Genomic DNA, 57,671 nt, shown 5'->3' with positions numbered 1-57,671 from the left:
AAAACTAAGTATGTTGGCATCAAAGTCATCAATAATTTTTTGACACATCTTTTCTACCTCGTAATAAGGTAGAATGGCTACAAAATCATCTCCACCAATATGTCCTAAAAAATCCTCTACGCCGCAGATATGTCTTTTTAGTATTTCTGTTAAATACCGTAAAATTTTATCGCCTTTATTAAAGCCATATGTGTCATTGTAGGATTTAAAGTGATCTAAATCAAAATAGATTAAACTATATTGCGATAGCTGTAATGCTTCTTCTAATTTTTCATCGATTAATTTATTGCCTGGAAGACTACTTAATGGATTTAGGAAGCTTGCAATGGCTACTTGTGTATCAACAAGCTTTAACAATAACTCTCGAATACTAACCATGCCATAATAAAGATTGTTTTTCGTGACGATGACATCATCATATAAATCCTCAGGAGGTCTAGCCATAGCTAATGTACTAACCTCTGTGATCGGTGTATTACGATCAACGATTAAAGGGTTTTTCTTTATCATCAGCTGATTTTGACGTTCCATTAATAAATGATAGCCATACCGAGTACCGATTTTTTGATAGAAATGTGTGCGTGTAATATGTCCAATTGGTTTTTCATCACGCACAACAACAACGCTACGCAACGATGGATTACTTGTAAAAAGTACATCTACTTCTTTGTTTTTCACAAATTCATCAATACATGGAACTTTCTCAATGACTTCCCCTATCTTCATGGTCACCCACCCTTATTTTCCCCATATATATTTCCTTTGCAGGCTTTCCTATCGCATATCCCTGTGCATAATGAATGCCAATACGATAGAGATAATCAAGCTCCTCTTGTCGTTCAATCCCTTCAGCGATGATTTTAGTATTGGCTTGTTCTGCATATTTCATTAACAATGTGACGAGCTGCTGTTGCTCATTATTTTGGTCTATGAATTGAATTAATGAACGGTCTAGCTTAATAAATTCTGGCTTTAAATAGATGAGCGTTTTTAAACTATTATAGCCCGATCCCACATCATCTACGGCAATGCGATAGCCCTGTGATCGATAATGCGATAATACACGTTCAAACTCCATAAAATCTATTACCGCACTCCGTTCAGTCAGTTCAAAAACCACTTGCTGAGGTTTAATACCAAGCTCCTTCAATAATTGTAACGTTTCGCCACTGTGATATTTTTTATCTAATAAAACATTCGGATGTATATTAAGGAACACTAAAAAGTTTTTATTCACCAAGTCTTTGTGTAAACGTTCCTTGAAACGTTGCAAGGAAAGATTTCTACAAAAACATTCAAATAAAAAAACACAATCTGTTTGTCCTACAAACTCATAAAACTGATCCACACTGTTAAATAATGTTGAGGGTAATGGTCGATTTAATGCTTCAAATCCTATTGTTTGCTTTGACTGTAAATCTACAATAGGTTGAAAGTATGTATGTAAATCGTTATGCTGAATAATTTGTTTCAATGCCTTTAAACGTTTCATATATAACGAACTGCTTTGATGCTGCCCATATAAATATTTAAAAAAAGAAAATATATTACTTGTTTTTATACTTTGTCCCACTGCAGACTCCATTCTTGCACCTCTTCAATTTGGTTATTATGGTTCATTGTACGCTTTGATTGTAAATAGACTGTGAATCGAATGTAAAAAGAGCCAGTTCTAGCAATAGGTTTTAACAAAACTCTTTCCTAGTCAATATTTCTTAATATTAAGACAATTACAAATAATTTATTTGATATAAAATAATATTAGTGTATGATTGTAATAATAGGTTTATATTACCTATTATATTTTTTTGTGTTTTTACTGTATCGGTCTTAATAGGGAAACCTATTTAGATAAAAATTATTCAAGGGAGGATCCTGTTAATGAGCTTGTCTATTCAACAGTTATTGGAGAACAAAGGAATTACACCGAAACCTGAACACCTTGAACTATTAAAAACACGCTGGGAAGGTATGCAGTCACTTCGCAGCAATTTAGAAGGTATTGCGATTGATGATGCGGACATCGCTGTACGTAGTATTCCTGGAGGTGATCACATTGACAACTGATTTACATTTAAAATCTGTTGAAGAATTGGCACCTTTACTTGCATCAAAGACGCTATCTCCCGTGGAATTAACGAAGGCTATTTTAGATTTTGCTGAGGAAAGTCAGCCTAAAATCAATTCCTATATGGCTTTTTATCGGGAAGAAGCTTTAGCAAGGGCAAAAGAAGTTGAACAGGAGATTCTCCAAGGCCATTATAAGGGTATGTATCATGGAATACCTATGGCCTTAAAGGACAACTTGTATTTTAAAGATAAAATAACAACGATGTCCTCAAAAATTCATAAGGACTTCGTTTCTGATTATGATGCGACAGTAGTTGAAAAGCTTCGTGACGCTGGTGTTATTTTCACTGGAAAATTAAGCATGCATGAATATGCTTGGGGAATTACCAATAACAACCCTCATTACGGCCCTGTCCGTAACCCATGGGATTTAGATAAAATTCCTGGTGGTTCAAGTGGAGGCTCTGGTGCGGCTGTTGCAGCTGGAGCAAGTGTTGCTTCACTAGGGACAGATACAGCAGGCTCTATTCGAATTCCATCCTCTGCTTGCGGCATTGTAGGTTTAAAACCTACACACGGTCGTGTAAGTAAATACGGCTGCTACCCGCTAGCATGGAGCTTAGACCATATTGGCCCGATGACAAAGACCGTTAAGGATGCAGCGGGCTTGCTCGAAGTTATCGCTGGTTTTGATCATCGAGACCCTACCTGCATTGATATTCCAATAGACAACTATGAGAAGCAGCTTACTGGCAATATCAAGGATCTAGTGATTGGTATCAATGAAGAGTACTTCTTTAATAATGTTGATATTGATGTAGAGAAGGCTGTTAGAGCAAGTATTCAAAGCTTAGTGGATCAAGGCGCTAAAGTGGAAGTGGTGCGTATTCCTTCCCTACAATATGCAGAATGGGCAGAGCTTGTGACGTCTCTTTCAGAGGCAGCAACTATACACCATTCAGATTTACAAAAGAGACCACAAGACTTTGGTGACGATATTCGTCTGCTATTTGAGCTTGGTGAATTGCCTTCTGCAGTCGATTACTTGCAGGCTCAGCAGGTACGTCGTCAAATAAAGCAGGAGTTTACAGAGATTTTTAATAAGGTAGATGTGCTCATTTCCCCTACCCTACCTGTTGTAGCTAGTACTATTGGGGATGATTTTGCAGAGTTAAACGGTCAAAAAGTAGATTTAATTGATAATATTATCCGCTTTACAGGACCTAGTAACTTAACAGGCTTACCTGCCCTCTCAGTTCCTTGTGGCTTTAAAGGAAACTTACCAATAGGTCTACAAATTATTGGACCAGCCTTTAAAGAAGGACGCATTTTAAATGTAGGCTATGCTGTTGAGCAAGAAAATCCACAGAGAACTAGAAAACCAAATATTTTTGTTAATATCTAGACGTTAAGCACTGGAAATCTGCTCAATTCACGGTATACCGCTGAATGAGCAGATTTTTTTGCGGGAGAAACCTGCTAGCATTTATAAAAATGGTTTTTTATGTACAAGTAATTTTATAATAGAAGCAAGAAGCTTACTACAGGAAAGGCAATGATCCACACATGAATGTAGAGAAATTTTTACAACTACCTATTACAAAAGACTTCACTGTTATTGCTGGTCACAACGGCTTACATAAAGCTGTTCAAAATGTAGAAATATTAGACTTTGAATTTTCACCTGACATCCACCATGTCAGAGATACCATCTTTACCCCCAACAGTGTTGTGTTAAGTAGTTTATTATTTGCTAAACAAAAGCCTGAGTATTTATTCAATGCTGTTAAAAATCTAATTGAGCTTGAGGCGAGTGCTTTAGCTTATAAGCCTGTTATTTTTAAGGAATTACCGAAAGAAGTTTTGTCGTATGCAGAGCAGCATAATTTCCCTATATTACGCTTTGGTGGAGATGAGTTTTTTGAGAAAATCATTTTAGAAACAATGGCTTACGCTAAGACACAGGATTATTCCTATTTTATCGAAACGATTTTACGAAGGCTAATGGAGGAAGATGTGACACAGGAGCAAATTAAATCCATTTTACAACAGCTCAATAAGCCCTTTGAAAAATATGTATTTATAGCAAATTTACGAGCTGATGACAAAATCCACCAGAGCTGGATGCGGCCCTTTAACTCGTTGGAGCCGCTATTAAAATCGGGTATGATTTGTTCTTATAAAAAAAGTCTATTTGTCATCATGACACATCCATCTCAGCAATTCCAATTTGAAAGGGTTTTACATGAATGGCTAGCATTATACGCCATACCCACTGATACCATCACTTTCGGCTATAGCAGTTGTAATGATACCCAGACTGGATTCCCAATGGCATTACGCGAAGCTTTTTTTGCCAATATTTTTGCTGAAATCGATACGCTCCCTAGCTGTCATTATAAGAATCTCGCGTCCGATTGTTTATTAATCGAGTTATACCGTAAAGATACAACATTCGCTATGGACTTTGTTACCTCCTTTTTAGCACCTCTACTTGATGATAAGGCTGATCCAGACTTAATGGAAACCGCCATAACCTACATCATTAAAAAAGGAAATATTAAGGAAGTTGCTGTAGCACAATTCTGTCATCCAAATACAATTCGCTATCGTATGGCTAAAATACGTCAGCTAGTAGCACCCATAGATAATGATTATGTTTTTTATGAACGCCTAGCTGCAGCCGTTAAATTGTACTTATTACATAGCAAAATGAACAATGACTAATCGCTTTGGAATAAGTACAAAAAAACGCCTGAATATTTAGAAATAAAATCAAATTCTATTCTTCTCTCTTATGCTATTCTATTGAAGTTAGGAGGAAGAAAACATGAAAACTTACATAGCTGATGGCATGTTACTAGTTACTGCAATCGTGTGGGGCAGTGGATTTGTTGTAACGGCCATTGCTCTAGAATATTTAACAGCTTATCAAGTAATGGCTGGCAGATTTTTATTAGCTTCAATCATATTAACCGTTTTATTTGGCGCCCGATTAAAAAAGGCTTCGAAATCAGTAATTTGGAAGGGAGCTTTATTAGGTACGATTTTGTATATAGCGTTTGCCCTTCAAACAGTCGGACTGCAGTATACAACACCTTCTAAAAATGCCTTTTTAACCGCAGTAAATGTCATTATTGTTCCTTTAATAGCATATGCCGTTTATAAACGTCGTATCGATGGCTACGAAATCATTGGTTCGATAATGGCGATTGTGGGCATTGGCTTTTTATCATTACAAGGCTCCTTGACAATGAATATAGGTGATGCCCTATCATTAGCTTGTGCTGTTGCTTTTGCCTTTGATATCTTTTGTACTAACCTTTTTGTTCAAAAGGAAGATGCCATTGCTCTAACTATTATTCAGTTTCTCACAGCTTCCTTTATAGGTGTTCTAGTTGTCATTAGCCAAGGTGAAATTCCTACGTCACTTGAAAAAGAGGCAATTTACTCTCTTGTTTATTTAGGGATTTTTTCTACGACCATAGCTTATCTTTTCCAGAATGTGGCCAATCAATATACAACTGCCACAAAAGCTGCGATTATACTATCAACTGAATCTTTTTTCGGCATGGTTTTATCCGTAATCTTCTTGCATGAAATGCTAACAAGCCGTATGGTCGTTGGTGCCGTACTTATTTTACTAGCTATACTAATTGCCGAAGTGAAACCCGCACATCCAAAAAAGAAGCTAATGAAAGCACTCGATAATCAGTCCCCCAAATAGTTTCAGTTTATACTGGAACTTTTTTTGTTTATTAAACTCGACTAGTAATAATGCTTGTCGTAATCCCCACAACTAGCACTGTAATTATAGATAATAGAAAGGTCGAGGTGGATAGAAGGAATCCGCCTATAACAATCACGATGGAATCAATAAAAAATATCAATACCCCAACATTGATACCCGTTTTATCACAGATAAATTGTGCTATCAAGTCAGTCCCCCCTGTGCTTGTCTGAAAACGCAGCATTAGACCAATACCAAAGCCTACAAGTATTCCTCCAAGAATGGCACTGTAGAGCGCATCAATTTGCACAAGATTGCGGACAGGCTTTAAAAAATCGATAATGAAGGAAGACGTTATTAAGCCATGTATACTATTGTAAAAATAGGTTTTATATTTAAACCACGCAATAATAAAAATCGGAATACTAATGATAATAATCATTAAACCAATTTGGAGCTTATATAAATAATGTAATATTAGCGCTAACCCTACTACTCCCCCATCTAAAATTTCATAGGGCGTTAAAAATAAGTTTATTCCTAACGACAATGAAATACTTCCTATTATAATGACAAGACTTTTTGTAAAGAAATACATACAACCCCCCTCCGTGTCTATGCATGTCTTATAGTATGAAAATAGGTTATTGAACATGTTATGAAATAACCTTAGATGATTAGCCATTTTTATCGAGTACATTTGCTAAATTTCTTCGAAACTTATTCAATTTATTTCCGTATATACAGATAAATTTTAAAATAACAAAGGGGATTATGATATGGAGCATGCTTTATTGGAACAAGTAAAACATACTAGAACTTTTTTAAGACAAGAACAATTGGAGACAATCTTTGAAGAGTTTGATGTTCAACGAATGCGTTTAACTGAGGTACAGCGCTTGGAGAAATACCGTAAAATGCTTGAAAGTCCATTTCGCTTTTTCCGCGGAAGTGCCTATCTCTTTTATTTTGATATGACAAAATCCGCTTCAATCTTCCATACTCCTGATAGAAAACCGACTTGGATTCAAGGTGACATGCATATGGATAACTTCGGTGCTTTTCAAAATGAAGCAGGCTCCATTGTTTTTGATGTCAATGATTTCGATGAGGGCTATGTTGGCTCTTATTTATACGATATTGTTAGAATGAGTGTTAGTATTGCGCTCTATTTAGAGGAACAAGGCTTACATAAGGTAACCCAAGAAACGGCTATTCAACATTTTCTTAACAGTTATATTGATCAGCTAAAACGATTTGAGCGTAAACAAGATGATCCTCTAACACTCATTTTTACAAAAGATAATACAAAGGGACCCGCAAAGAGGTTATTGAAAAAGCTTGAGAAACGCCAAAGGTCTTACTTCTTACAAGATATTACGTATCACAATGAAGATGGCGAACGTGCTTTTTTATGGAATGAAGAAATTCAACCAGTCACTGCTGAGGAATACAGTGCCATTTCAAACGCACTTTCTACTTATAAAATTAGGGACATAGCTTATAAGTATGGCTCTGGGACAGCTTCTATCGGTTTAAAACGTTACTATATTTTAGTGGAAGACGAAAAGGGTGCATCAGGAGTTGAAAATTTAGTGTTAGAAATGAAAGAAGTACGCACAGCCATCCCTGCCTACTTTCTTCCCTATCAGGATCTATTTTGGGATCACTATGAACACCAGGGAGCCCGTGTAGTCGGAACTCAAAAAGCCATGCACCATTTAGAGGACCCCCATTTAGCCTTTATCACGATGAATGGACAGGAATTTTATATTCGTGAACGTTCTCCTTATAAAAAGAAGATTAAGCCTAAAAACTATAAGGATATAGAGGATTACTTTACTACAACATCACTTATGGGGAAAATTGCTGCTAAAATACATGCCCGAGCTGATATCGATTATTCTCCTGTTTTTACCTATCACAGCGAGGAGGAGATTCTAAAAGCTATCGGCAAAGAACGGAATGTATTTATAGAACATACAATTTTACAAGCAATGAGCTACAAAGAAATCGTCTATACAGATTTTGACTTATTCAAAAATTGGGTTGAAACAAAATTTATGTAATATGTAAAAAAGATGGTGTCAACGGCAGAAAAAGCAACTTTGCAGGGTGAGGGGTTGATTTCCGTTCCGCCAGCGTCCTTTCCAGGGGGCGTCCGATGAGCCGCTTCACTCACTAGCGTTCGCTCCAGGGTCTCATCTGTGACGCTAATCCCCTAGGAGTGACGCTGGCTCCACTCCAATCAACCATGTGCAAAAGTGTCTTTTTCTTATCTTTCATACTAGCCGTAACGATCAAAATAGCCAATGATTTGTATAATTAGGTAGGCTCTTATTTTCAATGTGTAGTGACAACACCTCTTCATAAAGAGTAGTGAACACCTTCACTTTATTTGAAAACCTTTGCTAAAAAGTCAGTGGGTTGAAGTGGAAGGCTACTTGACTCCCGTGGGATAGCGAGATAGGCGAAGCCCTGCACGGAGCGGTAGCGGAGGAAGCGATTCGGCGCTCGCCCACAGGAAAGCAAGTAGCCTGCAACGGAAATCCATTTCTACCTTTCAATTGCCTGTTTTGTTTTTCAACACTAAAAAAGGACCTTCGCTTTTAGCGAGGGTCCTTTCATAGTGAATATTATTTTTGCTTAGCCTTCATACGAGCAAGTAAAAAGCCGCCTTTAAATGACTTAGGCTCATACGAGATAATAAACGCATTCGGTTCAAATTGCTCTACTATTTGAAAGAGCTCTCCTTCACGATTCCTCTTCGTTAAGATCTCATATTTATAGCGGTTACTATCTCGCCCTTCTCCTATATAAATCGTGACTGCAAACCCTTCGTTGCGAAGAAATTTCACAAGCTCTTCATTCTTATTTTGCGTATTAATGGTTGTATAAACATAGCCTATCGCTAGCTTTCGTTCTATTTTTGCTCCTAAAAATATACCTAATCCAAACCCAACTGCATAGACAACCATAGATAACATACTTTGCTTCCCACTGAAAACGAGTGAAAGGCCAAATACATACACCAACATCTCCAGCATCCCAAATATCGCAGCAAGGAACGTGATATTCTTTACTAAAAATATTGTTCGTAATGTTAAAAAAGGTACATATACTAATTGTAGGATTAAAATTAAAACAATACTTTGCATTTGTACTAGACCTTTCTGAGAGTAGTTTTATATAAGTATATGTTGAAAGAGAGAGTTACATGCGATTTCAACAACTCTATTTTAAATTCCCTTTTAGTTCTAATGTTAAACATTCCATATGACTGTCTAGAGTTATGTTAAAGGAACAAATTTCAACTAAAGTTATTATCAATAGTTTAAAACATACAGTCCATAACGACAAAAAAGTGGCACCTCCTCAGATCTAAATCAATAGATAAAAGTAGGTGACACTATTCTTTTCATCAAAATATGTAGAATATTTTGATGAATGTTATTTAATTATCTTTTTATACTTCCCCATGCATCGGATCTTTTTTATGCTTTGGCCCAATCATGTTGAATAAAATATTAAGGATAATCGCTGTTACAGAACCACAAACGATACCATTAGATGTTAAGATTGAAACGCTTGTTGGTAATGCATCAAAAATGCCAGGAACGACTGATACACCGACCCCTAAACTTACTGCAATCGCAGCAATCATCGCGTTTTCTGCTGACTCGTTCATAACGGGTACAAGCATACCCATACCTTGCGTAATCACCATTCCGAACATCGCTAACATTGCCGCACCTAGTACAGACGTTGGAATAATTGTTGTTAATGCTGCGATTTTTGGTAGGAAGCCTAATGCTACAAGAAGACCACCTGTGATGTAAATGACTTTACGGTCCTTAACGCCTGACATACGCGTTAGCCCCACGTTTTGTGAGAATGTTGTGTATGGGAAGGCATTGAAAATACCACCGATTACTGACGCAAGACCTTCTGAACGATAGCCGCGAGCTAAATCTTTTGAATCTAATTTTTTATTACAAATATCGCTTAATGCAAAATAGACACCAGATGATTCTACTAGGGATACCATTGCTACAAGTGTCATTGTAATAATTGCCGTTACATCAAATGTTGGCATGCCAAAGTAGAAAGGTTGCACCATGTGAAGTGCATCGGCTTCAGAAACCGGGCTAAAGTCAACTTTCCCCATGAATGCACCTAAAATTGTTCCTGCTACTAATCCAATCAGAATAGAAATGGCACGAACAAAGCCTGTAGAAAAGCGATAAACGACTAAAATGATAACCAATGTAATGAAGGCTAAGGCTACATTAGAAGCAGAAGCAAAATCCTCAGCACCTTGTCCACCTGCCATATTGTTTAATGCTACTGGTAATAAGGAAATACCGATAATTGAAACAACTGACCCTGTTACGACTGGTGGGAAGAATTTCACAAGCTTACCGAAGAAGCCCGCAATTATCATTACAATTACACCAGAGGCAATAATAGAACCATAAATGTCCGTAATACCCTGCTCTGGGTTTGTACCAATTGCAATAATTGGACTTACCGCTGTGAATGTACAGCCAAGTACTACAGGTAAGCCGATACCAATGAATTTACCTGAATAAACTTGTAAAAGTGTAGCGATCCCGCACATCATAATATCAATCGCTACTAAATACGTCATTTGTGTTGAATCGAAGCCAATTGCCCCACCGATAATCAATGGCACTAAAATGGCTCCAGCATACATTGCAAGTAAATGTTGAATCGCTAGCGCAGTCGATTTAAAGGTATTCATTACGCGCGAGCCTCCGTAGCAAATGTTACTTTGCCATCTTCAAGAGAATCTACAATTGCCAATGACTCAACGCGAACACCTTGCTCACGCAATAATTTTCCGCCATCTTGGAAGCCCTTTTCAATAACAATTCCAACTCCCACAACATTTGCACCCGCTTGTGCAGCAATATCAAGTAAGCCTTTGACAGCCTCACCATTGGCTAAGAAATCATCTACAATTAAAATATTGTCATCTTCGCTTAAGAAATTACGTGAGACTGAGATCTCATTTGTTTCATTTTTTGTGAATGAATGTACCTTTGATGAATAAAGGTTATCTGAAAGCGTTAATGATTTACGTTTACGAGCAAACACGACAGGCGCGCCAATTTCTAAGCCTAACATCACGGATGGGGCAATACCTGAAGATTCTATTGTTAAAATCTTTGTAATCACTTGATCAGAGAAACGATTTGCGAATTCATGACCAATTTCCTTCATTAGAATTGGATCAATTTGATGGTTTAAAAATGTATCAACCTTTAATACGGATGAAGATAATACTTTACCCTCTTGCATAATTTTGTCTTGTAATAACTTCATTTCTTTCATATCCTTCTTTCGTAAAAAATTATAAAAAAACGCTGAATACTTTGATTCCATTCTGCTACGAGTGGAGCAAAGCATTCAGCGCAAAAACGTCGAAATGAATAGAAAACATCATTAAAATAGAAGTTCTCTAAAAGCATTGCTACCCATAGTCGATTCATTTACGGTAAATCGGTAGAAACTTGCGAGCCCTATTCTCGCTATTATATGAGTGAATTTGTATGAAACTATCAGAATAACCAATTTATCACTTTATTCGGCAAGAGCTACTATCTCTCACCAAAAAAAGTTTGATTTTTCGGAATTTAATGGTATTCTGTAACTTTTTAATTGTAAACGTTCGTGTTTTCAATCAACGTACTGATTATAACAGACTATTTTCTAGCTTGCTAGCATTATTTTGATAAATGGAACGGTACTGTCATAATGACGACATTTCTGTGAAATAACAGTGATGTACGAATGAGAAGACTCGATTGGTTGTGTAGCATATGATGCCACCCTTTTTTCGGTAAGAATTGAGGGATAACAACCGTTACTTTATGACCTGTCTTCGTACATTGATGTTCTACTTTATCAATAAATTTAATTAATGGCTGTGTAATGCTGCGATATGGTGAATAGTAGGTAACTAATCGTACATCAGGTTGCCAGGCATTCCACTTCTCTTCAAAAGCTTTTGCATCTGCTTGGTCGAAAGCTACATAAAAGGCTATCACTTTATCAACCTTAAGTGATTTGGCATAATGTAGGGAGTTTTCAACCACCTTTGTTATACCAGCTACTGGCACAATGAAAACATTCCCCTCAATAGTAGCCAGTTCCTCATGATTTAACCTTAACTGTTCTCCAACAGCTTGATAATGTTGCTTAATGCGATGGAATACAAAAATAATAATTGGTAAAAAGATAAACACCGGCCAAACTTGAGGCATTTTTGTCACAAAAAACATCATTGCCACGATGAAAGAGATAGCGGCCCCAATTGTGTTGATCGTAAATCTTGCTACCCAGCCTTTAGGTTTTTCGCGCCACCATTTTCTCATCATCCCCGTTTGCGCTAATGTAAAGGGAATAAATACGCCTACTGCATAGAGCGGAATTAAATGCTCTGTGGCCCCGTCAAAAAGTATAATTAAAACAATGGCAGCAATACCTAGCATTAAAATACCATTTGAATAGCCAAGACGGTCCCCTCGGATTTGAAAGATTCTTGGGATAAAACCATCCTTCGATAAATTCACAGCAAGCAAGGGAAATGCTGAATACCCTGTGTTTGCGGCAAGTACTAAAATCATTGCAGTTGTCCCCTGAACAATATAATAAAGAAAATTCCGACCAACACTAGCTTCTGCTAGTTGGGAAACGACTGTTGCTTCTGCTGTTGGTGCAACGCCATAAAAATAAGCTAGACTAACAATCCCGATGAATAAAACGGCTAAAATGGCGCCCATTGCTAAAAGCGTTTTAGCAGCATTATTTGGAGCAGGATTTCTAAAATTAGGTATGGCGTTAGAAATAGCCTCTACTCCTGTTAACGCTGAGCTTCCTGATGCAAATGCCTTTAATAAAATAAATAGGCTAATCCCTGCCACTGGTGTACCAATCTTTGGATGTAACTCTGCAGGCACCGGTCCAGTTGCCACATTATAGAGCCCAATCCCGATTAGCAACAGCATAACGCCTACAAATAGATAAACTGGGTAAGCCAAGATAGAGGCTGACTCTGTTACACCTCGCAAGTTTAAAATCGTTAAGAAAATCACAAATATAATAGCAATGGGTACATTATAAGCATGAAGACTTGGAAATGCAGATGTAATGGCATCTGTCCCGGCCGACACACTTACTGCTACCGTTAAAATATAATCAACAAGCAAAGAACCCCCTGCAACAAGACCTGCATTCACGCCTAAATTTTCTCGTGATACGACATAGGCGCCTCCCCCATGTGGATAGGCGAAGATAACTTGACGATAGGATAAAATCAGTGCCACGAGTAGAATAACCACTCCAGTGGCAATAGGTAAAGAATACCAAAACGCCATTGTACCTACCGTCATCAGGACAATTAAAATTTGTTCTGGTCCATAGGCTACTGATGACAATGCATCTGATGATAATATGGCCAGTGCCTTTGTTTTACTTAGCTTTTGTTCCCCTAACGCATCGGATCTTAATGGTTTGCCGATTACATAACGTTTGAATGAGGATTTCATTGATAAACACCTTCTAGTTTCATAGAATGTGTTTCGCCTTTCTAAATTACATCAAAAAACGCCTACAAGTCATCACTAAATAAGACTTGTAGACGCTCATCCGTCTGCCAAGCTCCACTTTTCTGCTCTTAACGCTTACGAGGTTAGCTGTCGGATTCGGGCCTGAGTAGCCCTACTCCTCCATAAGGAAGAGATTCACCCCAAGAATGGCTATGCCATCCATCAAAATTGGTTCCCCCGCGTTTAGTTGCTTCAGCGATTTAGAAATTTGAAACTTTTATAATGATGTCATAGTACGCCTGCTAATTGAAAAAGTAAAGAAGAAAATTTTTTCTTTTTTGAACATATAAATAACCACTTCTTAAAGTAAATTTCCTGAATACCTAGTAAATACCCACAATAAAAACAATAAAACTGCCTTAAAGGTATGTTCTCCCTTTAAGACAGCTCATTAAATTAGTCATCAAAGCCTTGTTCAAAATCTATAATGTTTCCAGAGACTGCATCCACATCTACTTCATATTCATATTGACCGTCTTTTAATTCAATTTCATATACACCATCATCAAGCTTAATTTTTGTCACTTTACCCTTTGCTTTTGTTTGGGCTGTCTTGATAGCCTGCTCTTTTGTAATTATTTTTGTTGTAGCAGTTGTAGCAGAAATATGATCATCCCAATCATCGTCATCTAGACGTTCCTTTTTCTGCTTGAGTAATTTCCCACTATAAGCATCAAATTTTAAATCATATTCTTCTGTATCTGTATACACCTCTACTTCATAAATAGAGCTAAACTGATTTTGGTCAAATTCGATATTTGCAACTGTACCATCCACTACCGCTAGCGCTTTCTTCTCAATTTCCTGCATGGATAAGACCTTTTTTTCTTGGGCATTTCCTGATAATAAAGTCGTCGAGCCAATCGCTGCACCCACTCCAAGAGTAATTACTAGTGCTGGAATCATTATCATTTTTTTCATGTTCATCTCTCCTTTGTTTTATCTAAACTTAGCTTACCAAGTGAAGATGATAGAACTATAAGAGGAACATTAGAATCTCATGAGAATGATTTAATGATCGTCATCCCATGTTACAGACAGTACTTTTCCTGAAACAGCATGAATTTGAAATGTAGCTTCGTCCTCCTGCGTTTCAATCTCAACTAAATAGTAACCACCCTCTGAGGTTTCTTCAAAATCAACTGAATCCACCTCACCCTTTAATTGCTTAAGAGCTATTTGAATAGCCTGTTGCTCAGTAATAATAGGCTCTTCGATAGGTTGTTCTTGTGGCTCAACCTTTTTCTCTGCCAGTAGTTCGCCTGTATAACCATCAAGGGTTAAATCCTTTTGAATTTTCTCATTTTCAACACGTACAGTATAAACGGAGTCTGTAAGCATAACGCTTTCTACATCTCCATATTCCTTTTTAACCATTTGTCTGATCTGCTTTTCTGTTAATAGTAATTTACTTTGTCCTTCTTTCATGATTAGAGCAGTTACCTGTTGTGTCGTAACATCAAGTATAGCTGCATACTTGACATCCTCACGCGTAAAAAGCATCTCAAAGGTATTTCCTTGTTTTTCAACTTGTGTAACATGACCATTGTAGATAGTCTCAATATGGCGAATAGCCTCCGCTTCACTAATAGGTTGAACGTAAAAATAACGATGTTGAACAAACCAAATTACTCCACTACAAAGAAGGATAATAACAACAATTACTAACATCCACTTTTTCATTGCTGTCCCTCCTTTGGTATACATAAAGTAAAGCTTGAGCCTTCCCCTAGCTTACTTTTCACATCGATCGTTATACCTAATTGTTGTGCCAGTTCATGTGCTATTGCTAGCCCTAGCCCTGAACCACCTGTTTTACGATTACGATCCTCTGTTACACGATAAAAACGCTCAAATAAATGAGGAATATGCTCGATTGGAATACCAATACCAAAATCTTGGATGGTAATACGTACATGATTGGTTGTTTCAGTGGCTTGAATACGTACTTCATCCTCACTATATTTCCTAGCATTATCCAGCAAAATAAAAAGTAGTTGCTTCAATATTTTTTCATCACTATAAATAAACTTTGGAATCTGCTCATCAATTCTAAATGTTCGATGATAAGCCTGTTCCATTTGTAAAGCTACTTTATTTAAGAACGGGGCAAGCTCTAGTTGTTCGAAATGAACGTCCAATTGTTCTTTGTTTTTAGCTAGTTCTAGCAATTGCAATACCATTTCATGCATACGAGATGATTCATTGGCAATAGCTTGCAAGGATTCCTGAGCAACCTCCCGATTATCAAACCCCCTCCTTAGGAGTAGTTTTGCATAGCTTTCAATGACAGTTATAGGAGTTTTTAATTCATGGGAGGCATTTGATACAAATTCTTGTTGCTTCTGATAATGTTGTTCAAGCTTCTCCATCATCATATTAAAAGTGCGGTTAATGTTTGTTAATTCGTCCCCACCTTTTTCTGTGGTATCTATTTTTTCATATTTCCCAGTAGATGCACTTTTGCGCATGGTCTCATTTAAACGTTCTAACGGTAATAAAATAAGTCGCCCAAGTACCAAGCTCGCTAGGAAAATAGGAATCGATGCCACAACAGATACAACAACTAAGATGACCTTTAACAAATCTAATGTCCGTTCTACTTCTTCCATAGATTGCTGCAATGTTATGTCCACCACCGTTCCGTCGATCCAAATGGCAGGCATTGTGTAGGTAATAGAAGGGACCTCTTGCATTTCAAGTGTAGCCTGAACCTTCGTTTTCAAAAGTTCACCATCATAAATATAAACGGCACCATCTGTTGGCATATAGGCTCTTAATACTTGCTGTAGGTTGGTTTGTGCATTTAACTGACTCAGTGTAGAGCTTAACTCATTTGCCCGTGACTGAAGCTGATTATATTCCGTATCATAGGCAAATTTCTCATATAACAAATAAATTCCACTATTTGTTGCCACTACTATAACTAGCATAAGCAATGTTGTTAGTAGATGGATTTTTGTTTTAAGTCTCATAACTATGTTCCTTTAGCACATATCCAACACCTCGAATTGTCTGGATAAGAGGTGTTGGATTAGCAGCCTCAAGCTTTTGTCGTACATAACGTATATAAACATCCACAACATTTGTATCCCCATAATAATCATAGCCCCACACAGCCTCTAATATTTGCTCCCTTGTCAGTACTTGTTTAGGATGCTTTAGTAAATAGAACAACAAATCATACTCACGAGGTGTCAGCTGAATTTCCTTATCAAAATATACAACTTCCCTTGTTTGCTCGTTTATCGATAAATGGCCAAATGAAAGTGCAACTTGCTTTGGGCTTACCTTCTGCGAAAACCGTAATGCATTGCGAATTCGTGCCAGTAGCTCCTCAATTTCAAAAGGCTTTGTCACATAATCATTGGCTCCTAAATCCAAGCCCTTTACCTTATCCTCTACCTCGCTTTTGGCAGTTAGCATGATAACAGGTGTTTGAGATTCTGTTGCACGAATACGCTTTAGCACATCAATACCGCTCATCTCAGGTAGCATGATATCAAGTAAAATTAAATCCCATTGCTGCTCACGGTATTGTAGTAAGCCTTCTGTTCCGGTATGGGCCATTGCTGCCTCATATCCTTCAAATTGAAGCTCCAGTTGTAGCACTCTCGCAATATTTTCTTCATCTTCTATAATTAAAATTCGATGTGTCATGTCGAATCCGTCCTTCGCCTTTTCTTTTCATCGTATACGATACAAGTGGTGAAAGTCTAATTAGAAAATGATGAGAATGGCACATACTTATAGAAGGATAAAGCAAACCACTTCACTTTTTTTATTCCTAGCGTTAGAATACTAATATCTTATTTTCCTATAGGAAACTTTATTTCATTGATGATACTTTTTGAAACGAGGGAACAATATGGTTTACAAACGAGTCACAAAATCGTCAGCAGAGGCGGTTTTAGATGGAGATATAAGAGGTTGGCGAAGATTTTTACCATTTTTAGGACCTGCTTTCATTGCAGCAGTCGCCTATATCGATCCTGGTAATTTTGCTACAAATATTACAGCAGGCTCTCAATACGGCTACCTGCTACTTTGGGTTATAGCCTTTTCTAATTTAATGGCTGTGTTAATTCAGTCTCTGTCTGCCAAGCTTGGGATTGCGACAGGAAAAAATTTACCTGAAGTCGCACGCGAGCATTTTTCTAAAAAAACTTCTATCTTTTTGTGGATACAGGCAGAATTGGTCATCATTGCCACTGACCTCGCGGAATTTATCGGAGCAGCATTAGGGCTTTATTTACTTTTCAATATCCCAATGCTTCCCGCCGCATTAATTACAGCAGTGGGTTCATTTGCTATTTTAGAGCTGCAAAGAAGAGGATTTAGAGCCTTTGAAGCAGGTATTTCTGGCATGGTTTTAATTGTTGTATTGGCATTTGCCTTTCAAACATTTTTAGCGCAGCCAGCATGGGGCGATGTAGCGATCGGCATGTTCACGCCACACTTTGAAGGTGTAGATTCACTATTATTAGCAACAGGTATTTTAGGTGCAACCGTTATGCCTCATGCTATTTACTTACATTCCTCTTTAACACAAAGTCGTATTATTGGTCGGAATGAGGCAGAAAAAAAACGTATTTTCCGTTTTGAATTTATCGATATTATCATCGCTATGATTATTGCTGGTGCCATCAATATGAGTATGCTCATAATTGCCGCAGCAGTATTCCATACCCAAGGCGTTGTAGTTGAAGATTTAGATGTTGCCTATAATGGCTTAAAAGATGCGCTCGGCCCACTGGCTGCCATTTCCTTTGGTCTTGGTTTACTTATTGCAGGGCTTGCTAGTTCCTCTGTAGGGACTTTAGCCGGTGACGTAGTGATGCAGGGCTTCATTCAAAGAAAAATACCTCTTTATTTACGTAGAGCGATTACCATGGTGCCACCACTTGCAATCATTGCCTCTGGTGTGAATGCTACCTATGCTTTGGTTCTTAGTCAGGTTGTTTTATCATTTGGTATTTCCTTTGCACTTGTCCCTCTTGTTATGTTTACAAGTAAACGAGACATCATGGGAAGCCTAGTTAATCACCGTATTACAACTGTTTTAGGTTGGTTTGTCGTAGTCATTGTTGTTACGTTAAACATTTACTTACTGTGGGAAACAATTTTTGGATAACAAAAAGCCAGGTACTCTAGGAATGAGCACCTGGTATCTTTTTGATTAAACATCCACCTTTTCGATATTTCTAATGGCTAAATAAGCAATACCCAGTCCCACGATTGCTAAAGTAATTGGAATAATAATTATATCGTTTAAAGTAAAGTTACCTGAATTTGACGAAGTGACAGACACAATTATAATAGATGAAATGATAGTTGTCGGTATAGAGTATTTTCTCATCCCAAAATACAATGGGATTAAAGCTATGCCTGAGGCAGCTATCGCATTCATCAATACAGAAGGTATATGCTGAATAATTAAAGAACTTGATAGTACATCTGGAATTAATTCATATCGATCGCTTACGACACAAAAAATGGCTGTAATAAGAGCATTGGAGATAATGATCATACTGAAAGTAAATAGCATGACAATAGCAAGCTTTGCGACCATTAATTTCTTTCTACTTATCGGATACATAAAGGCTAATGTAATGGTTTTAAATTTATATTCTCCGATGATTAACTTAGCTATTAACGTAGAAGCAAAAATAATAAAAACTGCTCTTACAAATGAATCAATGACACTTAAAGCAACCTTGTAATTTTCAAGCCCTGGATCTCCTTCTACTTTAGAAATAAATAAAATCATAAACAGAAACCCGAGAATGACTAAATTAGCAATGATAGCTCCTCTAACATATGATCCTAAATGGAACTTTTTCATTTCTAAACGCATTAAATTAAGCATGAACAACGCCTCCATTGATTAGCTTTAAGAAATAATCCTCTAATGAACTTGTTTTTTTACTAATCTCTTCAATCTCAACGTCATGTTCAATTAATGCTCTTGATAGGCTTTGTTGGGATACAGTTGAGTCGTATATACGTATAGAGTTATCATCCATCAGCTTAAAATTAGTAATGTTTAATTCGTTTTCAATAATAAACGCTGCCTTTTTCCCATCACTTACGATCACTTCGGTATAATTGACCTGATCACGATTAATAGTATCCATTGCTACCTCAGTGATGAGCCTTCCATTCTTAATAACACCTATTGTATCGACCAATTGTTCTATTTCAGCCAAAATATGACTTGAGATAATAATGGTTATGCCGTACTCCTTACAAAGCATCTTGAAAAGCTCTCTTAACTCCTTTATTCCTACTGGGTCCAATCCATTAATTGGTTCGTCTAATATAAGTAACTCTGGCTTTGTAATAATGGCCCTTGCAATGCCTAATCTCTGCTTCATCCCTAGAGAAAAATCTTTAACCTGCTTATTCTCTGTATTCGTTAACTTTACTAAGTTAAGAACATGTGCAATTTCTTTCTTATCATAATAACCCATGTATTCACAATGTAATTCTAGGGTCTCACTAGCCGTTAATTTTTCATAAAAAATAGGATATTCAATAATTGTCCCCATTCTTTTTAGTATTTCATAGGATTTGTCGGTCAATTTCTCCCCTAATATTTCTACATCTCCACTTGTAGGCTTCGTTAGATTAGTTAGCATCTTCATAACAGTGGTTTTACCTGCACCATTGGGACCTAAAAATCCATAAATCTCTCCCTTCTTAACGTTCATATTGACAGCAGAAACAACTTCCTTTCCATCGTACACTTTCGTAAGCTGATTTGTTTTTACAATGTATGTCATGTAATTCGCTCCCTCAATTGTGACTAGCTTCATTATAAAAAATGAAACTCTCTATTTTATTACTGCATTCTTACAAATTTCTTAAGTAAAAAAGCCTGCAAAGCATTAAAGCTCTACAAGCACAACTGGATTCAATACATCATTCGTTTTAGCGAAATGGTAAAAGTAGTTTTTTCATTAGGAATACTCGATAACCGGATGGAGCCATTCATTATTTCTACTAGCCGCTTTGTAATCGTTAGTCCCAAACCACTGCCTTGAAAAGATTTATTTCGAGAATCCTCAAGTGTATACATCCTTTCAAATACGCTATCGATATGATATTCATCAATACCCTTGCCACAATCCCACACATCAATACCAATATTGGCTTCTTCATGTCTTACGGTAATTCCAATTACATTGCCATCTGCTCCATATGCAATAGCATTAGACAGTAGATTGTTTAGAACCCTATTTAATGCTTCTTCATTACCAAGGGCATACATGGGGCTTGCAGGAATATCAATATTAATATCTAATCCCATTGAAGTAACCAGATCGTAAAAAGACAAAATATTTTTACGGCATATTTCACTGACATTGATTTTAGTGATTGGGTAATCTGTATCTCCAGCCTCTAATTTCGCCAAGTCAAAAAATGTATGGATAATTTTTAACACTTCTAATGTTTTAGCATGTACACCTGTAAGTAATCGTTGGCGTTCTTCGTCACTCATCGCATTTTGAAGTTGAAGCATTTCAATATAGCCAAGTACAACGGTTAAAGGTGTTTTAAGATCATGCGAAATATTGGCCAACATCTTTTTCATGGAATTTTCCATTTTTCGATGTGTAGCCTGGATTTTTTGATGTTGATCTAGCAACGTATTCAGTTTAATAAGTAACTGTTGAATTTCTGAATTTGTAGTTGTTACTAGAATCTTTTCATACGTCTGTTCATTCACAATTACGTGTAGTTTACTATGAATGTATTGGATAGCGCGTTCTTGTTCCCTCTTGACTTTCCATTGAAAAATTAGGACCTCGATTAGCAATACAATTATTATTAATAGAAATATCATCATATTTTTATCCCTCAAACTTATAGCCGATTCCCCATAGAGTTTTAATATACTGAGGATTTGATGGATCATCTTCTATTTTTTCACGTAGTCTTCTAATATGTACATTTATAATATTTTCATCTCCGTAATAGGCATCTTTCCATATCATCTGATAAATTTGCTCTTTGGTAAAAACCCTGTGACGATTTGTCACAAACAATTTTAAAATGGAAAATTCCTTTGATGTCAGCTTTATCTCTTGTCCGCTCTTTGTTATTGAGAAATTAACGATATCTATCTTTAAATTATCAATTTCGAGGACCTCTTGCTTTTGTTCAGCTTGACTAGAGTATTTCGTAGCTCTTCTGATAACAGCCTTTACACGTGCTGAAAACTCCAGCATAGAAAAAGGTTTAGCAATATAATCATCTGCCCCCAATCCTAAGCCCAATGCTTTATCAACATCACTGTCTTTTGCAGACATAATAATGATAGGAAGTGCTGCCTGCTCTCTAATAATCTTTAATACTTCCAAACCATTTAATTTAGGAATCATAATATCTAAGATGACCAAATCAAAGGTATTTTGCAAACAATTATGTAATGCCTCTTCGCCATTAGTCGCTGTTGTGACATTGAAACCTTCCATCGTTAAGTAATTATCAACCATTTCACGAATGGCTTCATCGTCTTCTACCAGTAAGATATGTTTTTTCACTATCATGCACCTCTCCTATCAAAACCCAATTTCCATATGTATATTACATTACCATATTTATGATGTTTGATTAGAGAGATTTTGTTTATGAGTGTTGAAAAAAGAACTGCCCCATAAACCATCGCTCTTAGGTTTACAGAACAGCTCTATTATTTAATCTTCAACTTTTAAATCACAATCTTTAAGTGGAAGCATTTTTGTTTTGTGCTTTATTTTATAGCCCAACCATAATGCTAAAAATAATGGAATCCCAATATACGAAACAAGGATACCGTACCAATCAATCTTATCGCCTGTAAAGGCTGTGTAATTTTGTCCAATGACTACAATCATACAAACTGTAAAAGCAAATAGTGGTCCAAACGGATATAATTTGGCTTTATAAGGTAATAATCTTGGATCTAAGCCCTGTGCATCAAACGCTCGGCGGAAACGATAATGACTAAACGCAATACCTAGCCATGCAATAAAGCCAGACATTCCAGAAGCATTTAATAGCCAGATATAAACCACTCCATCGCCAAAGAAGGATGCCAAAAATGCTAAACAGCCTACAGCTAATGTTGCCATAAGTGCATAAATCGGAATACCTCTACGACTTAGCTTTGCAAAAAATTTAGGTGCATGTCCATCCACTGCTAATTGCCATAGCATACGAGAAGATGCATATAGTCCTGAATTTCCTGCTGACAGCATAGCCGTTAAAATAATGGCATTCATTAAAGAAGCAGCAAAGGCAATACCTAGACGGTCAAACACTAGTGTAAAGGGTGATACTGCGATATCTTCTGATAACAAACGTTCGTCTGTAAATGGAATCAACATCCCGATTGCACCAATCGCTAAAATATAAAACAAAAGAATACGCCAAAATACAGATTTAACAGCCTTCGGAATATTTTTACCAGGATTATCTGTTTCACCAGCTGTAATTCCTAGTAATTCTGTCCCTTGGAATGAAAATCCTGCAGCTAGGAAAATACCAAATGTAGCAAGGAAGCCACCATGGAATGGCCCATCACTAACAAAGAAATTAGTAAAACCTACAGGAGCCTGCCCACCTAAAATACCAAAAATCATTAGTAAGCTAATGATAATAAAAACAATAACCGTTGCTACTTTAATCATGGCAAACCAATATTCACTTTCACCATAACTTTTTACGGATAGTAAATTAAACGTCAATACAACAGCAATAAATAATACTGTCCAAAGTGCTGATGAGCTATCTGGGAACCAATATTTCATAATTAATGACACAGCAGCAATTTCGGCAGCAATGGTGATTGCCCAGTTATACCAGTAGTTCCAGCCTAATGCAAAGCCCAAAGCGGGATCTACAAATTTGGTTGCATACGTACTAAATGAACCTGATGATGGCATATAGGCAGCCATTTCCCCTAAGCTTGTCATTAAAAAATACACCATAATACCGATTAAAGCATAGGCAAGCAATGCTCCCCCAGGCCCTGCCTGAGCAATAGCACCTCCACTGGCTAAAAATAGCCCCGTACCAATTGTACCGCCTAAAGAAATCATTGTAATATGACGGCTTTTTAATTCTTTTTTCAGCTTCGGCGCTTTATGTCCGAGCTGATTTACTTTTATTTCACTCACGATATAGCTTCCTTCCTATTTATGAGGCAAAAAAATGCCATCACATATACACTGTGATGGCTACGTTAATCCTCAGTTTTTCCTACATGATAGCTCAACACGTTGTACAAACGTGACAGTTCTGTTCCTTTCGGAGACAGCCCCAGCATGAGGTTTTCAAGTCCCCTCACACTTCGGCAATATTTCCTTTCAGCTAATCTCATCAATGCTTGTCATTTCAATTAGCATACTTATAAATATCGCGACCTCTACCTCAATACAAACATGAGGCATATAATTATTAAATTTATGATGTTTATTATACTAACATAAGACCATAGACATTTCAATACCGCAAGAAATGTTCCGTATTTTATGAATCTTCTACTATTTTTAATAGTGTGATAAAGTGTTATAGTAGTTCAATTAGAATGGTTATTATTAGGGGGGATTTATTTTGACTACAAATGATCATACCACTAGTTATCCAAGTAAAAAAATTAGCTGGAAAGGAACAACCTTACTTTTAGTCTTTGGCGTTATCTTTATAGCCTCTACATTACGAATGCCACTAACTGTTGTTGGTCCAATTATATCCTTTATCCGTGAAGATCTTGGAATATCTAATGTAGTGGCTGGCTTTCTAACAACAATTCCATTGCTGGCTTTTGCTATTATATCTCCATTTGCACCAGTTGTAGCACGCAAACTAGGGCTTGAGCTAACATTATTTTTATCAACTTTTCTCTTGGCCTTAGGAATTGTCCTACGTTCACTTGGTACGACAGAATTACTTCTATTGGGTACTGTGTTAATTGGCGTAGCCATTTCTTTTGGAAATGTACTAATTCCAGGATTATTAAAATTGAAATTTCCATATCATGTGGGTTTATTAATGGCCTTTTTCACCATGTCCATGAATTTTACTGCTGGCCTTGGAGCTGGTATTAGCTATCCGATAGCTAATTCATCGTTAGGCTGGCAAGGTGCGCTTTCCATTGCACTCATACTCGTTCTAATTACAATCCTAATTTGGATACCTCAACTAAAGTCAAATTACCCAGAACCAGTTACTACATCTAAAAAGACCAGTACACCTTTATGGAAATCACCTGTTACTTGGGCTGTCACAGGGGCAATGGGTTTACAGTCTTTATTATTCTATACAACAGCAGCGTGGATACCTGAGATCTATATTGCTCAAGGTTTAGCGCCTGATAAAGCTGGCTGGATGTTTTCAATCATGCAATTCTCACAAGTACCAATGGCTTTGGCAGTGCCTATTATTGCAGGTAAAATGACTTCTCAACGCCCACTTGTATTGATGTTTACATCCTTCTATTTAGTAGGCTTTGTTGGAGTTGTCATGGAATGGACAAGTCTTGGGGTCCTGTGGATGGTTCTTCTAGGGTTAGCAGGTGGTTCTTCATTCGCCCTAGCAATGATGTTCTTCACTCTCCGTACTCGTACTGCATTTGAAGCAGCAGATTTATCAGGCTTTGCACAATCTTTGGGTTATTTATTTGCCGCAATTGGTCCTATTCTTTTTGGCTACTTGCATGATTTATTTGGTGGTTGGAATATTGCGGGATGGCTCTTTGTCGTTGTGGCAATTTTACTCTTCTTTTGCTCAATGAGAGCTTCTAAGAATGAATATGTGCATTAAAATTAAATAAAGCAGGTGGTTCAGCTTCCTCCATCTGCTTTATTTCTATATAGTGTTTACACATTACTTAATTGTCGAGTTGCTGGATTAATGTTAGCAATTCAGCAAGGCATTCTGATGCTTCATTATTACGAGCTGTTATAGTAGAAAAAATAGGAACAGCCTCTTGTAAAAGCAAATAACTATAATAGTAATAGCCTACAAAAGCTTGCTTTCCATAGCCCTTTGGCGTTTCTTCCTCCCACTCCTGCTCATCATTGTCCTCATTTTCTATCCATAAATAGTTGACGTCTAATAGCTCCTGCATATTTTTAACAGTATTGACTGGGTCGAGATAATCTTTCGTAATAGCATGTGCCACAGCTAAATATAATTGTATTTCTTGTAAGGAGACAACCTCTAATTTTTTACTAGTAAGCTTTTTTAACAGGACAAGCAAAACCCATGGTGTCACCTGCCACAGTGTACCTTGATGTTCGATTAATTCAGCTAGTTGTGTGTATTGCTCCTGTTCTATCAGCTTAGGAATGGCTGTACCTCTACCATAAGGTGTCGTCAATTGTCTCCACGGGATATTGGGAATTTGCTGATCTAACATAGTAAGCCCTCTCTCATCAAAAGTGTTGAAAGTAAACAATTCCTTTACACTAATAGCATGGTTTTTGATAAAAATAATTTGGTGTATGATATATATTTACATAGGGTTTATGGAATATGTGAGTTGTGGCAGGGGAAAGTGGTGGGATTAACCATGTCCAGTTGCCAGTAACTTCTCTTCCTGTTGATTTTTCAGCCTCCTCAAACAATCTAAACTGCTGAGCTGCTGTATGATGATCAACAATGCTCACACCCTCTTCTTTAAATGAGTGAAGAACAGCAATATTAAGTTCTACTAAAGCACGATCACGCCAAAGAGACGCTTGTTTGGTTGTATCAAGATTAAAAATCTCTGCAATTGCAGGTAACATATTATAACGATCATGATCTGCTAAATTTCGTGCACCAATCTCTGTTCCCATATACCAGCCGTTAAATGGAGCTGCTTGAAAATCAATTCCAGCCATTTGAAAACGCATACTCGAAATAATAGGTACAGCATACCACTTCATTCCTAATTTCTCCACATCGATTGACTCTGGATGGCGGATTGAAACCTCTACTACATTTTCTTCAGGAATTACAAACATTTGAGGAGCACGATCATCCACCTGTATAACGATTGGTAGTACATCAAAATCAGTTCCTTTACCTTTCCATCCTAACGACTCACACACTTTTGTAAATTTAATGGACTGCGAATCTCCAATAATGCCTGCCTCTGTTTCATAGCCTGCATAACGAATTAGTTGATGATTCCAAATCCGTACTCTATCTGAAGCAAACACTGTTATAGTTGGACGGATTTTCCCATGATTTGTCGCATAATCAATATGTTCTAGTAATTTTTGAAAAATAGCCTTTTCATCTAAAACATCACGTGCATCTACTACATGCAGTGACTGCCAAAACAGACGTCCAATACACTTATTGCTATTTCGCCATGCCACCCGTGCGCCAAAAACTAGCTCCTCTGTTGTTGGGTGATATTCACCTGCATCCTTAACTGCCTGTAATCTATTCTTTAACCAAAATTCTGATTCATTTTGTTCTGTCTTATATAGACTTAAAAATTGCTGTATCTCCTGTATATTCATATCGATTCCTCCACTTATCCTCATATTAGAGGAACAAAACCACAAGCACCATGAAAATAGTAATTGAAAAAACATACATATTTTATATATGAAATAGTTTGTTCAAATTTACTCTATAGACTCTCTTTCTTAAGAGAATGTAAGGGAGAGGGATCCTAACTATTGTAAAAAGTCTACATTAATCATGTAACCTTCATAGTGTTGTAGCAAAGCAATCAATAGAATTTTTTGTGAAAGATAAAAGTCTTTCCATTTTAGGCTACTTACATGCTGCTGACGCTTGGCTTTCGCGCTGCGGTTAGCCTCTTTCTGGCTAACCCCGGCAATCAAGTAGTCTTCCTCATTTATCCCACAAATAAATTGAAGGTGTTCACTTATGGATGGCTGTTGTAACTGATTCCCTACTCCACATTGAAAATAAGAGCTTATCTCCTCTAAGCATACAGATAATGGGCTTTTTGATCGCTATGCTACTATGAAAAAAGTAAAGACACTTTGCAGAAAAGTTGATTGTAGTGGAGCCAGCGTCACAGATGAGACCCTGGAGCAAACGTAAATGAGTGAAGTGGCTCATCGGACGCCCTCTGGAAAGGAAACTGGCGGAACGGAAATCAACCTCTTACCTTGCTAATAGGTGTCTTTTTCTGCTAGTGATCTTTTCTCAACAACATGAAAAAGGAGAATAGAAAAAAGCATGTAACACACATCTGTGCTACATGCTTGATGACCCGTACGGGATTCGAACCCGTGTTACCGCCGTGAAAGGGCGGTGTCTTAACCACTTGACCAACGGGCCGTGGCTCCGAAGGCAGGACTCGAACCTGCGACAACCTGATTAACAGTCAGGTGCTACTACCAACTGAGCTACTTCGGAATAATGATGGGCCTAAATGGACTCGAACCATCGACCTCACGCTTATCAGGCGTGCGCTCTAACCAGCTGAGCTATAGGCCCATTTTGGAGCGGGTGATGAGAATCGAACTCACGACATCAGCTTGGAAGGCTGAGGTTTTACCATTAAACTACACCCGCAATAATGGTGGGTCAGGACGGAATCGAACCGCCGACACTTAGAGCTTCAATCTAATGCTCTACCAACTGAGCTACTGACCCGAAAAATGGAGGAGGTAGAGGGATTCGAACCCCCGCGCGGTGTTACCCGCCTGTCGGTTTTCAAGACCGATCCCTTCAGCCAGACTTGGGTATACCTCCAAAAATATTACAATGGTGGAGCCTAGCGGGATCGAACCGCTGACCTCCTGCGTGCAAGGCAGGCGCTCTCCCAGCTGAGCTAAGGCCCCATTTATCATGAAAGATGGTCGGAATGACAGGATTCGAACCTACGACCCCTTGGTCCCAAACCAAGTGCTCTACCAAGCTGAGCTACATTCCGTAAACATGATTTTATTGGCGCGCCCGACAGGAGTCGAACCCATAACCTTCTGATCCGTAGTCAGACGCTCTATCCAATTGAGCTACGGGCGCATGCTAATTAAAAAATGATGAGCCATGAAGGACTCGAACCTTCGACCCTCTGATTAAAAGTCAGATGCTCTACCAACTGAGCTAATGGCTCATGAAATTAAAAATGGCTGGGGTACTAGGATTCGAACCTAGGCATGACGGAATCAAAATCCGTTGCCTTACCGCTTGGCTATACCCCAATTTTAAAATGGGGCGACTGATGGGAATCGAACCCACGAATGTCGGAACCACAATCCGATGCGTTAACCACTTCGCCACAATCGCCACTATATAAATTATATTAGCTGTATTATGAACGAGTACCTCAATACCTGGCAGGGGCAGTAGGAATCGAACCCACACCAAAGGTTTTGGAGACCTCTATTCTACCGTTGAACTATGCCCCTAAAATGGTGGAGGGGGACGGATTCGAACCGCCGAACCCTAAGGAGCGGATTTACAGTCCGCCGCGTTTAGCCACTTCGCTACCCCTCCAAGGGAATGGTGCCGGCGATAGGAGTCGAACCCACGACCTACTGATTACAAGTCAGTTGCTCTACCAACTGAGCTACACCGGCAATAATAATGGCGGTCCCGACCGGGATCGAACCGGCGATCTCCTGCGTGACAGGCAGGCATGTTAACCGCTACACCACGGGACCAAAATGATGGAGGATGACGGGCTCGAACCGCCGACCCCCTGCTTGTAAGGCAGGTGCTCTCCCAGCTGAGCTAATCCTCCACAAAAAATAAGCGAAGCGACGTCCTACTCTCACAGGGGGAAGCCCCCAACTACCATCGGCGCTAAAGAGCTTAACTTCCGTGTTCGGTATGGGAACGGGTGTGACCTCTTTGCCATCATCACTTCACTTATTCAGCTGAAAGACTTATTCTTTCAAAACTGGATAAACGGTACATTGAATGTTTCAAACTTTTTTGGTTAAGTCCTCGATCGATTAGTATTCGTCAGCTCCATGTGTCACCACACTTCCACCTCGAACCTATCTACCTCATCGTCTTTGAGGGATCTTACTTACTTGCGTAATGGGAAATCTCATCTTGAGGGGGGCTTCATGCTTAGATGCTTTCAGCACTTATCCCGTCCACACATAGCTACCCAGCGATGCCTTTGGCAAGACAACTGGTACACCAGCGGTGTGTCCATCCCGGTCCTCTCGTACTAAGGACAGCTCCTCTCAAATTTCCTACGCCCACGACGGATAGGGACCGAACTGTCTCACGACGTTCTGAACCCAGCTCGCGTACCGCTTTAATGGGCGAACAGCCCAACCCTTGGGACCGACTACAGCCCCAGGATGCGATGAGCCGACATCGAGGTGCCAAACCTCCCCGTCGATGTGGACTCTTGGGGGAGATAAGCCTGTTATCCCCGGGGTAGCTTTTATCCGTTGAGCGATGGCCCTTCCATGCGGAACCACCGGATCACTAAGCCCGTCTTTCGACCCTGCTCGACTTGTAGGTCTCGCAGTCAAGCTCCCTTGTGCCTTTACACTCTACGAATGATTTCCAACCATTCTGAGGGAACCTTTGGGCGCCTCCGTTACCTTTTAGGAGGCGACCGCCCCAGTCAAACTGTCCGCCTGACACTGTCTCCTGCCCCGCTAAGGGGCATGGGTTAGAATTTCAATACAACCAGGGTAGTATCCCACCGACGCCTCCTTCGAAGCTGGCGCTCCGAGATCTCTGGCTCCTACCTATCCTGTACAAGTTGTACCAAAATTCAATATCAGGCTACAGTAAAGCTCCACGGGGTCTTTCCGTCCTGTCGCGGGTAACCTGCATCTTCACAGGTACTATAATTTCACCGAGTCTCTCGTTGAGACAGTGCCCAGATCGTTACGCCTTTCGTGCGGGTCGGAACTTACCCGACAAGGAATTTCGCTACCTTAGGACCGTTATAGTTACGGCCGCCGTTTACTGGGGCTTCAATTCGCAGCTTCGCTTGCGCTAACCACTCCTCTTAACCTTCCAGCACCGGGCAGGCGTCAGCCCCTATACGTCACCTTACGGTTTTGCAGAGACCTGTGTTTTTGCTAAACAGTCGCCTGGGCCTATTCACTGCGGCTCTCATGCGCTTGCACGCTCAAGAGCACCCCTTCTCCCGAAGTTACGGGGTCATTTTGCCGAGTTCCTTAACGAGAGTTCTCTCGCACACCTTAGGATTCTCTCCTCGACTACCTGTGTCGGTTTGCGGTACGGGCACCTCTCACCTCGATAGAGGCTTTTCTTGGCAGTGTGAAATCAGGAACTTCGTCCATACGGACTCGCCATCACAGCTCAACGTTACAGTGTGCGGATTTGCCTACACACACGCCTTACTGCTTGGACGCGCACAACCAACGGCGCGCTTACCCTATCCTACTGCGTCCCCCCATTTCTCAAACGGTGAGGAGGTGGTACAGGAATATCAACCTGTTGTCCATCGCCTACGCCTATCGGCCTCGGCTTAGGTCCCGACTAACCCTGAGCGGACGAGCCTTCCTCAGGAAACCTTAGTCATACGGTGGACGGGATTCTCACCCGTCTTTCGCTACTCATACCGGCATTCTCACTTCTAAGCGCTCCACCAGTCCTTCCGGTCTGACTTCAACGCACTTAGAACGCTCTCCTACCACTGACATCGTAGATGTCAATCCACAGCTTCGGTGAATCGTTTAGCCCCGATACATTTTCGGCGCAGCGTCACTCGACCAGTGAGCTATTACGCACTCTTTAAATGATGGCTGCTTCTAAGCCAACATCCTGGTTGTCTGTGCAACGCCACATCCTTTTCCACTTAACGATTACTTTGGGACCTTAGCTGGTGGTCTGGGCTGTTTCCCTTTTGACTACGGATCTTATCACTCGCAGTCTGACTCCCGTGTATAAATATCTGGCATTCGGAGTTTGTCTGAATTCGGTAAACCGGGATGGCCCCCTAGTCCAAACAGTGCTCTACCTCCAGTATTCTCATCACGAGGCTAGCCCTAAAGCTATTTCGGAGAGAACCAGCTATCTCCAAGTTCGATTGGAATTTCTCCGCTACCCACACCTCATCCCCGCACTTTTCAACGTGCGTGGGTTCGGGCCTCCAGTAAGTGTTACCTCACCTTCACCCTGGACATGGGTAGATCACCTGGTTTCGGGTCTACGACCACGTACTATTTCGCCCTATTCAGACTCGCTTTCGCTGCGGCTCCGCCTTCTAAAGCTTAACCTCGCACGTAATCGTAACTCGCCGGTTCATTCTACAAAAGGCACGCTATCACCCATTAACGGGCTCTAACTACTTGTAGGCACACGGTTTCAGGATCTCTTTCACTCCCCTTCCGGGGTGCTTTTCACCTTTCCCTCACGGTACTGGTTCACTATCGGTCACTAGGTAGTATTTAGCCTTGGGAGATGGTCCTCCCGGATTCCGACGGAATTTCACGTGTTCCGCCGTACTCAGGATCCACTCAGGAGAGAACGAACTTTCGACTACAGGGCTTTTACCTGCTCTGGCGGACCTTTCCAAGTCGCTTCATCTAACTCGCTCTTTTGTAACTCCGTATTGAGTGTCCTACAACCCCAAGAGGCAAGCCTCTTGGTTTGGGCTCTTCCCGTTTCGCTCGCCGCTACTCAGGGAATCGATTTTTCTTTCTCTTCCTCCAGGTACTTAGATGTTTCAGTTCCCTGGGTCTGCCTTCAAGACGCTATGTATTCACGTCAAGATACTACGCGATTAAACGTAGTGGGTTCCCCCATTCGGAAATCTCCGGATCAAAGCTCACTTACAGCTCCCCGAAGCATATCGGTGTTAGTGCCGTCCTTCTTCGGCTCCTAGTGCCAAGGCATTCGCCGTGCGCCCTTAATAACTTAACCAAGTTATTAAGCCTATAAAAAACTTAAAAAATAAATGTGTTTGTTACAATTTCAATGTCGTTTTATCCAGTTTTCAAAGAACAAGTTTTGAAGTGTTTCATTCAGATAGAATGAACCTTCAAAACTGAACGCAAAACGTAATCGTACAAACCCAAGGTTTGTATTCCGAAATAATCCTTAGAAAGGAGGTGATCCAGCCGCACCTTCCGATACGGCTACCTTGTTACGACTTCACCCCAATCATCTATCCCACCTTCGGCGGCTGGCTCCAAAAGGTTACCTCACCGACTTCGGGTGTTACAAACTCTCGTGGTGTGACGGGCGGTGTGTACAAGGCCCGGGAACGTATTCACCGCGGCATGCTGATCCGCGATTACTAGCGATTCCGGCTTCATGTAGGCGAGTTGCAGCCTACAATCCGAACTGAGAACGACTTTATCGGATTAGCTCCCTCTCGCGAGTTGGCAACCGTTTGTATCGTCCATTGTAGCACGTGTGTAGCCCAGGTCATAAGGGGCATGATGATTTGACGTCATCCCCACCTTCCTCCGGTTTGTCACCGGCAGTCACCTTAGAGTGCCCAACTAAATGATGGCAACTAAGATCAAGGGTTGCGCTCGTTGCGGGACTTAACCCAACATCTCACGACACGAGCTGACGACAACCATGCACCACCTGTCACCGTTGCCCCCGAAGGGGAAACTATATCTCTACAGTGGTCAACGGGATGTCAAGACCTGGTAAGGTTCTTCGCGTTGCTTCGAATTAAACCACATGCTCCACCGCTTGTGCGGGCCCCCGTCAATTCCTTTGAGTTTCAGTCTTGCGACCGTACTCCCCAGGCGGAGTGCTTAATGCGTTAGCTGCAGCACTAAGGGGCGGAAACCCCCTAACACTTAGCACTCATCGTTTACGGCGTGGACTACCAGGGTATCTAATCCTGTTTGCTCCCCACGCTTTCGCGCCTCAGCGTCAGTTACAGACCAGAAAGTCGCCTTCGCCACTGGTGTTCCTCCAAATCTCTACGCATTTCACCGCTACACTTGGAATTCCACTTTCCTCTTCTGCACTCAAGTCCCCCAGTTTCCAATGACCCTCCACGGTTGAGCCGTGGGCTTTCACATCAGACTTAAAGGACCGCCTGCGCGCGCTTTACGCCCAATAATTCCGGACAACGCTTGCCACCTACGTATTACCGCGGCTGCTGGCACGTAGTTAGCCGTGGCTTTCTAATAAGGTACCGTCAAGGTACAGCCAGTTACTACTGTACTTGTTCTTCCCTTACAACAGAGTTTTACGATCCGAAAACCTTCTTCACTCACGCGGCGTTGCTCCATCAGGCTTTCGCCCATTGTGGAAGATTCCCTACTGCTGCCTCCCGTAGGAGTCTGGGCCGTGTCTCAGTCCCAGTGTGGCCGATCACCCTCTCAGGTCGGCTACGCATCGTCGCCTTGGTGAGCCGTTACCTCACCAACTAGCTAATGCGCCGCGGGCCCATCCTATAGCGACAGCCGAAACCGTCTTTCAGTCTCTCGCCATGAAGCAAGAGAGATTATTCGGTATTAGCCCCGGTTTCCCGGAGTTATCCCAAACTATAGGGTAGGTTGCCCACGTGTTACTCACCCGTCCGCCGCTAACGTCAAAGGAGCAAGCTCCTTTTCTGTTCGCTCGACTTGCATGTATTAGGCACGCCGCCAGCGTTCGTCCTGAGCCAGGATCAAACTCTCCATAAAAGAAATTTGATTAGCTCAAATTGTTTTGCTGGCATCATGTTTGATGTCCAAAATTGTGTTTCGTTCACTAGCTAAACTAGTTACTTAAAACTTTATTGATTACGTTTTGCTTGTTCAGTTTTCAAGGTTCATGTTTTGCTTTATTTTAGCGTGTCACCCTGGCGACTTGTATAATACTACACCCTTATTTTTAAAAGGTCAACACTTTTTAATAAAAAACTTTAATTTTTTTATTATCAAAGTAAAACTTCCTATATTAATAACTACCAAATCTATTCACAAGCTAGCTCAATGTTAGACCATGAACTAGAAAATAATTTTATCATAATTTCCTACAAAAAAATAATAGATCTTTAAAAAAACAAAAAACTCGGTAAAGAAACCGAGTTTTTAAAATGGGAAAAAGAACGGGATGGCTATCATCATCACAATAAACATAACAAGTTGTAACGGAACCCCTATTCTTACGAAATCCATAAATTTATAGCCCCCCGCCGTCATTACCAGTGCATTCGTAGGGGAAGCAATTGGCGTAGCAAATGCCATACTTGCTGCAACTGCGACTGCAATCATAAATGTTGTGGGACTAACTTCCATTGCAATGGCTGCACTCATGGCAATGGGTGCAAACAATACAGCAGTTGCCGTATTACTAATAAATTGACCAAAAACAGCTGTCAAAATATAAACTCCTATGAGTACGCCGTATGGTCCGAAACCACCTAAAGCATTAATAATACCATCAGATAAAATGGTCATGCCCCCTGTTTTTTCTAACGCTGTCGCCATTGGTAACATGGCAGCCACTAGCACAATACTTTCAAAATTCATATTGCTATAGGCATCTTCCATGTTTCTCAAGCAACCTGTTAAAATCATAAGTACAGCACCAATCATCACAGAAATGACAGCAGGGAAAATTTCAAATGCCATCAAAATAATCATGAATAACATAATAATCCCGGCAATTCCAGCTTTGCCTGTAGCCGCTGCCACACTTGCGTGTTCTTTCGGCTGTCCGACAACCACGACATCTTGCGTTTCTCTTGCTAACAAAAGTATTTCATCCCATGCTCCCTGTACTAATATTGCGTCTCCAAATTTTAATTTGTGAGATACCATATCCTGAAGCTTGTAACCACCCTTACGATTAATACCAATGATATTTAGATTGTATTTTTCCCGGAATCCAAGGGAACTAACCGTTTCATTGATAAAGCTCGAATTTGGGGTAAGCAATACCTCAGCAATACCCAGATGCTTCGATACCAATTCATCGGCTTCTCCTTCAACTAATCCTTGCATCTCAAGATGATAGTCCTCAACAAAACGACGGATATCCTCTATTTCTCCTTGAACATATAACTCATCCATGGCATGAATGACACTAGTTGGTCCTGCCATTTCTTGATAAGTCATCGGTAGTAAATTAATGCCCTCCTGTGATTTCCGATGAATTTTCATCATACAAAGCATATACTTAGCTGGTAGTTTTAATTCCGCTAACGATGTTTCAATAATAGGTGACGCCTCAGGAACGGAGATTTTAAATAGACGATTATTTAAATCATATTGCTTAATAATTTTTTTTGGTGAAAGTTTATAACCTTCATTGGTCTGTGTACGGTTTTGATCCTTTGGTAATAAAATATTTCTTACAATTACTAAGTAGATAATGCCAGCAATCATCCCCACGATACCAATAGGAGTTACTTCAAAAAAGCCAAGTTTGTTATAGCCTCGATCAACCAATAACTGACTGACAATTAAATTGGTTGGGGATGCAATCAGTGTCATCAAACCAGAAAGACTTGCTACATAGGAGAGTGGTAGTAGAAATTTAGAAGGGCTAATTTTCATACTAATTGCTATACTTACAACGATTGGCATCATTAAGGCGACAGTACCCGTATTACTCATAAATGCACCAACCGATCCTACAATAATAAGTAGTAGCACAAATAACTTCAGCTCACTATTGCCTGACCATTTTAGTAAGAGTTGGCCCGCCATGCCTGCCAGGCCCGTACGTAGGATCCCTGCACCCACGACAAATAACCCTGCAATCATTAAAACTACAGAGTTTGAAAAACCAGCTAATGCCTCCGCGGGCGTCAAAATATCCATAATGACAAATGCTAAAAGTGACACAATTGCTACAAGATCTGCTCGTATTTTATTGGTCACAAATGCGAAAATTGTTGCTCCTAAAATAAGAAATGTTAATGTAAGCTGCACATTCATGAATTCCTTTCTAACATTAATCATTATTAAAAATTGACAGCAAAAAATTTGTACCCATTACTATTTTTATTATAGCTTACCCTGAGCTCTATATGATAAAATTCACCATCTTTTCAAAATTAAAATAAGTGTGGTAGTATCCACACTTATAATGATAGCTACTCTATTTTATTTTTGATAAAGATTATGTTCTTTAATATAGTTGTAACAAGCAGTAGGCAAGAGGTATCTTGGTTCTCCCCCCATTGCAAATTCTTCTCGAATATAGGTAGAGCTAATTTCCATCGCTAGCCCTTTATCTATAAGATGGAATCTTCCATCATCATTATTTCTTAAAATTGGAGAACGACTAATGGTTGATAGCATATCGATGCCATGTCGTGCCATTACAATAAATTTATTCTCCGCTACTAATGCGTCGCCCTTTTTCCATAAACCTGCACCAATATCCACTAGTAAATCAGCACCCATAATAAAATGGACCTCATCCTCCGGGTTCTTCTCTCTAAAGTATTTCATGGTGTCATATGTGTAAATATTCCAGCCTTCTTGATCCATCTCATAGGAATCTGCAATAAAACGATCGTCCTTAGCAATAGCTAACTGGAGCATATTCCAACGATGTGTATCTGCTGTTTTTATGGTTTTATCTTTGCGTTTATTTGAACAAGGCAAAAAAATAACCTTATCTAACTTACACCGATGTGCCACAGTGCTTGCTGTCCAAAGATGGACATTGGTAATAGGATCAAATGATGAACCATAAATGCCTATTCTCGCCATCGTCTCTACCTCCTAGCAGTTGACTTTTAAATACGTTGTGAAATCTTTTCTTTTATGGCCTGTATGCTTGCCAGTTTATTGTCCCAACACGCTTGACTTAAATCGACTGGATATTCTTCCGGATTCATTGTTCGTTTATACTCACACCACAATAAATGTAAGTTTTCCTGTACATATTTTTGTATTTCTTGAATAGTTGGCTCCTCATAAACAATATTTCCATTTTCTATAATACTTTCATGTAACTCTTTTGCCGTAAAATTTGTAACAAATTTACTAATATACGTATGAATAGGGTGGAACATTTTCAATCTTTCTTCTTGCTGGATATTTTCCTCATCTAACGCTATATAGTCTCCCTCAGCATGACCATTCTCCGCATTAATAATACGGTAAACACGTTTACGTCCAGGTGTAGTCACTTTTTCAGGATTTGCTGAAATTTTAATGGTATCAACCAGTTCTCCACTTTCATTTTCTATCGAAACTAATTTGTATACTCCACCAAGAGCTGCTTGATCATAGGCTGTAATCAGCTTAGTTCCGATTCCCCAAGCATCAATTTGCGCCCCTTGTGACTTTAAATGCATAATTGTATATTCATCCAAATCATTCGAAGCCATAATTTTAGCTGCTGTAAATCCTGCATCATCTAGCATTTTCCTCGCCTGTTTTGAGAGATAGGCTAAATCTCCACTGTCTAAACGGATACCAATAAAATTAATTTGATTCCCTAACTCCTTTGCTACGCGGATAGCATTAGGAACACCAGAACGTAGTGTGTCATAAGTATCTACTAGGAAAACACAGTCTTTATGGGCTGCTGCATATTTTTTAAACGCTGTATATTCATCTCGATAGGTTTGAATCATCGCATGGGCATGTGTTCCTGACACAGGAATACCGAATAATTTTCCTGCTCTTACATTGCTTGTTGCAGAGAATCCACCTATATAAGCAGCACGAGTTCCCCAAATAGCAGCATCAAATTCGTGTGCGCGGCGGGTTCCAAATTCCATTACCACATCCTCACCCGTCACTTGTTTGATACGTGAAGCTTTTGTCGCAATCAGGGTTTGGTAATTAACGATATTTAACAACGGCGTTTCAATTAATTGAGCCTCTGCTAATGGTGCTTCAATTCGCAAGATAGGCTCGTTAGCAAAGACCAGTTCTCCCTCTCTCATCCCCTTAATTGTCCCTGTAAATTTAAGTTCTTTTAGATATTCAAGAAATTCCTCGGGATACTTCCCCTCTTCTCGTAAATATTGAATATCGCTTTGAGAGAAACCAAAGTTATTAATAAACTCAATCACTTTTTTCAATCCAGCGAAAACTCCATAGCCATTGCCAAATGGAAGCTTTCTAAAATATAGTTCGAAAACAGCTTTACGTTGATGAACACCATCTTGCCAATAAGTTTGAACCATATTAATTTGGTATAGGTCCGTGTGTAACATGAAACTATCATCTACATATTTCATATTTTCCCCTCCATTCATGTTAAATAATAGTGGCACCTAGAGTATGCTCGAAATGATTTAACGCCCACTCATGTCCAGCTTGACTAAAGGAGGCGACAGCATTTTTATGAATAACGATATCGAACCCTTTATTATAAGCATCTACTGCTGTATGAAGAACACAAATATCTGTACAAACGCCGATTAAATGCAGCTCAGTAATTCCTCTTTCACGCAATTTCAATTCTAAATCTGTTCCTGCAAAAGCAGAATAACGCGTTTTATCAATGTAATAGACGAAATCTTGGTCTTTATTTTCTTCATATAATGAGTTTAATGCACCATATAACTCTCTACCTTCTGTATGACGAATATTATGAGGTGGGAATAGCTTTGTTTCTGGATGATAAACATCTCCCTTTTCATGAACATCTATCGCAAATACTGTAAAATCCCCGCTCTTAATAAACTCCTTTGTTAAATCAACATTTGCATGTTCGAGCAGTTGCCCAGGCTCTCCACAAGTAAGAGCCCCATCCGTCGCAACGAAATCCACTGTATAATCAATATTAATTAATGCACGCTTTTTCATCATTTCATCCCTCCATTAATTAGTAATACTTAAATTACAAATTACTTTCTTTAAAATAAACAGGAAAGACGGATCTTTCCTAATGATAGATAGACTCTACCATTTCGAAATCATTAAATGTATAGAGCTGGGAAGGCCGAAACGAATTTCTTTTTGTTTTCTTCGGTTTTCCTTCTTCATCCAATGCTTTTTCGATAAATGGTAATTTAGGTGCTTTTGTAAAGAATACGGAATCGTTAGAGATTCGTGGATCTTCTCCAACTGTTAGAAGTACTCGTTGCAATTCGGACAATGTAAACTCTTGTGGTAAAAAGTTTTTGGCAACAGTTGTTTGTATCATATCCCTTTTAATAAAATGCAACGCATCGGAAATGATTTTTCGATGATCGAAAGCTAATGGAAGCGTAAATACACTTTCTATATCGAACAGTTCTACATCATCTGCATCATCATTCGCTTGTCGTTGCTCAATATATGTCTCAGGAACAATGGCATAAAATGCATTCGAAATCATCCAACCACGTGGATCTCGATAAATCTCATCATAAACACCAAAATGTTGAACATGTAAACCTTCTACATTTGTTTCTTCTTTTAATTCTCTCTTCGCTGCAATAAAGGCAGTTTCTTTTTGATTTGCATCTACAAAGCCCCCAGGAAGCGCCCATTTCCCTCCTTCAATATTGGGATTTCCTTCAGCATCCTTAGTAGCACGCTTAATTAACATAATCTTTAGCGTCATGTTTGGCGGTGCTTTTTCCTCTGTTTTCTCTGAGGTAATTGTAAAAATAGCAATATCTGCGGTATATCCATCAGGTGTTAGATATTTTGAAGAATCATAATGTGCAAGCACTTCATCTTCGGTACGAAACTTTTTCATTGTATAACCCCTTCTATAATTACAAGGTTTAAGTAATTTGTAATTCTATAATTACTATTTATTAGAATTATAATCTTTCAGAAAAGCATTTGCAACTAATTTATAAAAAAAGCATAAATAAAGCTACTCAGCCTTATTTATGCCCATTATTATTATTGATCTTTCAGCAGAATTCCGTTTTGTACAACAACTTGCCCATTTTTGATTACTGTATGTGTATGGTTCATGCCGTAGAAATATTGCAGTTGTTTGTAATTCGCAACATCAAGGATAAGTACGTCAGCTTTTTTATGTGCTTCAAGGGAACCAATTTGCTCGCCTCGATTTAGTGCATATGCTGCATTAATTGTTGTTGCCGTTAATACTTCCTCCAATGTCATACCCATATGCATACAAGCTAAATTCATAATGAAGGGTAGACTCATTGTTGGGGATGACCCAGGGTTAAAATCTGTTGATATCGCCACAGGTACTCCCTCGTCAATCATTAGACGCCCTCTTGCAAAAGGTGCACGTAAAAAGAATGCAGTACCGGGCAGCAATACAGCAATTGTACCCGCTTCAGCCATTTTTCGAATTCCCTTATCAGAAGCAACTAATAAATGCTCCGCAGAAATAGCCTCTACTTCCGCAGCCAGCTCGGCGCCTTGATAAGGTTCGATTTCATCCGCATGTATTTTTGGGGTTAAGCCTAGTGCTTTTCCAGCCTCTAAAATGCGTCGGGATTGGTCGGGTGTAAAGACGCCCTTTTCACAAAATACATCATTAAATTCAGCCAACTCTAGTTCCGCCACTTTTGGCAACATCTCATGGACCACAATATCCACAAATTCATCCTCACGCCCCTTATAATCACGAGGAACTGCATGGGCTCCCATAAACGTGCTAATGACATCAATATGATGTGTAGCTTGTAATTCTTTTGCGACCTCTAGCTGTTTCTTTTCCGTTTCCCAGTCCAAGCCATACCCTGATTTTGCTTCAACTGTTGTTACGCCATGCTTTAAAAATACATCTAAATGCTGCATTGTCTTTTCATATAATTCATCAAAGCTTGTTTCTCGTGTACACTCTGTTGTAGCATGAATGCCGCCTCCTGCATTCATGATTTCCATATAGGTAGAACCATTTAATCTCATATTAAACTCTTGCTCGCGTGTTCCACCATGCACTAAATGTGTATGACAATCCACTAAGCCAGGCATAACAATCTTACCAGTAGCATCAATCGTTTTTGCTTTCTTTATTAATTCTGGGTAGTCGGCTTTTATTTGTTCATAAGCTCCTACTGCTACAATACGCTCTTCTTCAATTAGAACACTGCCATATTCTATTACTGCAATTTCCTGCATTTGTTCTTTTGTACGTGGCCCTTGTGCATTACTTTTCAGTGTAATTACTTCATTTGCATTTTTTATTAGAATGGTCACTTCACATCACCCTTTAACATTGGTATATGGACACCTTTGTTTTTTGCTGTATTGATAGCAATATCGTAGCCTGCATCAACATGACGAGCAACGCCCATTCCAGGGTCTGAAACTAATACCCGGGCAATTTTTTCAGCGGCAAGCTCTGATCCATCTGCTACTAAGACTTGACCTGCGTGCTGTGAATAACCCATTCCTACACCACCACCATGGTGTACGCTCACCCAGCTTGCACCACTCGCAGTATTAACAAGAGCATTTAATATTGGCCAATCCGATACCGCATCCGAACCATCTAGCATCCCTTCTGTTTCACGATTTGGTGATGCTACAGAACCTGAATCTAAGTGATCACGGCCAAAGACAATTGGTGCTGATAATTCACCATTTGCAACCATTTCATTTACTTTTAATGCAAAACGATGACGATCACCATAGCCTAGCCAGCAAATGCGTGCAGGTAATCCTTGCCATTTTACCATTTTTTGTGCCATATCAATCCAATTGACTAGCCCCTCATCTTCTGCGAACATCTCTTTTGCCAGTGCATCTGTTTTATATATATCCCCAGGGTTTCCTGAAAGCGCCGCCCAACGGAATGGGCCCTTTCCTTCACAGAATAAAGGACGAATATACGCTGGTACAAAGCCTGGGAAATCAAAGGCATTTGTCACACCCATTTCTTTGGCATAGGCGCGGATGTTATTCCCATAATCAAATACTTCTGCGCCTGCCTCTTGGAACTCTAGCATTGTACGAACATGCTCTGCCATTGTTTCTTTTGCTTTACGCTCATATGTTTTTACATCCTCTTTGCGAAGTTTTAGCGCTTCTTCAAAGGTCATGCCATTAGGTACATAACCATTAATCGGATCATGTGCAGATGTTTGGTCTGTCACAAAATCTGGAATAATTCCACGATTCAACAACTCACGATTAACATCAGCACAGTTACCAACAAGGCCAATGGATGCTGGCTCATTTTGGTCACGTAATTTATTAACTAATGCAATTGCTTCATCTACAGTCTCTACAATATAATCACAGTAGCCTTCTTTGATTTTACGTTCAATGCGCGCACGTTCAACTTCAACAACTAAAATTACAGCACCAGCCATTTTCCCTGCTAATGGCTGTGCACCACTCATACCGCCCATCCCACCTGTAAGGATGAATTTACCACGCAAATCAGCAGTGCCAAATACCTTTTTGCCTGCTTCTACAAAGGACAGATAAGTGCCTTGTAAAATTCCTTGAGCACCAATATAAATCCAACTCCCAGCAGTCATTTGACCATACATCATTAAATCTCTTTCTTCTAATTCATAAAAGTGATCCCAATTTGCCCATGCTGGTACAAGGTTTGAATTGGCAATCAGCACGCGAGGTGAATGCTCATGTGTACGGAATACAGCTACCGGCTTTCCAGATTGGATTAATAGAGTCTCATCATTCTCTAATTCTTTTAAAGATGCAATGATTTGTTCATAACTTTCCCAGTTACGAGCAGCCTTACCAATACCCCCATAAACAATTAGTTCATCTGGATTCTCTGCCACCTCTGGGTCAAGATTGTTCATTAACATACGCATTGCTGCTTCCTGTGTCCATCCCTTACATGTTAGTTCATTTCCACGTGGTGCACGAATATCTGTCTTAAATACCATTCAAAACACGCTCCTTTTCCTATTAAAAATAATGTGAATATTACTGTCTAAATCTACCGATAACTGAATATTCAGACTTAAAAACATATAAATATTTTTAAAGCAGAGGCTACTCGGTGTTAACCGAGCGACGCCTTTGCTCTTTCTTATCAAAAATTCAATGCAATTTACACATACTCATTTACTAAATCATTACTTGATAGTAGATATTTAGCCAATGCTTCAATTTCATCGCCAATTGGTTGATCGGCTAGCAATGGTGGACAGAATTCACGCACCTTCTTTAAGAATTTACTTGTAGTAGGAGATAATTGCTCTTCTGCCTTGTCTAAATGAATAGCCTGTGATGCACAAATCAATTCGATAGCTACAACGCGAGCAGCATTATGAACAATCTGACGTACTTGACGTGCCGAAGTTGTTCCCATACTTACATGATCCTCTTGGTTACCTGACGTAGGAATAGAATCCACACTCGAAGGATGTGCTAAAACTTTATTTTCTGAGACAATAGAGGCTGCTGTATATTGAGCAATCATAAGCCCACATTCAATCCCAGGATTTGTTGCTAGGAATGGTGGTAGCCCTTCATTAAGTTGAGGATTTACCATGCGTTCTGTACGGCGTTCTGAAATATTGGCCCATTCACATACACCTATTTTCAAAAAGTCCATTGCCAAGGCTATTGGCTGTCCATGGAAATGCCCACCCGATAAAACCTCCCCGCTTTCTAAAACGATTGGATTATCAGTTGTTGCATTCATTTCAGTTTGAACACGGTCCTGTGCGTAGAAAAATGACTGCCAAGAAGCACCATGTACTTGCGGTATACAACGTAGTGAATAAGCATCCTGCATGCGAATTTCACCCTGCTTTGTCACACGTTTACTGCCATCAAGCCACTTACGAATACGCCCGCCCACTAATTCTAACTCTGGATGTGGTCTTACTGCTAAAAGTGCTGGATCAAATGCCGAGGTAATGCCCTTTAAAGCTTCCATTGTTAAGCTAGCAGCCATATCCGCTGCAAGACCAATTCGTTCAGCTTCATTGACCGTTAATACACCTATACCCGTCATAGCTTGTGTACCGTTAACTAATGCTAGCCCCTCTTTAGCTTGAAGTCTAACAGGGGTTAATCCTGCTTGCTTTAGCGCTTCACTACCACCCATGAGTTCTCCGTTAAACTCAGCCTTTCCTTCTCCCACTAATACTAATGCCAAATGTGATAAAGGCGCTAAATCACCACTTGCGCCAACTGAACCTTGTGACGGAACAATTGGATGAACACCTTTATTAATAAAATTCAACAATAGTTGGACAGTTTCCTCACGAATGCCAGAAAATCCTCTGGCTAAAGCATTGGCACGTAAAACCATCATTGCACGTACAACATCTGTTGGGAATGGTTCGCCAACACCTGTTGCATCTGATCGTAATAAATTTAGCTGCAATAGCTCAATGTCTTCTTCTTCAATTTTTATATTGCTGAGTTTACCAAACCCTGTATTCACACCATAAATTGTTTGGCCTTCAGCTAAACGCTTTTCGATACGCTCTCTACTTAAACGAATACGTTCTAAACTCTCTGTAGCAAGTGCAACTGTTGCTTGCCCCTTCACGATTTCCTCTATTTGTTGTCTTGTTAATGTATTGCCATCAAGCTCGATGATTGACTTCACATGACATCCCCCTATTCCCTATATGGCTATGTAAATAAATTATCTTCATTCATATTTTCGTAATTTGAAAACATCAGTATCAAATTTTTTAAGCGTTTTCATAACTAAAGTTGGCTTCTGCTGATGATCAATTACTCTATTTACATTGTACTAACTACCTTTTTCAGAATATAGAGAATTTTAATAGAGAAAACAAGACTTTTTTCAGATTACTATGTTATTTTTATTAATATAACCGTACTTTTGTATGAAACTTGAATATTTTAAGAAAGGCTGATGGTATGAAGCTGTTATTAATTGATCGCGATCCAACCGACCTAGCAGGAATAAAATGGTTTTTACACACATATTTCCCTGGAGATGTTTTGATTGAAATGTGTACAAGTATTTCAGAGGTGTCTCAAATCATTCGACAATTTGAACCTGACGCCATACTGTTAAATATCGATTTATTTCCTAATAATCGCTTAGCTGCTCTTTATCGTGATTTACAAAAGCTTTCTGGTGCCATTTTAGCCATGACAACAGAGCCATTATTTAAAAATGCGCTGAAGGCTATTGACTTACAGGTAGCACATCTTTTTGTGAAGCCTATTGATTTAGAGCTATTAAAGAAAAAACTCACAACCATTTCTCTTCGCACACCACAGATTACAGAAGATGCTCAAGAGACTACAAACGATTCCTTTTATAATCAATTATTTTTAGATAATAAATCAAGTTCAATTGAGACAACATTACATTTCACAATGATTGAACCCGAGCATACTGAAACCTTTAATAAGCTTTACAATTGGCTTCAACAAACACCGATTCACTTTCATATGAAAACCTACCCTCTATCTAATAGAATCGTATGTCTTTTTCAAACAAATGATATAAGGATTGTGGAAAAGGATGTACGTACACTTATGAAGGAATGGCGATTGATTAGTAATAGTTCTTTAAATATTGGGATATATGATGGAACACCTACAACCATTAAAAATATGTATACATTAACAAAGCGTGCACTACATCAAAGTTTTTATGAGGGCTTTGGCCATATTTTTTACGCGAGCAAACAATATGAAACTCAGCCCTTTGATCCCTTACTGACACCAGAAGAGCAACAATTACTAATAAGTAGTTTGGAAGATGGAAACCTAGAGGCCGTTAAAACATTTTTATACCGGCTTTCTAATGAAGGCATATATTATGAGCAAGATGATTTACGCATTCATCTGACGAGTGTCTTAGCACAAATTAGACGCTTTATGCTGAAATATAAATTACATGAAAAAGCGGTTATCGAACAAAACTACCGTCAGCTATTTCATTTAATCATTGAGCATCCTATATTTTATACGATACTCAATGGGATTATTTCTTTAACGCAGACATTAATTGAGTTAGCAAAGGAAGCTCGAATAGAGAAACGAGCTGATTATGTTGAACTAGCTATAGAAATAATTGATCAACAATTTAAAGATAGCGCACTGTCTCTTCCCTTTGTCGCTCATAAGCTTGGAATAAGCCCCAATTATTTAAGTACGATTTTCTCAAGAAAACAAGGTTTACCATTTAAGCGCTATTTACAGCAAGTAAGAATTCATCATGCCACAAAAATGCTGCTAGAAACAGATTTTGCTATTAGTGAAATCGCTCATTTAAACGGTTTTGATGACCCAAATTATTTCATAAAATTATTTAAGCAACAAATTGGTATTACGCCTAACCGATATAGAAAAAATTAAAAGATTGATTAAAATAATTTTCAATTAGTTCATTTTATTTTCAATAAAGATTTTTATCATACTGTCATTATCTTGATCTTAATGTGACAATTATCTATAAAATTGCGATCAGATAAAATAAATTAAAGCTAGAAACTATGTATAATTTCTATGTCTAGCGCATATATTTATAGTTTATACTTAAATATAAAAATTCTTTAACGATAATTATTATAATGTACTAGCAATTCTATTTTATATTTGTTATAGTTATAGACGAAGAGTTTGACTCACATTTTTTTCAGGAGGTAAACTAATATGACAAACGCAAATGATCGTAGCCGTCGCTTTACAACAGCAGGTGGTGCTCCAGTAGTAAGTAACCATGACTCTATGTCAGCAGGTCCACGTGGCCCTCTTTTACTTCAGGATGTATGGTTAGTTGAAAAACTAGCAAACTTCAATCGTGAAGTAATTCCAGAACGTCGTATGCACGCAAAAGGATCAGGTGCATTTGGTACTTTTACTGTAACGCATGATATTTCACAATATACTAAGGCGAAAATCTTCTCAGAGATCGGCAAGAAAACTGAAATGTTCGCACGTTTCTCTACAGTAGCGGGTGAGCGTGGTGCAGCAGATGCAGAGCGAGATATTCGTGGCTTCGCCCTTAAATTCTATACAGAAGATGGAAACTGGGATTTAGTAGGGAACAATACGCCTGTATTCTTCTTCCGCGACCCATTACACTTTACAGATTTAAACCATGTGGTAAAACGTGACCCACGTACAAATATGAAAAATGCCAATTCTAACTGGGATTTCTGGACTTCATTACCTGAAGCACTTCACCAAGTGACAATTGTTATGTCTGACCGTGGTATTCCAGCTGGTTATCGTAATATGCACGGATTTGGTTCTCATACGTATAGCTTTATCAATGCTAATAATGAACGTGTTTGGGTTAAATTCCACTTCCGTACAGAGCAAGGCATTAAGAACTTAACTGCTGCCGAGGCGAATGAGATTATTGGTCAAGACCGTGAATCTTCACAACGTGATTTATATGAAGCAATTGAAAAAGGCGATTTCCCTAAATGGAAAATGTACATTCAGGTAATGACAGAGGAACAAGCTCGTGAGCTACCATACAACCCATTTGATTTAACAAAGGTATGGTATAAAAAAGACTTCCCATTAATTCCTGTAGGTGAGTTCGAGTTAAACAAAAATCCAGACAACTACTTTGCAGAAGTTGAACAAGCTGCATTTGCACCTTCTAACATTGTTCCTGGTATCAGCTTCTCACCAGATAAAATGTTACAAGGTCGTATCTTTGCATATGCGGATGCACAACGCTATCGTCTTGGTGTAAATCACTATATGCTTCCTGTCAACGCACCAAAATGTCCATTCCGTACTTTCCACCGCGATGGAGCAATGCGCTTTGATGGCAATCTCGGTTCGACATTAAGCTATGAACCAAATAGCTATGGCGAGTGGGAGCATAATTTAGACCATAAAGAGCCTGAATTACGCATTGATGGTCATGCAGGTATTCATGACTTCCGTGAAGACGATAATAATTACTTTGAGCAACCAGGTAAGCTATTCCGTCTATTGACGGTGGAAGAGCAACAACGTCTATTTGAAAATACAGCGAATGATATGGCTTCTGTTGAAGAATTCATCAAACGCCGTCACATTCTTCACTGCTATCTAGCTGACCCAGCATATGGTGAAGGTGTCGCAAAAGCGATGGGTCTTTCATTAGAAGGTATGGACCTTACAAATCCATATGTAAAACAACCAACAAACGTTTAATATTCCACTTTATTATTGATATCCAAATCCAACTTTTACTCCATGTGAATCCACTATTCACATGGAGTTTTTTGATTAAAAAAAGGCCTATGTCTATTTTTTGACATAAGCCTTTTCTTTCATTATTGGTAAATTCGACTGCCTGCTTTTTTAAACTCCTCTGCCTTTTCCTTCATACCTTGATGGATCGCTTCAGTCGTATTCAAATCCTTATCTTTCGCATAATTACGAATGTCCTGTGAAATTCTCATGCTACAGAATTTAGGCCCGCACATAGAACAAAAGTGTGCTGTTTTTGCTCCCTCTGCTGGCAGTGTCTCATCATGATATTCCACTGCACGCTCTGGATCTAGGGACAGATTAAATTGATCACGCCAACGGAACTCAAAGCGGGCTTTAGACAGTGCATCGTCTCGTTGTTGTGCACCTGGATGACCTTTTGCTAAATCAGCAGCATGTGCAGCAATTTTATAAGTGATAACGCCCATACGAACGTCCTCGCGATTTGGTAAACCAAGATGCTCTTTTGGTGTCACATAACAAAGCATCGCTGTACCAAACCAACCAATCATGGCTGCCCCAATGGCTGATGTAATGTGGTCATAACCTGGAGCAATATCTGTTGTGAGTGGTCCTAATGTATAGAAGGGCGCTTCCTTACAAACCTCTAATTGCTTGTCCATGTTTTCTTTAATCAGATGCATTGGTACATGACCTGGTCCTTCAACCATCACCTGAACATCATGCTGCCAAGCAATTTGTGTTAGCTCGCCTAGTGTTTCAAGCTCTGCAAATTGCGCCTCATCATTGGCATCTGCAATTGAGCCTGGGCGTAAACCATCACCTAAGGAAAAAGCAACATCATAAGCTTTCATAATTTCACAGATTTCCTCAAAGTGTGTATACAGGAAATTCTCTTGATGATGATATAAACACCACTGTGCCATGATAGAGCCCCCTCGAGATACAATACCTGTCACACGATTTGCTGTTAGTGGTACATAGCGTAAAAGGACACCTGCATGAATGGTGAAGTAATCCACACCCTGCTCAGCTTGTTCAATGAGAGTATCACGATAAACCTCCCACGTTAAATCCTCTGCTACACCATTTACCTTTTCTAAAGCCTGATAAATTGGCACTGTTCCCACTGGCACTGCAGCATTTCGAATAATCCATTCTCTAGTTGTATGAATATGTTTACCAGTCGATAGATCCATAATATTATCTGCGCCCCATCGAGTTGCCCAGGTCATTTTCTCAACTTCTTCCGCAATGGAAGAAGATACAGCAGAATTCCCGATATTCGCATTGATCTTTACATGAAAATTACGCCCAATAATCATTGGCTCTGCCTCAGGGTGATTAATATTAGAAGGCATTATAGCTCGTCCAGCTGCAATTTCTGAACGTACAAATTCAGGATTCATATTTTCACGAATCGCTACAAACTCCATTTCAGGCGTTATAATCCCCCTTCGTGCATAGTGAAGCTGTGTCACATTTTTACCTTTTTTAGCACGCAAAGGCTTTCTCGTCAACTCAGGGAAGACATTTTCTTGAATACGCGGGTCATCAACATGACGAAAACCATTATCCTCCGGTTTAATGGAGCGTCCCTCATATGCTTCTACATCCCCTCGCTCTTGAATCCATGCATTTCGTAAGGCAGGTAAACCTTTCGTAATATCTACTTGGTAGGCTGGATCTGTATAGGGCCCACTCGTATCATATACTCGAATAGGAGCATTTTCTTCATTTCCAAAACTGCCTGTTGTCGGACTTAATGCAATTTCTCGCATAGGTACTAGAATATCTGGGCGTGATCCTTCCACATATACTTTTTTGCTTCCTTCAAAGCTAGACATAATGGTAATATTCTTTTCACTAATTGCTGACATGAGCTACTTCTCTCCCTTAAATTTATTTTGATATAAGGACCGATTCTAGCTCACCCCAACAATCCAAAAAATAAAGGCCGAATCCAAAATAATTATTTGGATCCGGCCACGAATGTAAAGGTCTATTGATTGCATACTCTGCAATAGCTTCTTAACTTTCCCACGCTGGTATGAGCCAGATCAGGTCCAAAGGGTCAAGAAACTTCGTAGCGTTTCCCTCTCAGCCTGACTCATCAGACTCCCCTAGTTAATACTATTTAGTTTGATGCTAGTGTAGCAGATAATACTAAGAGATGGAAGTTATTTTTTATCTTACTAGGTAAATAATACTTCCGCAAAATAGATCACAATGGTTACAGTTATACAGCTTACAATGGTAGAAAATAAAACAGCTTGCGCGGCTGTTGCTGATTCTACATCATATTCCAATGCTAGACTAGAACTATTACGGGATGTTGGAAAGGCACTAGCTATAAACAGTGATTGTGCGACGACTCCATCTAATCCCAATATATAAATAATGGCTAATGCAACAGATGGTCCAATAATTAATCGCGTAAAACAGCTGATAATGACGGTTTTATTAAACATTGATTTCATCTCTAGTTGTGATAATTGTGCACCTAAAGTAATTAAGGCCACAGCAATAAATCCATCTGCCACATGTTCTACTGGTATTTTGATAAACTGTGGAATACCGATACCAAAATAGTTCATAGCGGCACCTATAATCAGCGCATGAATAATAGGCATTTTAAAGAAATCCTTGATGATTGTCATACCCGACTTTGTAGAAGAAATTAAATTGTATAATCCATATGTATACGTAGTCATATTTTGAAAGATTACGAGCATGACCTGAATGGCTACTCCAATAGGTTGCGTGGCAAATATCATTTGAGCAACTGGAATACCGTAATTGCCAGAGTTAATAAGCACCACACTATTTTTAAAGACAGCTGCCTCTGTTCTAGCTAAACCTAGCCCTTTTGCCATAAAATGACTGAGTAACATTTGACTACCGATAAAGAGTATAATAAATAATCCGACCTCTCCCAGTACCGATAACTCCACATGTGTTTCATATAAATTTACAAAAACAGCTGCCGGCATAAAGCAATATGTAATAAGCTGAGACAATGCTTTTAAATTAAAGCGAAATTTCTTTTGTAGGATAGCGCCTATTACAAGTAACACTAAAATAGGAACAACAATTTGAAAGAAAATCATTCCGAGATACATCATTTCAATGTCCCCCTTCCAGTGTTAATAGTAGTGTTGAATTCCTTCTAGGTCAATTTCTCTAACTTTCACAATAAAAGAAGACTGCCTCTATATTGAAGGCAGCCTTTGCTTTTAAACAAGCTTAAATCGATTTACAACTTCTTGTAGCTCGTTTGAAATATCGTTCATATTTTGAATAGACTCTGCTACTTTTTGTAATTCTGCTTGTTGATCCATTGCAGAAGCACTTACTTGTTCCGCAGAGGCTGCTGTTTGCTCTGAAATAGCCGAAATACTTTGGATAGCCATGATTGCCTGATTTTTATGCTCTAACATGCTAGATAGTTTATTCATTAATTCACTAATAGAATTTGCAATTGAACCTGACAAGTCACTGCTATCTTTAAACGCTAGTTGCGTGCTTTGTACTGACTCATTTTGAGATTGCATTAAATCTGCATTAGATGCAATAACAGCAACCGTTTGCTGAGAATTTTCAAGAATGCTTTCTACTGTACTCTTAATAATTTCTGTTTCATTTTTAGATTGTTCTGCTAGCTTTCTAACTTCCTCTGCAACTACAGCAAATCCTTTACCATGCTCACCAGCACGTGCAGCCTCAATACTTGCATTTAAAGCTAGCAGATTTGTCTGCTCGGTAATGCTTTGGATCGAAGCAATAATCTGATTAATATTGGCAATATTAGAAGCTAATGATTCCATTTGCTGCTGGATACGCCCATTCATTTCATTTGTCTCCATATTACGTACTCTTAAACTTTCAACTTCATGCAATCCTTTTTCCGTTGTTACACCTGTTTTATGAGATAGCTCATCCATTTCATTAGAAAGAGCCGTAATGGCATCAATCTGATCTGATAAATCCATCATTCGATAATTTGTTTCTTCTGTATCCTCTGACTGCTTCGAAGCTCCTTGTGCAATCTCGTTGATAGCTACAGAAACCTCCTGACTAGAAGCAACTACCTCGTTAAATGCCTCATTTACCTGATTAGAAGATTGGTTCAATAACCTCGTGGAATTTAGTACAGTTTGAATCGCACTATTGGTTTTATCTAACATATTATTATAAGCCACAGCCACTGCACCAATTTCATCAGGCTTAATATATTGCTCTTCTACCTTTTGTGTTAAATCCCCTTCGGCTGCAGTTTCAATCGATGCACGTAAAAATTTAAGTGGCTTTAGTTGTTTATAGATGAATAACACACTTGCAGCGGTCATCAAAACCACCATAATAATAGAAGCAATAATCGTAAATACAAATACATGATTATATGTTTCTAGAATCTTTGATTCAGCTAACACGACTTGAACAATCCATGTTTCGTCAATACCCTCTAAAATCATTGGAGCAAAGACATTATATGCCTTTTCCTTCAGTTGATTAGAGTCAACGTACATACTTGTTAGCTCACCATTTTCCATTGTCTTACTAATACTTGTCCAAGTAGGATCCTCTTGCATATTGCGCCCAACTAGCTCTTCACCAAAACTGTTAGCTGTTAGCACACCTTTATTCGTAATAATTGCCGCATAACCGCCTTCAGGGGCATTCGATTTTGTTAAATCATTTAAAAAATCTATTGATACATCGGCTGTCAATACACCGAAAAATGTTCCGGAGGCATTGATTAATGGCACCGAAATCGTTGTCATTAATACGGATTGTCCGTTTACATTATAATCATAAGGCTCTGTCAAAACTGCACGTCTCTCTTCTTTTGGTACCCAATACCATTCAGAAACACTCTTATCATCAATACCTTCGATTAGAGCAGTCGTGATATCATTTCCGTTCTTACTTAAATAAGGGATAAAACGTTTTTTAGTATCTACTAAAGAAGTCTCAGTTGGTTCTAAAATAATAGAATTTTGCTCAAAGATTGCTCCTACTCCAAGAATGTCATTATTGCTAGCTAAATTGTTTTCCATTATGTCTATGACACCTTTGGTAGACAACGTATTATTCTTCTCCATGCTTTCTATGATACGTTTTGTTGTTTGTAATGTCGTATTGGCTTTCTTAAAGCGTTCACTCATAATAGCTGCAGAAGATTCAGCTGTTTGTAATGTTCCATGCTCTGCGTCTTCAACACTTTGCTTTTTTATAATAATCCCCGTTATGACAGTATAGGATAAAAATAAAATGAGAAATAATCCTATTATAAGGGAAGAAAGTTTTAAGGCAATCCCTCTTGATTTTTTCATAACTAACACCCCCACTTTTATACTAATAATAATGGATGGATGATTGTATCACAATAAATTATTTAGCGAATAAAGTAGAAAATTTACAGAATTATAGAGAAAAATGCCGATACTTCGCCAAACATTTATTTTTCAATACAAAGGACTAATGGCTTATTTGAATTGAGATTCATAGTAAAACATCCTCTTCGAATTCTAAATTATAGAAGAATATGATATATTAACTACTAAATAGAATGATTGGAGTGACTTACATGAAAAATAAAGCGCTATCAACATTAATGGCCACGGCTATTACAGCGACACTAGTATTACCAATGTCTACTGCGAATGCCACAACATCTCAAATTCAATCAAATTCATATGAGACGCATGTAGCAGCAGCAAAAAAAGTAATAGGTGAATCCGTAACGATCAAAAATATTACAAAAGATACTGTAATAACATCTAACGGTACATTTAGAATTCATTCGGCATTAAAGCCCCTATTTGATACTTCAAATAAAACAGCCTTAACCAATGCCCGAGCGACTATTGTAGTGAAAAATGGTCAAATTACGGACGTTACCTCATTAATATTAAACAAAGCAGGTACAAGCAAAAAATCTGTCTATTTTGATGGAGGTGACGCACAAATCTCGGGAGATCTTACTGTAAACGCTGACTATGTAAAGATTCAAGATGTTAGTGTGGATGGTCAGCTTATCATTACAAACAGAGTAAAAAAAGCCGTTACACTCGATGAAGTAGCAGTAGATGAAACAATTACACTAAAACCAATTGTAACGAAAAAGGTAAGTTGGCTATACGTCACTTTAATCGATATGAAATCATCAAACATCAATTTGGAACGTACTAAAGTCAATATATCTTCTGACCAAACGCTTTCCAAAGTAGATGTAGTAGGGAAAGTTACATCGTTTGAAGCTATGTCTAATATAGAAAAGCTTACAATTGATGTGGCAAATGATTTCAGCCTTTACGGTGAGGGTAAAATCGAGCAAATCGTTGTAAAGGGCGGTACTAATGTAGCTTTAGATTCAGGACATCTGGTAAACAATGTACAAGTTGACAATAAAAATGTCTCCGTGACACTACCTGTTATTGATAAGAAGGAACTTAATACACTTATCGCATCCCCACCATATGTACAAGTATCTGTAAACGGCTATGATGTTTTAACAACAGACAAGTGGACAACACAGGCTGAGAGAAACGCATTTGATTCAGCAGTTGCAAGCACAAGAGCTGTAGCAAACAACAACAGTGCCTCCCAAGAACAAGTAAAAAATGCCATCAGTCAGTACAAAAATGCTCTAGCTGTTTATCAAGCTGCTCAAAAAAGCGGAACAAAATATGGCTATGGCGATAAAGCTTCATTACAATCTTTAATTAATTCTGTTCAATATGTTACGGTTTCTTGGGATGGTTCAAATGTTCCGTATAATACTCCTTGGACAACGCAAACAGAGAGAAACGCATTAGCTTCTTCTGTTTCATCTGCTCAAGTAGTTGTAAATAACGTTTACGCTACTCAAACTGAAATTGCAAATGCGGTCAATAATTTAAACAATGCTATCTGGACGTATAAAAATGCTTATAAGTATGGCAATAACGGGCATTATGTAGATAAATCCAATTTAAAAACACTTATTTCAACTGCTTTAAATGGAATTGTTGCAACTTCTCAAGATGGTAGTGATGTAAATCATACCTTAAAATGGACTTCTCAAAATGATTTGAGCATTTTAAATTTTTATATTGAACAAGCGAAATCCGTTGATAACAAATATGATGCAACTCAAAGTGAAGTTTCAAATGCTTATGATAATCTAAGCAATGCAATTAACAATTACAACTATGCGAAGCAAAATGGGTTACAATACTAGACAGAAAGGACTCTGCATTTTGCAGAGTCCTTTTAATATTAGCTAATCACATCCACTTTGAAACTTAGCATTTGCCTGCTCCCGCCTTCGATACCAACCCTCAACCTCCCTACTTGGCTCCACTGCCATGTGCTCTTGAAGCATCTTTTTTAACAGCCAATATTGCTCCTAAACAGCAGCTGAATTATTCAATAGCTCATAAAGCTTCATTAAGTAAAATAGTTATCTTCTGCACCAGCGAATAGTTTTGCACTTTTTCCTGCACTTTTATAGCAGCAATGTAACTTTCATTTCTTATGTAAAACTCACTTAGTTGCTGAGCATGGTGGAACCATAGTCTCCTTAAACGTTCTCTTTCACTTTCCGCCCATAGATAATCACAATCTCCTAAATAATCACCCGTATCCATCTGGAATACTTGTTCATGTTCATCCACTGTTGTCTGCTATATTGGAGGAGATAGCCATTGTTCTACATCCACTACAACATTTTCAACTACTAGTTTGTAGCCAGAACTTAGCAAAGGACTTGAAATTTTTACGCCCTCAACCCCATAGTTTTTCAATGTTTTCCGTATTGTATAAATGGCTGTATAAAGTTGTTTTGGCGCTTTATCAATATCAGACTCTGGCCAAAATAACTCTAGAATCGTATCACGGTAAATCATTTCATTTTTATGCTCTAGCATGTAGGCAAATAGTTCCTTTGCTTTAGAAGTTCGCCATTTAATCGGTTGTGTACGACAATCTGGTAAAACAACATGAAGACCACCAAGAAGCTTGATTAGTGTTAGTTTGGGTGTAATTTTTTTGCTTTATTATTAATTTGTTCAGCAGTTCTATAGTTTTTTCTAAACGTCAAATTTGTACAGGTTTGCTACTATTTCTTGAATCTTTTCACCCAATGCTAAACCGTCCATATCAGGCATGACAATAACTAAAAACACAACATTTGGTTGAAGGATCACTTAACCGAAAAAAGACTAGGCTTACAAAAAGCCAAGTCTTTCTCGGTTTATTTAAGATTTAAGACATTGACAAGATTACAAATAATAGCTTACTACACTCTTCTAAACAAATCCTGGACAAGTTAAGTAATTGAAAAATCAGCCACCATACCAATAACTTACTTGTAGATTTGGTTCATTTAGCAATCCCTTATTAAAAAATAAAGAACTAGATCATAGCCTATCTAGTCCTTCTTCAAATTGTACGTTGTGATTCTCACAATAATCACAACAATAAACTAACATAACCTCCTCAACAATTTCTAAACATTAACAAGCACCTCTTGCCACTAACATTTAATATTTTGAAAGCTGTTTCCCATCTTGATTAAATAAACGTGAGAATTTGGAACCTCCTCTCACATCATATACTGGCCCTCTCTCAAACATACGGTTCATTATCACAACTGCTTGGCTCGTGTTGAAGTCACCATGAGTATTTCTCTTAGAGTCGAAAGATATGTATTATTATCAATAAAATCTATCAACTATCTACCTATTCATCTAAAAATGCTTAAAAATATCCTAGGCTATGATAAAATTAAAACAACACCATATATTGGATAACCTCTGCGAACCGAGGCCAATTTTATCTATAATAATTATGGAAATAGGAGGTTTCTCATCATATGAAAAATAAAAAAAAGTTAGCATTACTGTCTTTAGTGGCCGTGCCCTCACTTCTTTATAGCGCACCAGTATCGGCTACTGAGATACCAAAGCCAGCCTACATAATTGCTAACTACAATGCTAACGTGGCAAATGTTATACAACTAATTAACAATATTAACAATACAACTGCTACTTTCCAAACCAATTTAGAGGCAGCTTTGAAGGCTTACAATGCTTTAACGGAAACAGAAAAACAGTATGTTACGAACTACTCCACATTGTCAGCACATCAGCAGACAAGAATTGCTTATCGTAAGCTTGCAGCACAAATTGAAGAGAAATTGTATTCTGTGGATTCTACGTCCTCTAATTATTATCAAAATGTTACTGAAACAAAAGATTGGTATAATACCCTGAATGCAGCGCAAAAAACCTTTGTAAGTGCATCTGCGCAAAAAATTCTAACTTCCTATATCGCGCCAAATACATCTGTTGACAAGGTGGTCAATAAAATTCAATTGATTAA

The 57,671-nt window shown here is 38.8% G+C and carries 43 protein-coding genes, 17 tRNA genes, 3 rRNA genes and 4 riboswitches (2 of these 67 running past the window's edge); of the genes, 11 read left to right on the top strand and 52 right to left on the bottom strand.

The features are described 5' to 3' along the window. Positions 1-726, bottom strand: partial view of a GGDEF domain-containing protein gene (locus PSR12_RS01425; protein WP_221683366.1) — the 5' portion only. 225 nt of this gene lie to the left of the window's left edge; only the first 726 of its 951 coding nucleotides appear in the window; it begins with the start codon at positions 724-726; the stop codon falls past the left edge of the window. Next, positions 704-1,585 (bottom strand): EAL domain-containing protein, encoded by an 882-nt coding sequence (locus PSR12_RS01420; RefSeq protein WP_221683365.1) that lies wholly within the window; start codon positions 1,583-1,585, stop codon positions 704-706. The genes PSR12_RS01425 and PSR12_RS01420 overlap by 23 nt, the downstream gene beginning before the upstream one ends. Positions 1,586-1,881: 296 nt before the next feature. Between PSR12_RS01420 and PSR12_RS01415 the strand changes: the two genes are divergently transcribed. The 4 genes from PSR12_RS01415 to PSR12_RS01400 all read left to right on the top strand — a co-directional run bounded on the left by PSR12_RS01415 (position 1,882) and on the right by PSR12_RS01400 (position 5,797). Next, entirely contained in the window at positions 1,882-2,067 is a 186-nt protein-coding gene (locus PSR12_RS01415) for a hypothetical protein (protein ID WP_009373346.1), read from the top strand. Further along, complete coding sequence (locus tag PSR12_RS01410) at positions 2,057-3,475, top strand: amidase (protein WP_274771292.1); 1,419 nt, start codon at positions 2,057-2,059, stop codon at positions 3,473-3,475. Before PSR12_RS01415 ends, PSR12_RS01410 begins: the two co-directional genes overlap by 11 nt. 161 nt (positions 3,476-3,636) lie before the next feature. After that, positions 3,637-4,797 (top strand): PucR family transcriptional regulator, encoded by a 1,161-nt coding sequence (locus PSR12_RS01405; protein ID WP_274771291.1) that lies wholly within the window; start codon positions 3,637-3,639, stop codon positions 4,795-4,797. 103 nt (positions 4,798-4,900) lie between these two features. Beyond that, positions 4,901-5,797: a DMT family transporter gene (locus PSR12_RS01400; protein ID WP_004227698.1), complete on the top strand. Its 897-nt coding sequence runs from the start codon at positions 4,901-4,903 to the stop codon at positions 5,795-5,797. 31 nt (positions 5,798-5,828) lie between these two features. On the opposite strand, the gene PSR12_RS01395 is transcribed toward PSR12_RS01400, so the two are convergent. Beyond that, on the bottom strand, positions 5,829-6,398 hold the full coding sequence (locus PSR12_RS01395) for a YitT family protein (RefSeq protein ID WP_221683361.1): 570 nt from the start codon (positions 6,396-6,398) through the stop codon (positions 5,829-5,831). Between the two features lie 181 nt (positions 6,399-6,579). Between PSR12_RS01395 and PSR12_RS01390 the strand changes: the two genes are divergently transcribed. After that, positions 6,580-7,869, top strand: coding sequence for a DUF2252 domain-containing protein (locus tag PSR12_RS01390; RefSeq protein WP_221683360.1), 1,290 nt, complete (start codon positions 6,580-6,582; stop codon positions 7,867-7,869). A gap of 567 nt (positions 7,870-8,436) precedes the next feature. Here PSR12_RS01390 and PSR12_RS01385 read toward each other — a convergent pair. The 8 genes from PSR12_RS01385 to PSR12_RS01350 all read right to left on the bottom strand — a co-directional run bounded on the left by PSR12_RS01385 (position 8,437) and on the right by PSR12_RS01350 (position 17,094). Beyond that, entirely contained in the window at positions 8,437-8,958 is a 522-nt protein-coding gene (locus PSR12_RS01385; protein ID WP_004227692.1) for a DUF2179 domain-containing protein, read from the bottom strand. Between the two features lie 308 nt (positions 8,959-9,266). Continuing rightward, positions 9,267-10,565, bottom strand: a complete 1,299-nt coding sequence (locus PSR12_RS01380) for a nucleobase:cation symporter-2 family protein (RefSeq protein ID WP_221683359.1) — start codon at positions 10,563-10,565, stop codon at positions 9,267-9,269. After that, positions 10,565-11,149, bottom strand: coding sequence for a xanthine phosphoribosyltransferase (locus PSR12_RS01375; protein WP_221683358.1), 585 nt, complete (start codon positions 11,147-11,149; stop codon positions 10,565-10,567). Before PSR12_RS01375 ends, PSR12_RS01380 begins: the two co-directional genes overlap by 1 nt. Before the next feature lie 135 nt (positions 11,150-11,284). Continuing rightward, a riboswitch (purine riboswitch) is annotated at positions 11,285-11,386 on the bottom strand. A gap of 164 nt (positions 11,387-11,550) precedes the next feature. Then, positions 11,551-13,374 (bottom strand): APC family permease, encoded by a 1,824-nt coding sequence (locus PSR12_RS01370; protein WP_221683357.1) that lies wholly within the window; start codon positions 13,372-13,374, stop codon positions 11,551-11,553. Between the two features lie 118 nt (positions 13,375-13,492). Continuing rightward, a riboswitch (cyclic di-AMP (ydaO/yuaA leader) is annotated at positions 13,493-13,642 on the bottom strand. A 188-nt stretch (positions 13,643-13,830) separates the two neighbouring features. Further along, on the bottom strand, positions 13,831-14,355 hold the full coding sequence (locus PSR12_RS01365) for a PepSY domain-containing protein (protein WP_221683356.1): 525 nt from the start codon (positions 14,353-14,355) through the stop codon (positions 13,831-13,833). A 90-nt stretch (positions 14,356-14,445) separates the two neighbouring features. Next, positions 14,446-15,117: a PepSY domain-containing protein gene (locus tag PSR12_RS01360; protein ID WP_221683355.1), complete on the bottom strand. Its 672-nt coding sequence runs from the start codon at positions 15,115-15,117 to the stop codon at positions 14,446-14,448. Beyond that, positions 15,114-16,409: a HAMP domain-containing sensor histidine kinase gene (locus PSR12_RS01355; protein WP_221683354.1), complete on the bottom strand. Its 1,296-nt coding sequence runs from the start codon at positions 16,407-16,409 to the stop codon at positions 15,114-15,116. Before PSR12_RS01355 ends, PSR12_RS01360 begins: the two co-directional genes overlap by 4 nt. Beyond that, the gene (locus PSR12_RS01350) at positions 16,399-17,094 is read right to left on the bottom strand and encodes a response regulator transcription factor (protein WP_009373358.1); all 696 of its coding nucleotides are present in this window, start codon (positions 17,092-17,094) and stop codon (positions 16,399-16,401) included. The genes PSR12_RS01355 and PSR12_RS01350 overlap by 11 nt, the downstream gene beginning before the upstream one ends. Before the next feature lie 208 nt (positions 17,095-17,302). Here PSR12_RS01350 and PSR12_RS01345 point away from each other — a divergent pair, with 208 nt between their 5' ends. Continuing rightward, complete coding sequence (locus PSR12_RS01345; RefSeq protein ID WP_221683353.1) at positions 17,303-18,568, top strand: Nramp family divalent metal transporter; 1,266 nt, start codon at positions 17,303-17,305, stop codon at positions 18,566-18,568. Positions 18,569-18,613: 45 nt separating this feature from the next. On the opposite strand, the gene PSR12_RS01340 is transcribed toward PSR12_RS01345, so the two are convergent. The 5 genes from PSR12_RS01340 to PSR12_RS01320 form a co-directional block, all read right to left on the bottom strand. Beyond that, entirely contained in the window at positions 18,614-19,303 is a 690-nt protein-coding gene (locus PSR12_RS01340; protein ID WP_221683352.1) for an ABC transporter permease, read from the bottom strand. Continuing rightward, positions 19,296-20,219, bottom strand: coding sequence for an ABC transporter ATP-binding protein (locus tag PSR12_RS01335; RefSeq protein ID WP_221683351.1), 924 nt, complete (start codon positions 20,217-20,219; stop codon positions 19,296-19,298). Before PSR12_RS01335 ends, PSR12_RS01340 begins: the two co-directional genes overlap by 8 nt. 131 nt (positions 20,220-20,350) lie before the next feature. Then, positions 20,351-21,286: a sensor histidine kinase gene (locus PSR12_RS01330; RefSeq protein ID WP_274771285.1), complete on the bottom strand. Its 936-nt coding sequence runs from the start codon at positions 21,284-21,286 to the stop codon at positions 20,351-20,353. 4 nt (positions 21,287-21,290) lie between these two features. Continuing rightward, positions 21,291-21,983, bottom strand: coding sequence for a response regulator transcription factor (locus PSR12_RS01325; RefSeq protein ID WP_274771283.1), 693 nt, complete (start codon positions 21,981-21,983; stop codon positions 21,291-21,293). Between the two features lie 153 nt (positions 21,984-22,136). Next, entirely contained in the window at positions 22,137-23,600 is a 1,464-nt protein-coding gene (locus tag PSR12_RS01320) for an amino acid permease (protein WP_221683348.1), read from the bottom strand. A gap of 82 nt (positions 23,601-23,682) precedes the next feature. Continuing rightward, positions 23,683-23,859: riboswitch (Lysine riboswitch) on the bottom strand. A 177-nt stretch (positions 23,860-24,036) separates the two neighbouring features. Between PSR12_RS01320 and PSR12_RS01315 the strand changes: the two genes are divergently transcribed. Next, positions 24,037-25,245, top strand: coding sequence for a CynX/NimT family MFS transporter (locus PSR12_RS01315; protein WP_221683347.1), 1,209 nt, complete (start codon positions 24,037-24,039; stop codon positions 25,243-25,245). 67 nt (positions 25,246-25,312) lie between these two features. Here PSR12_RS01315 and PSR12_RS01310 read toward each other — a convergent pair whose 3' ends face one another. From PSR12_RS01310 to hutH, 31 genes are all read right to left on the bottom strand, one after another. Then, positions 25,313-25,843, bottom strand: a complete 531-nt coding sequence (locus PSR12_RS01310; protein ID WP_221683346.1) for a hypothetical protein — start codon at positions 25,841-25,843, stop codon at positions 25,313-25,315. A gap of 49 nt (positions 25,844-25,892) precedes the next feature. Beyond that, positions 25,893-26,939 carry a nitric oxide synthase oxygenase gene (locus tag PSR12_RS01305; RefSeq protein ID WP_274771282.1) on the bottom strand — a complete coding sequence of 349 codons (1,047 nt, stop codon included), beginning with the start codon at positions 26,937-26,939 and terminating at the stop codon, positions 25,893-25,895. Between the two features lie 159 nt (positions 26,940-27,098). Continuing rightward, positions 27,099-27,269, bottom strand: coding sequence for a hypothetical protein (locus PSR12_RS01300; protein ID WP_274771281.1), 171 nt, complete (start codon positions 27,267-27,269; stop codon positions 27,099-27,101). Between the two features lie 394 nt (positions 27,270-27,663). Then, positions 27,664-27,735: transfer RNA gene (locus PSR12_RS01295), tRNA-Glu, on the bottom strand. 1 nt (position 27,736) lies between these two features. Then, positions 27,737-27,813: transfer RNA gene (locus tag PSR12_RS01290), tRNA-Asn, on the bottom strand. A gap of 7 nt (positions 27,814-27,820) precedes the next feature. Next, a tRNA-Ile gene (locus PSR12_RS01285) sits at positions 27,821-27,894 on the bottom strand. A gap of 4 nt (positions 27,895-27,898) precedes the next feature. Then, positions 27,899-27,972: transfer RNA gene (locus tag PSR12_RS01280), tRNA-Gly, on the bottom strand. A gap of 5 nt (positions 27,973-27,977) precedes the next feature. After that, positions 27,978-28,053: transfer RNA gene (locus PSR12_RS01275), tRNA-Phe, on the bottom strand. Positions 28,054-28,059: 6 nt separating this feature from the next. Continuing rightward, positions 28,060-28,152 (bottom strand) — tRNA-Ser (locus PSR12_RS01270). A gap of 13 nt (positions 28,153-28,165) precedes the next feature. Continuing rightward, a tRNA-Ala gene (locus PSR12_RS01265) sits at positions 28,166-28,241 on the bottom strand. A 15-nt stretch (positions 28,242-28,256) separates the two neighbouring features. After that, a tRNA-Pro gene (locus PSR12_RS01260) sits at positions 28,257-28,333 on the bottom strand. Between the two features lie 15 nt (positions 28,334-28,348). Further along, positions 28,349-28,425 (bottom strand) — tRNA-Arg (locus PSR12_RS01255). An 18-nt stretch (positions 28,426-28,443) separates the two neighbouring features. Next, positions 28,444-28,516: transfer RNA gene (locus PSR12_RS01250), tRNA-Lys, on the bottom strand. 13 nt (positions 28,517-28,529) lie between these two features. Continuing rightward, positions 28,530-28,604 (bottom strand) — tRNA-Gln (locus PSR12_RS01245). Between the two features lie 9 nt (positions 28,605-28,613). Beyond that, positions 28,614-28,689 (bottom strand) — tRNA-His (locus PSR12_RS01240). Between the two features lie 48 nt (positions 28,690-28,737). Next, a tRNA-Trp gene (locus PSR12_RS01235) sits at positions 28,738-28,811 on the bottom strand. A 4-nt stretch (positions 28,812-28,815) separates the two neighbouring features. Further along, a tRNA-Tyr gene (locus PSR12_RS01230) sits at positions 28,816-28,899 on the bottom strand. A 7-nt stretch (positions 28,900-28,906) separates the two neighbouring features. Next, positions 28,907-28,982 (bottom strand) — tRNA-Thr (locus PSR12_RS01225). A gap of 8 nt (positions 28,983-28,990) precedes the next feature. Next, positions 28,991-29,066 (bottom strand) — tRNA-Asp (locus PSR12_RS01220). A gap of 7 nt (positions 29,067-29,073) precedes the next feature. Next, positions 29,074-29,146, bottom strand: a tRNA-Val gene (locus PSR12_RS01215). A gap of 11 nt (positions 29,147-29,157) precedes the next feature. Beyond that, positions 29,158-29,273 (bottom strand): 5S ribosomal RNA (gene rrf / locus PSR12_RS01210). Between the two features lie 67 nt (positions 29,274-29,340). Further along, positions 29,341-32,268, bottom strand: a 23S ribosomal RNA gene (locus PSR12_RS01205). 181 nt (positions 32,269-32,449) lie between these two features. Further along, positions 32,450-34,001: ribosomal RNA gene (locus PSR12_RS01200) — 16S ribosomal RNA — on the bottom strand. The 16S, 23S and 5S rRNA genes sit together here with 17 tRNA genes alongside, the layout of an rRNA operon. Before the next feature lie 390 nt (positions 34,002-34,391). Next, a complete protein-coding gene (locus PSR12_RS01195) occupies positions 34,392-36,245 on the bottom strand; it encodes an SLC13 family permease (protein WP_257520983.1) in 1,854 nt (617 codons plus the stop codon). Positions 36,246-36,413: 168 nt separating this feature from the next. Next, positions 36,414-37,028, bottom strand: coding sequence for a nicotinate-nucleotide adenylyltransferase (nadD, locus tag PSR12_RS01190; RefSeq protein WP_274771279.1), 615 nt, complete (start codon positions 37,026-37,028; stop codon positions 36,414-36,416). A 26-nt stretch (positions 37,029-37,054) separates the two neighbouring features. Beyond that, positions 37,055-38,512, bottom strand: a complete 1,458-nt coding sequence (locus PSR12_RS01185; RefSeq protein ID WP_274771277.1) for a nicotinate phosphoribosyltransferase — start codon at positions 38,510-38,512, stop codon at positions 37,055-37,057. Between the two features lie 19 nt (positions 38,513-38,531). Beyond that, positions 38,532-39,086, bottom strand: coding sequence for a cysteine hydrolase family protein (locus PSR12_RS01180; RefSeq protein ID WP_274771275.1), 555 nt, complete (start codon positions 39,084-39,086; stop codon positions 38,532-38,534). Positions 39,087-39,162: 76 nt separating this feature from the next. After that, positions 39,163-39,963: an NUDIX domain-containing protein gene (locus tag PSR12_RS01175; RefSeq protein WP_274771273.1), complete on the bottom strand. Its 801-nt coding sequence runs from the start codon at positions 39,961-39,963 to the stop codon at positions 39,163-39,165. A gap of 152 nt (positions 39,964-40,115) precedes the next feature. Then, positions 40,116-41,393: an imidazolonepropionase gene (gene hutI, locus PSR12_RS01170; RefSeq protein ID WP_274771271.1), complete on the bottom strand. Its 1,278-nt coding sequence runs from the start codon at positions 41,391-41,393 to the stop codon at positions 40,116-40,118. After that, the gene (gene hutU, locus PSR12_RS01165; protein WP_274771269.1) at positions 41,390-43,060 is read right to left on the bottom strand and encodes a urocanate hydratase; all 1,671 of its coding nucleotides are present in this window, start codon (positions 43,058-43,060) and stop codon (positions 41,390-41,392) included. The genes hutI and hutU overlap by 4 nt, the downstream gene beginning before the upstream one ends. Positions 43,061-43,227: 167 nt before the next feature. After that, a complete protein-coding gene (gene hutH, locus PSR12_RS01160) occupies positions 43,228-44,733 on the bottom strand; it encodes a histidine ammonia-lyase (protein WP_274773407.1) in 1,506 nt (501 codons plus the stop codon). Positions 44,734-45,023: 290 nt separating this feature from the next. On the opposite strand from hutH, the gene PSR12_RS01155 reads away from it, so the two are divergent. Continuing rightward, on the top strand, positions 45,024-46,478 hold the full coding sequence (locus PSR12_RS01155; RefSeq protein WP_274771267.1) for a helix-turn-helix domain-containing protein: 1,455 nt from the start codon (positions 45,024-45,026) through the stop codon (positions 46,476-46,478). Positions 46,479-46,775: 297 nt separating this feature from the next. Then, complete coding sequence (locus PSR12_RS01150) at positions 46,776-48,281, top strand: catalase (RefSeq protein WP_274771265.1); 1,506 nt, start codon at positions 46,776-46,778, stop codon at positions 48,279-48,281. A gap of 122 nt (positions 48,282-48,403) precedes the next feature. On the opposite strand, the gene thiC is transcribed toward PSR12_RS01150, so the two are convergent. The 3 genes from thiC to PSR12_RS01135 all read right to left on the bottom strand — a co-directional run bounded on the left by thiC (position 48,404) and on the right by PSR12_RS01135 (position 53,638). Continuing rightward, positions 48,404-50,182, bottom strand: coding sequence for a phosphomethylpyrimidine synthase ThiC (gene thiC / locus PSR12_RS01145; RefSeq protein WP_257520975.1), 1,779 nt, complete (start codon positions 50,180-50,182; stop codon positions 48,404-48,406). A 140-nt stretch (positions 50,183-50,322) separates the two neighbouring features. Continuing rightward, a riboswitch (TPP riboswitch) is annotated at positions 50,323-50,437 on the bottom strand. Positions 50,438-50,497: 60 nt separating this feature from the next. Beyond that, positions 50,498-51,427, bottom strand: a complete 930-nt coding sequence (locus tag PSR12_RS01140; RefSeq protein ID WP_221681382.1) for an AEC family transporter — start codon at positions 51,425-51,427, stop codon at positions 50,498-50,500. Between the two features lie 111 nt (positions 51,428-51,538). After that, on the bottom strand, positions 51,539-53,638 hold the full coding sequence (locus PSR12_RS01135; RefSeq protein WP_257520974.1) for a methyl-accepting chemotaxis protein: 2,100 nt from the start codon (positions 53,636-53,638) through the stop codon (positions 51,539-51,541). Positions 53,639-53,892: 254 nt separating this feature from the next. On the opposite strand from PSR12_RS01135, the gene PSR12_RS01130 reads away from it, so the two are divergent. Beyond that, complete coding sequence (locus PSR12_RS01130; protein WP_274771262.1) at positions 53,893-55,527, top strand: S-layer protein; 1,635 nt, start codon at positions 53,893-53,895, stop codon at positions 55,525-55,527. A gap of 196 nt (positions 55,528-55,723) precedes the next feature. Here the strand turns inward: PSR12_RS01130 and PSR12_RS01125 are convergent, their stop codons facing one another. Both PSR12_RS01125 and PSR12_RS01120 read right to left on the bottom strand, forming a co-directional pair. Continuing rightward, positions 55,724-55,963 (bottom strand): bacterial transcriptional activator domain-containing protein, encoded by a 240-nt coding sequence (locus PSR12_RS01125; protein WP_255601401.1) that lies wholly within the window; start codon positions 55,961-55,963, stop codon positions 55,724-55,726. A 9-nt stretch (positions 55,964-55,972) separates the two neighbouring features. Then, on the bottom strand, positions 55,973-56,215 hold the full coding sequence (locus PSR12_RS01120) for a hypothetical protein (RefSeq protein ID WP_255601400.1): 243 nt from the start codon (positions 56,213-56,215) through the stop codon (positions 55,973-55,975). A 947-nt stretch (positions 56,216-57,162) separates the two neighbouring features. Here PSR12_RS01120 and PSR12_RS01115 point away from each other — a divergent pair. Next, on the top strand, positions 57,163-57,671 hold the 5' end (the start) of the coding sequence (locus tag PSR12_RS01115) for a hypothetical protein (protein WP_202342741.1). The gene runs 769 nt beyond the window's last position; only the first 509 of its 1,278 coding nucleotides appear in the window; the start codon lies at positions 57,163-57,165; its stop codon lies off the right edge, out of view.

The organism is Lysinibacillus sp. G01H, from assembly GCF_028872195.1.
GTDB classification, from domain to species: domain Bacteria; phylum Bacillota; class Bacilli; order Bacillales_A; family Planococcaceae; genus Lysinibacillus; species Lysinibacillus capsici.
This window is presented reverse-complemented; position numbering and strand designations above follow the sequence as displayed.

Excerpts from the sequence above, each read along its gene's own strand:
- PSR12_RS01420 (WP_221683365.1), bottom strand. The coding sequence starts at position 1,585 with ATGGAGTCTGCAGTGGGACAAAGTATAAAAACAAGTAATATATTTTCT.
- PSR12_RS01415 (WP_009373346.1), top strand. The coding sequence starts at position 1,882 with ATGAGCTTGTCTATTCAACAGTTATTGGAGAACAAAGGAATTACACCG.
- PSR12_RS01405 (WP_274771291.1), top strand. The coding sequence starts at position 3,637 with ATGAATGTAGAGAAATTTTTACAACTACCTATTACAAAAGACTTCACT.
- PSR12_RS01400 (WP_004227698.1), top strand. The coding sequence starts at position 4,901 with ATGAAAACTTACATAGCTGATGGCATGTTACTAGTTACTGCAATCGTG.
- PSR12_RS01395 (WP_221683361.1), bottom strand. The coding sequence starts at position 6,398 with ATGTATTTCTTTACAAAAAGTCTTGTCATTATAATAGGAAGTATTTCA.
- PSR12_RS01390 (WP_221683360.1), top strand. The coding sequence starts at position 6,580 with ATGGAGCATGCTTTATTGGAACAAGTAAAACATACTAGAACTTTTTTA.
- PSR12_RS01385 (WP_004227692.1), bottom strand. The coding sequence starts at position 8,958 with ATGCAAAGTATTGTTTTAATTTTAATCCTACAATTAGTATATGTACCT.
- PSR12_RS01380 (WP_221683359.1), bottom strand. The coding sequence starts at position 10,565 with ATGAATACCTTTAAATCGACTGCGCTAGCGATTCAACATTTACTTGCA.
- PSR12_RS01375 (WP_221683358.1), bottom strand. The coding sequence starts at position 11,149 with ATGAAGTTATTACAAGACAAAATTATGCAAGAGGGTAAAGTATTATCT.
- PSR12_RS01370 (WP_221683357.1), bottom strand. The coding sequence starts at position 13,374 with ATGAAATCCTCATTCAAACGTTATGTAATCGGCAAACCATTAAGATCC.
- PSR12_RS01365 (WP_221683356.1), bottom strand. The coding sequence starts at position 14,355 with ATGAAAAAAATGATAATGATTCCAGCACTAGTAATTACTCTTGGAGTG.
- PSR12_RS01360 (WP_221683355.1), bottom strand. The coding sequence starts at position 15,117 with ATGAAAAAGTGGATGTTAGTAATTGTTGTTATTATCCTTCTTTGTAGT.
- PSR12_RS01355 (WP_221683354.1), bottom strand. The coding sequence starts at position 16,409 with ATGAGACTTAAAACAAAAATCCATCTACTAACAACATTGCTTATGCTA.
- PSR12_RS01350 (WP_009373358.1), bottom strand. The coding sequence starts at position 17,094 with ATGACACATCGAATTTTAATTATAGAAGATGAAGAAAATATTGCGAGA.
- PSR12_RS01345 (WP_221683353.1), top strand. The coding sequence starts at position 17,303 with ATGGTTTACAAACGAGTCACAAAATCGTCAGCAGAGGCGGTTTTAGAT.
- PSR12_RS01340 (WP_221683352.1), bottom strand. The coding sequence starts at position 19,303 with ATGCTTAATTTAATGCGTTTAGAAATGAAAAAGTTCCATTTAGGATCA.
- PSR12_RS01335 (WP_221683351.1), bottom strand. The coding sequence starts at position 20,219 with ATGACATACATTGTAAAAACAAATCAGCTTACGAAAGTGTACGATGGA.
- PSR12_RS01330 (WP_274771285.1), bottom strand. The coding sequence starts at position 21,286 with ATGATGATATTTCTATTAATAATAATTGTATTGCTAATCGAGGTCCTA.
- PSR12_RS01310 (WP_221683346.1), bottom strand. The coding sequence starts at position 25,843 with ATGTTAGATCAGCAAATTCCCAATATCCCGTGGAGACAATTGACGACA.
- PSR12_RS01305 (WP_274771282.1), bottom strand. The coding sequence starts at position 26,939 with ATGAATATACAGGAGATACAGCAATTTTTAAGTCTATATAAGACAGAA.
- PSR12_RS01195 (WP_257520983.1), bottom strand. The coding sequence starts at position 36,245 with ATGAATGTGCAGCTTACATTAACATTTCTTATTTTAGGAGCAACAATT.
- nadD (WP_274771279.1), bottom strand. The coding sequence starts at position 37,028 with ATGGCGAGAATAGGCATTTATGGTTCATCATTTGATCCTATTACCAAT.
- PSR12_RS01185 (WP_274771277.1), bottom strand. The coding sequence starts at position 38,512 with ATGAAATATGTAGATGATAGTTTCATGTTACACACGGACCTATACCAA.
- PSR12_RS01180 (WP_274771275.1), bottom strand. The coding sequence starts at position 39,086 with ATGATGAAAAAGCGTGCATTAATTAATATTGATTATACAGTGGATTTC.
- PSR12_RS01175 (WP_274771273.1), bottom strand. The coding sequence starts at position 39,963 with ATGAAAAAGTTTCGTACCGAAGATGAAGTGCTTGCACATTATGATTCT.
- hutU (WP_274771269.1), bottom strand. The coding sequence starts at position 43,060 with ATGGTATTTAAGACAGATATTCGTGCACCACGTGGAAATGAACTAACA.
- PSR12_RS01155 (WP_274771267.1), top strand. The coding sequence starts at position 45,024 with ATGAAGCTGTTATTAATTGATCGCGATCCAACCGACCTAGCAGGAATA.
- PSR12_RS01150 (WP_274771265.1), top strand. The coding sequence starts at position 46,776 with ATGACAAACGCAAATGATCGTAGCCGTCGCTTTACAACAGCAGGTGGT.
- thiC (WP_257520975.1), bottom strand. The coding sequence starts at position 50,182 with ATGTCAGCAATTAGTGAAAAGAATATTACCATTATGTCTAGCTTTGAA.
- PSR12_RS01140 (WP_221681382.1), bottom strand. The coding sequence starts at position 51,427 with ATGATGTATCTCGGAATGATTTTCTTTCAAATTGTTGTTCCTATTTTA.
- PSR12_RS01135 (WP_257520974.1), bottom strand. The coding sequence starts at position 53,638 with ATGAAAAAATCAAGAGGGATTGCCTTAAAACTTTCTTCCCTTATAATA.
- PSR12_RS01130 (WP_274771262.1), top strand. The coding sequence starts at position 53,893 with ATGAAAAATAAAGCGCTATCAACATTAATGGCCACGGCTATTACAGCG.
- PSR12_RS01120 (WP_255601400.1), bottom strand. The coding sequence starts at position 56,215 with ATGCTAGAGCATAAAAATGAAATGATTTACCGTGATACGATTCTAGAG.